This window comes from Brevundimonas sp. D3-1P, from assembly GCF_055809335.1.
The window spans coordinates 1-56,792 of record NZ_CM147908.1 but is presented as its reverse complement, the minus strand read 5'-3'; the positions used below and the strand labels follow the sequence as shown (position 1 = coordinate 56,792).

Annotated in this window: 48 protein-coding genes, 3 tRNA genes, 3 rRNA genes and 1 pseudogene (1 of these 55 running past the window's edge); 20 read left to right on the top strand and 35 right to left on the bottom strand. The window is 66.8% G+C overall.

Annotated elements, in window-relative coordinates:
- The 3 genes from gcvPB to AC0L6G_RS00265 all read left to right on the top strand — a co-directional run.
- Window positions 1-1,227: the 3' portion of an aminomethyl-transferring glycine dehydrogenase subunit GcvPB gene (gene gcvPB, locus AC0L6G_RS00275; protein ID WP_473252700.1), read on the top strand. Its footprint begins 348 nt before the window's first position; the window shows 1,227 of its 1,575 coding nt (coding positions 349-1,575); the start codon falls outside the window, past its left edge; its stop codon occupies window positions 1,225-1,227.
- Window positions 1,228-1,479: 252 nt separating this feature from the next.
- A complete protein-coding gene (locus tag AC0L6G_RS00270; RefSeq protein WP_291536098.1) occupies window positions 1,480-1,884 on the top strand; it encodes a hypothetical protein in 405 nt (134 codons plus the stop codon).
- Between the two features lie 135 nt (window positions 1,885-2,019).
- Entirely contained in the window at window positions 2,020-2,487 is a 468-nt protein-coding gene (locus AC0L6G_RS00265) for a DUF6789 family protein (RefSeq protein ID WP_473252699.1), read from the top strand.
- A gap of 79 nt (window positions 2,488-2,566) precedes the next feature.
- Here AC0L6G_RS00265 and AC0L6G_RS00260 read toward each other — a convergent pair whose 3' ends face one another.
- The 5 genes from AC0L6G_RS00260 to AC0L6G_RS00240 form a co-directional block, all read right to left on the bottom strand.
- Window positions 2,567-3,085, bottom strand: coding sequence for a F0F1 ATP synthase subunit B (locus tag AC0L6G_RS00260; RefSeq protein ID WP_473252698.1), 519 nt, complete (start codon window positions 3,083-3,085; stop codon window positions 2,567-2,569).
- Window position 3,086: 1 nt separating this feature from the next.
- A complete protein-coding gene (locus AC0L6G_RS00255; protein WP_291536101.1) occupies window positions 3,087-3,689 on the bottom strand; it encodes a F0F1 ATP synthase subunit B family protein in 603 nt (200 codons plus the stop codon).
- Window positions 3,690-3,764: 75 nt separating this feature from the next.
- Window positions 3,765-3,989: a F0F1 ATP synthase subunit C gene (locus AC0L6G_RS00250; protein ID WP_087119802.1), complete on the bottom strand. Its 225-nt coding sequence runs from the start codon at window positions 3,987-3,989 to the stop codon at window positions 3,765-3,767.
- A 53-nt stretch (window positions 3,990-4,042) separates the two neighbouring features.
- Window positions 4,043-4,834 (bottom strand): F0F1 ATP synthase subunit A, encoded by a 792-nt coding sequence (locus tag AC0L6G_RS00245; RefSeq protein ID WP_291536102.1) that lies wholly within the window; start codon window positions 4,832-4,834, stop codon window positions 4,043-4,045.
- A 5-nt stretch (window positions 4,835-4,839) separates the two neighbouring features.
- On the bottom strand, window positions 4,840-5,199 hold the full coding sequence (locus AC0L6G_RS00240) for an AtpZ/AtpI family protein (RefSeq protein WP_293824226.1): 360 nt from the start codon (window positions 5,197-5,199) through the stop codon (window positions 4,840-4,842).
- Between the two features lie 247 nt (window positions 5,200-5,446).
- On the opposite strand from AC0L6G_RS00240, the gene ispH reads away from it, so the two are divergent.
- Window positions 5,447-6,418 (top strand): 4-hydroxy-3-methylbut-2-enyl diphosphate reductase, encoded by a 972-nt coding sequence (ispH, locus tag AC0L6G_RS00235; RefSeq protein WP_291536104.1) that lies wholly within the window; start codon window positions 5,447-5,449, stop codon window positions 6,416-6,418.
- Between the two features lie 43 nt (window positions 6,419-6,461).
- Window positions 6,462-6,701 (top strand): putative hemolysin, encoded by a 240-nt coding sequence (locus AC0L6G_RS00230; protein ID WP_220675483.1) that lies wholly within the window; start codon window positions 6,462-6,464, stop codon window positions 6,699-6,701.
- 71 nt (window positions 6,702-6,772) lie between these two features.
- On the opposite strand, the gene scpB is transcribed toward AC0L6G_RS00230, so the two are convergent.
- The 5 genes from scpB to AC0L6G_RS00205 all read right to left on the bottom strand — a co-directional run bounded on the left by scpB (window position 6,773) and on the right by AC0L6G_RS00205 (window position 11,584).
- Window positions 6,773-7,444, bottom strand: coding sequence for an SMC-Scp complex subunit ScpB (gene scpB / locus AC0L6G_RS00225; protein WP_293824223.1), 672 nt, complete (start codon window positions 7,442-7,444; stop codon window positions 6,773-6,775).
- Between the two features lie 150 nt (window positions 7,445-7,594).
- Window positions 7,595-8,416 carry a segregation and condensation protein A gene (locus AC0L6G_RS00220; RefSeq protein WP_293824221.1) on the bottom strand — a complete coding sequence of 274 codons (822 nt, stop codon included), beginning with the start codon at window positions 8,414-8,416 and terminating at the stop codon, window positions 7,595-7,597.
- Window positions 8,417-8,464: 48 nt separating this feature from the next.
- Window positions 8,465-9,514, bottom strand: a complete 1,050-nt coding sequence (nagZ, locus tag AC0L6G_RS00215; RefSeq protein WP_293824219.1) for a beta-N-acetylhexosaminidase — start codon at window positions 9,512-9,514, stop codon at window positions 8,465-8,467.
- Window positions 9,511-10,317 carry an SPOR domain-containing protein gene (locus AC0L6G_RS00210; RefSeq protein ID WP_473252697.1) on the bottom strand — a complete coding sequence of 269 codons (807 nt, stop codon included), beginning with the start codon at window positions 10,315-10,317 and terminating at the stop codon, window positions 9,511-9,513. The genes nagZ and AC0L6G_RS00210 overlap by 4 nt, the downstream gene beginning before the upstream one ends.
- A 76-nt stretch (window positions 10,318-10,393) precedes the next feature.
- The gene (locus AC0L6G_RS00205; protein ID WP_473252696.1) at window positions 10,394-11,584 is read right to left on the bottom strand and encodes a deoxyguanosinetriphosphate triphosphohydrolase; all 1,191 of its coding nucleotides are present in this window, start codon (window positions 11,582-11,584) and stop codon (window positions 10,394-10,396) included.
- Between the two features lie 62 nt (window positions 11,585-11,646).
- On the opposite strand from AC0L6G_RS00205, the gene erpA reads away from it, so the two are divergent.
- The 4 genes from erpA (at window position 11,647) to AC0L6G_RS00185 (ending at window position 14,268) form a co-directional block, all read left to right on the top strand.
- Window positions 11,647-12,033 carry an iron-sulfur cluster insertion protein ErpA gene (gene erpA, locus AC0L6G_RS00200; protein WP_293828588.1) on the top strand — a complete coding sequence of 129 codons (387 nt, stop codon included), beginning with the start codon at window positions 11,647-11,649 and terminating at the stop codon, window positions 12,031-12,033.
- A gap of 291 nt (window positions 12,034-12,324) precedes the next feature.
- The gene (locus AC0L6G_RS00195) at window positions 12,325-12,630 is read left to right on the top strand and encodes a metalloregulator ArsR/SmtB family transcription factor (protein WP_291536112.1); all 306 of its coding nucleotides are present in this window, start codon (window positions 12,325-12,327) and stop codon (window positions 12,628-12,630) included.
- Window positions 12,627-13,310, top strand: a complete 684-nt coding sequence (locus tag AC0L6G_RS00190; RefSeq protein WP_293828590.1) for an SdpI family protein — start codon at window positions 12,627-12,629, stop codon at window positions 13,308-13,310. Before AC0L6G_RS00195 ends, AC0L6G_RS00190 begins: the two co-directional genes overlap by 4 nt.
- A gap of 22 nt (window positions 13,311-13,332) precedes the next feature.
- Window positions 13,333-14,268 (top strand): alpha/beta hydrolase, encoded by a 936-nt coding sequence (locus AC0L6G_RS00185; protein WP_473252695.1) that lies wholly within the window; start codon window positions 13,333-13,335, stop codon window positions 14,266-14,268.
- 28 nt (window positions 14,269-14,296) lie between these two features.
- Here the strand turns inward: AC0L6G_RS00185 and AC0L6G_RS00180 are convergent, their stop codons facing one another.
- From AC0L6G_RS00180 to AC0L6G_RS00170, 3 genes are all read right to left on the bottom strand, one after another.
- Window positions 14,297-15,031, bottom strand: a complete 735-nt coding sequence (locus AC0L6G_RS00180; RefSeq protein ID WP_473252694.1) for a prephenate dehydrogenase/arogenate dehydrogenase family protein — start codon at window positions 15,029-15,031, stop codon at window positions 14,297-14,299.
- 136 nt (window positions 15,032-15,167) lie between these two features.
- Window positions 15,168-16,499, bottom strand: a complete 1,332-nt coding sequence (locus AC0L6G_RS00175) for a dihydroorotase (protein ID WP_473252693.1) — start codon at window positions 16,497-16,499, stop codon at window positions 15,168-15,170.
- A 180-nt stretch (window positions 16,500-16,679) separates the two neighbouring features.
- Window positions 16,680-17,645: a glycosyltransferase family 9 protein gene (locus AC0L6G_RS00170; protein WP_473252692.1), complete on the bottom strand. Its 966-nt coding sequence runs from the start codon at window positions 17,643-17,645 to the stop codon at window positions 16,680-16,682.
- An 87-nt stretch (window positions 17,646-17,732) separates the two neighbouring features.
- Here AC0L6G_RS00170 and AC0L6G_RS00165 point away from each other — a divergent pair, with 87 nt between their 5' ends.
- The 4 genes from AC0L6G_RS00165 to AC0L6G_RS00150 all read left to right on the top strand — a co-directional run bounded on the left by AC0L6G_RS00165 (window position 17,733) and on the right by AC0L6G_RS00150 (window position 20,195).
- Entirely contained in the window at window positions 17,733-17,966 is a 234-nt protein-coding gene (locus AC0L6G_RS00165; protein ID WP_473252691.1) for a hypothetical protein, read from the top strand.
- Window positions 17,963-18,508: a hypothetical protein gene (locus tag AC0L6G_RS00160; protein ID WP_473252690.1), complete on the top strand. Its 546-nt coding sequence runs from the start codon at window positions 17,963-17,965 to the stop codon at window positions 18,506-18,508. The genes AC0L6G_RS00165 and AC0L6G_RS00160 overlap by 4 nt, the downstream gene beginning before the upstream one ends.
- Window positions 18,509-18,622: 114 nt before the next feature.
- The gene (gene ygfZ, locus AC0L6G_RS00155) at window positions 18,623-19,426 is read left to right on the top strand and encodes a CAF17-like 4Fe-4S cluster assembly/insertion protein YgfZ (RefSeq protein WP_473253199.1); all 804 of its coding nucleotides are present in this window, start codon (window positions 18,623-18,625) and stop codon (window positions 19,424-19,426) included.
- 10 nt (window positions 19,427-19,436) lie between these two features.
- Window positions 19,437-20,195, top strand: coding sequence for a 3-oxoacyl-ACP reductase (locus tag AC0L6G_RS00150; RefSeq protein WP_473252689.1), 759 nt, complete (start codon window positions 19,437-19,439; stop codon window positions 20,193-20,195).
- Window positions 20,196-20,289: 94 nt separating this feature from the next.
- Here the strand turns inward: AC0L6G_RS00150 and pyk are convergent, their stop codons facing one another.
- The 8 genes and pseudogenes from pyk to AC0L6G_RS00110 form a co-directional block, all read right to left on the bottom strand.
- Window positions 20,290-21,741 (bottom strand): pyruvate kinase, encoded by a 1,452-nt coding sequence (gene pyk / locus AC0L6G_RS00145; protein ID WP_293828359.1) that lies wholly within the window; start codon window positions 21,739-21,741, stop codon window positions 20,290-20,292.
- 116 nt (window positions 21,742-21,857) lie between these two features.
- The gene (locus AC0L6G_RS00140) at window positions 21,858-23,579 is read right to left on the bottom strand and encodes an alkaline phosphatase family protein (protein ID WP_293828358.1); all 1,722 of its coding nucleotides are present in this window, start codon (window positions 23,577-23,579) and stop codon (window positions 21,858-21,860) included.
- A gap of 82 nt (window positions 23,580-23,661) precedes the next feature.
- The gene (locus AC0L6G_RS00135) at window positions 23,662-24,606 is read right to left on the bottom strand and encodes a DUF808 domain-containing protein (RefSeq protein WP_293828356.1); all 945 of its coding nucleotides are present in this window, start codon (window positions 24,604-24,606) and stop codon (window positions 23,662-23,664) included.
- A 6-nt stretch (window positions 24,607-24,612) separates the two neighbouring features.
- Entirely contained in the window at window positions 24,613-25,821 is a 1,209-nt protein-coding gene (locus tag AC0L6G_RS00130) for an LL-diaminopimelate aminotransferase (protein ID WP_293828354.1), read from the bottom strand.
- Between the two features lie 140 nt (window positions 25,822-25,961).
- Window positions 25,962-27,350, bottom strand: coding sequence for an oxygen-independent coproporphyrinogen III oxidase (hemN, locus tag AC0L6G_RS00125; protein WP_293828352.1), 1,389 nt, complete (start codon window positions 27,348-27,350; stop codon window positions 25,962-25,964).
- Window positions 27,337-27,485 (bottom strand): annotated as a pseudogene (cydX, locus tag AC0L6G_RS00120) (cytochrome bd-I oxidase subunit CydX). Before cydX ends, hemN begins: the two are co-directional and overlap by 14 nt.
- Before the next feature lie 19 nt (window positions 27,486-27,504).
- The gene (gene cydB, locus AC0L6G_RS00115) at window positions 27,505-28,653 is read right to left on the bottom strand and encodes a cytochrome d ubiquinol oxidase subunit II (RefSeq protein WP_293828347.1); all 1,149 of its coding nucleotides are present in this window, start codon (window positions 28,651-28,653) and stop codon (window positions 27,505-27,507) included.
- Window positions 28,654-28,678: 25 nt separating this feature from the next.
- The gene (locus AC0L6G_RS00110; protein ID WP_293828361.1) at window positions 28,679-30,259 is read right to left on the bottom strand and encodes a cytochrome ubiquinol oxidase subunit I; all 1,581 of its coding nucleotides are present in this window, start codon (window positions 30,257-30,259) and stop codon (window positions 28,679-28,681) included.
- 194 nt (window positions 30,260-30,453) lie between these two features.
- Here AC0L6G_RS00110 and cydD point away from each other — a divergent pair, with 194 nt between their 5' ends.
- Together cydD and AC0L6G_RS00100 are read left to right on the top strand one after the other, a co-directional pair.
- Window positions 30,454-32,058 (top strand): thiol reductant ABC exporter subunit CydD, encoded by a 1,605-nt coding sequence (gene cydD, locus AC0L6G_RS00105; RefSeq protein ID WP_293828345.1) that lies wholly within the window; start codon window positions 30,454-30,456, stop codon window positions 32,056-32,058.
- Window positions 32,055-33,710 (top strand): amino acid ABC transporter ATP-binding/permease protein, encoded by a 1,656-nt coding sequence (locus tag AC0L6G_RS00100; RefSeq protein WP_473252688.1) that lies wholly within the window; start codon window positions 32,055-32,057, stop codon window positions 33,708-33,710. Before cydD ends, AC0L6G_RS00100 begins: the two co-directional genes overlap by 4 nt.
- Here the strand turns inward: AC0L6G_RS00100 and AC0L6G_RS00095 are convergent.
- The 5 genes from AC0L6G_RS00095 to AC0L6G_RS00075 all read right to left on the bottom strand — a co-directional run bounded on the left by AC0L6G_RS00095 (window position 33,707) and on the right by AC0L6G_RS00075 (window position 39,566).
- Window positions 33,707-34,444, bottom strand: a complete 738-nt coding sequence (locus AC0L6G_RS00095; RefSeq protein WP_293828726.1) for a Crp/Fnr family transcriptional regulator — start codon at window positions 34,442-34,444, stop codon at window positions 33,707-33,709. The genes AC0L6G_RS00100 and AC0L6G_RS00095 overlap by 4 nt on opposite strands.
- Before the next feature lie 75 nt (window positions 34,445-34,519).
- Entirely contained in the window at window positions 34,520-36,556 is a 2,037-nt protein-coding gene (locus AC0L6G_RS00090; protein WP_473252687.1) for a TonB-dependent receptor, read from the bottom strand.
- A 119-nt stretch (window positions 36,557-36,675) separates the two neighbouring features.
- On the bottom strand, window positions 36,676-37,323 hold the full coding sequence (locus AC0L6G_RS00085; RefSeq protein ID WP_473252686.1) for a class II aldolase/adducin family protein: 648 nt from the start codon (window positions 37,321-37,323) through the stop codon (window positions 36,676-36,678).
- On the bottom strand, window positions 37,320-38,264 hold the full coding sequence (locus tag AC0L6G_RS00080) for a carbohydrate kinase family protein (RefSeq protein ID WP_473252685.1): 945 nt from the start codon (window positions 38,262-38,264) through the stop codon (window positions 37,320-37,322). The genes AC0L6G_RS00085 and AC0L6G_RS00080 overlap by 4 nt, the downstream gene beginning before the upstream one ends.
- 12 nt (window positions 38,265-38,276) lie before the next feature.
- Window positions 38,277-39,566: an aminotransferase class III-fold pyridoxal phosphate-dependent enzyme gene (locus AC0L6G_RS00075; protein ID WP_473252684.1), complete on the bottom strand. Its 1,290-nt coding sequence runs from the start codon at window positions 39,564-39,566 to the stop codon at window positions 38,277-38,279.
- 107 nt (window positions 39,567-39,673) lie between these two features.
- Between AC0L6G_RS00075 and AC0L6G_RS00070 the strand changes: the two genes are divergently transcribed.
- Entirely contained in the window at window positions 39,674-41,104 is a 1,431-nt protein-coding gene (locus tag AC0L6G_RS00070) for a coniferyl aldehyde dehydrogenase (protein WP_473252683.1), read from the top strand.
- Here AC0L6G_RS00070 and AC0L6G_RS00065 read toward each other — a convergent pair.
- The 3 genes from AC0L6G_RS00065 to AC0L6G_RS00055 form a co-directional block, all read right to left on the bottom strand.
- Window positions 41,101-41,745: a TetR/AcrR family transcriptional regulator gene (locus tag AC0L6G_RS00065; protein WP_291536148.1), complete on the bottom strand. Its 645-nt coding sequence runs from the start codon at window positions 41,743-41,745 to the stop codon at window positions 41,101-41,103. The two genes, AC0L6G_RS00070 and AC0L6G_RS00065, sit on opposite strands and share 4 nt — an antisense overlap.
- Window positions 41,746-41,960: 215 nt before the next feature.
- Entirely contained in the window at window positions 41,961-43,070 is a 1,110-nt protein-coding gene (locus AC0L6G_RS00060) for an MFS transporter (protein ID WP_473252682.1), read from the bottom strand.
- Window positions 43,071-43,158: 88 nt separating this feature from the next.
- Window positions 43,159-45,426: a TonB-dependent receptor gene (locus tag AC0L6G_RS00055; RefSeq protein WP_473252681.1), complete on the bottom strand. Its 2,268-nt coding sequence runs from the start codon at window positions 45,424-45,426 to the stop codon at window positions 43,159-43,161.
- Window positions 45,427-45,664: 238 nt separating this feature from the next.
- On the opposite strand from AC0L6G_RS00055, the gene AC0L6G_RS00050 reads away from it, so the two are divergent.
- The 4 genes from AC0L6G_RS00050 to AC0L6G_RS00035 are packed head-to-tail and all read left to right on the top strand — an operon-like array spanning window position 45,665 to window position 50,692.
- Window positions 45,665-47,212: a N,N-dimethylformamidase beta subunit family domain-containing protein gene (locus tag AC0L6G_RS00050; RefSeq protein ID WP_473252680.1), complete on the top strand. Its 1,548-nt coding sequence runs from the start codon at window positions 45,665-45,667 to the stop codon at window positions 47,210-47,212.
- Complete coding sequence (locus tag AC0L6G_RS00045) at window positions 47,209-48,864, top strand: FAD-binding protein (protein WP_473252679.1); 1,656 nt, start codon at window positions 47,209-47,211, stop codon at window positions 48,862-48,864. The genes AC0L6G_RS00050 and AC0L6G_RS00045 overlap by 4 nt, the downstream gene beginning before the upstream one ends.
- Entirely contained in the window at window positions 48,861-50,288 is a 1,428-nt protein-coding gene (locus AC0L6G_RS00040) for an MFS transporter (protein ID WP_473252678.1), read from the top strand. The genes AC0L6G_RS00045 and AC0L6G_RS00040 overlap by 4 nt, the downstream gene beginning before the upstream one ends.
- A 2-nt stretch (window positions 50,289-50,290) precedes the next feature.
- On the top strand, window positions 50,291-50,692 hold the full coding sequence (locus tag AC0L6G_RS00035) for a RidA family protein (protein WP_293828483.1): 402 nt from the start codon (window positions 50,291-50,293) through the stop codon (window positions 50,690-50,692).
- 190 nt (window positions 50,693-50,882) lie between these two features.
- Here the strand turns inward: AC0L6G_RS00035 and AC0L6G_RS00030 are convergent.
- The 6 genes from AC0L6G_RS00030 to AC0L6G_RS00005 all read right to left on the bottom strand — a co-directional run bounded on the left by AC0L6G_RS00030 (window position 50,883) and on the right by AC0L6G_RS00005 (window position 56,204).
- Window positions 50,883-50,959 (bottom strand) — tRNA-Met (locus tag AC0L6G_RS00030).
- 92 nt (window positions 50,960-51,051) lie between these two features.
- A 5S ribosomal RNA gene (gene rrf, locus AC0L6G_RS00025) occupies window positions 51,052-51,166 on the bottom strand.
- 166 nt (window positions 51,167-51,332) lie between these two features.
- Window positions 51,333-54,113 (bottom strand): 23S ribosomal RNA (locus tag AC0L6G_RS00020).
- 227 nt (window positions 54,114-54,340) lie between these two features.
- Window positions 54,341-54,416, bottom strand: a tRNA-Ala gene (locus AC0L6G_RS00015).
- A 70-nt stretch (window positions 54,417-54,486) separates the two neighbouring features.
- A tRNA-Ile gene (locus tag AC0L6G_RS00010) sits at window positions 54,487-54,563 on the bottom strand.
- 180 nt (window positions 54,564-54,743) lie between these two features.
- Window positions 54,744-56,204, bottom strand: a 16S ribosomal RNA gene (locus tag AC0L6G_RS00005).
- Together the 16S, 23S and 5S rRNA genes with 3 tRNA genes alongside form the textbook arrangement of a ribosomal RNA operon.
- Window positions 56,205-56,792: the final 588 nt, after the last annotated feature.

Sequence of the window (56,792 nt, the reverse complement as noted above, 5' to 3'; positions counted from 1 at the left end):
GCCCGCCTGCCCGGCTTCTCGGACATCCACCCGCTGCAGCCTCAATCGACGGTCCAGGGCGCGCTGGAGCTGATGGACACCCTGGCCTACTGGCTGAAGACCCTGACGGGCATGCCCGCCGTGGCGCTTTCCCCGAAAGCGGGCGCCCACGGCGAACTGTGCGGCCTGATGGCCATCCGCGCCGCGCACGAGGCCTCGGGCCTGCATGAGAAGCGCCGCAAGGTTCTGGTCCCGACATCCGCCCACGGCACCAACCCGGCCACCGCCGCCTTCGTCGGCTATTCGGTGGTCGAAGTGGCCCAGACCGAGGACGGCCGCGTCGACGTCGCCGATCTGGCCGCCAAGCTGGGCGACGACGTCGCCGCCATCATGGTGACGAACCCCAACACCTGCGGCCTGTTCGAGCGCGATATCCTGGAGATCAGCCGCCTGACGCACGAGGCGGGCGCCTATTTCTACTGCGACGGGGCCAATTTCAACGCCATCGTCGGCCGGGTGCGCCCGGGCGACCTGGGCGTCGACGCGATGCACATCAACCTGCACAAGACCTTCTCGACGCCCCATGGCGGCGGCGGGCCGGGCGCGGGTCCGGTGGTGCTGTCGCAAGCCCTGGCCCCCTTCGCCCCCGCCCCCTGGGTCGTGCATGACGACGGCGGCTATCGCCTGGTCGAGCGCGAGGAAGACGAGGCGGCGCAAGCCTTCGGCCGCCTGTGCGCCTTCCAGGGCCAGATGGGCATGTATGTGCGCGCCCTGTCCTACATGATGTCGCACGGCGCCGACGGCCTGCGCCAGGTGGCCGAGGATGCGGTGCTGAACGCCAACTACATCAAGGCCCGCCTGTCGGACCTGATGAGCCCGGCCTTTCCCGACGGCCCCTGCATGCACGAGGCCCTGTTCGACGACGAATGGCTGAAAGGCACGGACATCACCACGCTGGACTTCGCCAAGGCGATGATCGACGAGGGCTTCCACCCGATGACCATGTATTTCCCGTTGGTCGTCCACGGCGCCATGCTGATCGAGCCGACGGAGACGGAGTCCAAGGCCGAACTGGACCGCTTCATCGAGGCGATGCGGGCCCTGGCCGGGGCCGCCAAGGCCGGCGACGTGGACCGTTTCAAGGGCGCCCCCTTCCACGCCCCGCTGCGCCGCCTGGACGAAACCCGCGCCGCCCGCCAGCCGGTGCTGCGCTGGTCGGCGCCGGAAGGCTCAAACCAGGCGGCGTAAGCTCGGCTTTCACCCTGCGGAAGCGGTGAGACCGGCGGCCGCCCAGGTCGACCGTGGCGGCTGCGCCACAGGCGACAGGCCCAGGCCATACATGACCAAAGCTTCATTCGCCGGACACCGATCCGCCATCGATTCCGCGCGTTAACAGGTTGTGGCAAGGTCGTCACGGTCGCCGTTTCCTTTCCCGACGAGGGATCGCGCGGTCGTGGCGGCCGTTGTCATGACCGCCCTCCCTTCCCATCTGGCGCATCCGTGACCGCTCTGCCCGTTCCCTTCGTTCCGCCGTCCAAGCCGCGCAGCCGCATGCTGCGCGCGGTGCGGCGCTGGGCGCTGATGACCGGCGGGCTGCTGGTAGTGCTGCTGGGCGTGCTGATCGCGCCCCTGCCCGGACCGGGCGGCGTCCCCGTCATCGCCGTCGGCCTCATGCTGATCCTGAAAAGCTCGTTCTGGGCCAAGCGCCAATTCATCCGCGCCCAGCACGCACGGCCGAAATGGGTCTATCCGTTCCGACGCCTGATGCGCAGGAAGCCCGAGTTCGCCCCCGTCTTCTGGCAACAGGCGTTGCGGGCCGAGAAGGTGGTGGTCAAACGCTCCAGCCGACGCCTGTCGCGCGGCCGCAAACAGATGCGGCGCTATTTCCGCAAGCTGTTCCGCTAGTTATCGGCGATCTCGCGGTTGCGTTGCTGCAACCGCTAACCACGGCATCGTGAACGACGCGTCCCGCCGTCAGGCGTATTCTGCCTGCGCGTTATCAGAGAACCACTCAAAGCGTTGGGAGGCGCTAAGGTCATGATGTCACGCGTACAAAAGGGTCTGGTCGCCGGCGTTGCGGCGACGGCGGCCGCCTCGTTGCTCGAAATCCCCAATCTGTTCCTGAACTGGTTCGACCCGTTCCAGGGCGTCATCGCCTCGATGATCGGCATGCCCGGCAATCTGGCGGTGGGATGGGTGATCCATCTGATCAGCGGGATCTTCGTCCTGGGGCCGCTGTTCGCGGTCCTGTGCCCCCGGCTGCCGACCGACACGCCCGAGACCAAGGGCATCGTCTTCGCGGTGGGCGCCTGGGTCATCATGATGGGGGCCATCGTCATGTTCGGGAACTATCGCACCTTCACCGCAGGCGCGGGCTTCGGAACCTTCGCCTGGCTGTTGATCACCCATGCGGTGTTCGGCATCGTTCTGGGCAATGTCTACGCCCGGCTGGTGGCACGCGAGAAGCGGATGGGCGCCTCAGTCATCGGCGGCGCGCCCGCCCACTGAGCCGGCGTCCGAATCGGCCAGAAAAAAGGCCCCCGACGTCGCCGTCGGGGGCCTTCGTGTTCTTGACGCCCGGCAGGGCTCAGTTCAGGCGGTCCCCGATCTGGCCGATGGCGCCGTCCAGCAGCGGGTCCTTGGCGCCCGAGGCCAGGCGCGCGGCCAGAATCTGTTCGGCGGACCTGGCGGCCAGGTCGGCGGCGGCCGCCTTGACCTCGGCCGCGGCCTGGGCCTCGGCCTGGGCGATGCGGTTCTCGGCCATGGTCTGGCGACGCGCCAAGGTCTCTTCCAGCTTGGCCTTGGTCTCGGTCTCCAGGCGGCGGGCGTCGGCCTCGGCCTGGGCCAGCATGTCGGCGGCCTGGGCCTCGGCCTCGGCCTTCTCCTTGCGGATCTGGGCCAGCATGGCCTCGGCCTCGGCGCGAAGGCGAGCGGCCTCGTCCAGGTCGGACTGGATCTTGGCGGCCTTGGCGTCCAGGGCGGCGGCGGCCATCTTGGGCACGCCCGCGACGACCAGAATGCCCAGGAAGATCAGCAGGCCGACGCCGACCCACAGCTCCGGGTTCGACAGGCTGTAGAAATGTTCGAATTCGAGGAAGGCGGGCATGTCAGGCGGCTCCCTTGACCGCGGCGATCTCGGCGGGGGTCGCGGCCTTGCCGGTCAGGCGTTCGACCATGGCGGTCGCGGCTTCTGCGGCGATGGCCGCCACATTGGCCATGGCGGCGTCGCGCGTCTTGCCGATGGCGGTCTCGGCCTCGGCGATGCGGGCGTTGACGACGGCTTCCTCGGCGGCCTGGCGGGCGTTGGCCTCTTCGGTCACGCGGGCCTTGGCGGCGGCGGCGGTCGCACGGGCGTCGGCGCGGGCCTTGGCCACCTCGGCCTGGGCGGCGGCGGCCTGGGCGGCGGCCTCGGCCTGGACCTGACGCGCGGCGGCCACGGCGTTGGAAATGGTGTCGGCGCGCTCGTCCATCACCTTGCGCATGCGCGGGGCGAAGATCTTGGCGACCAGCAGATACAGGACGAAGAACAGGATCAGCAGATAGACGATCTGCCCGAACCAGTGCTGGGCCTCGAACTGCGGCAGACCGCCCGCTTCGTGCTCGGCGGCGGCGTGGGCCGTGTTCTCGGGCACGTGTCCGGTCTGGACCGCGACAGAGGCGGCGTCTTCCACCGAAAGGACCGGCGGCGGGGCTGAAGAGTGAGCGGCCATGTTCATCCGTCGTGAAAACAGTCGCGGCGGCGCGGACCTTCAGCCCGCGCCGCCGCCGGTAGTAGGTTCAGGCGATCAGCCCAGCCAGGCCAGGATGCCCAGAACGAAGGCCAGGATGCCCAGGGCTTCGACCAGGGCGGCGCCGACGAACAGGTTGCCGACCTGGCTGGCGGCGGCCGACGGGTTGCGCAGGGCGCCCGCCAGGAAATTGCCGAAGATGTTGCCCACGCCGATGGCCGAGCCGAGCATGCCCAGGGTGGCCAGGCCGATGCCGAAATACTTGAAGGAGGCGGCGTCCATGATGAAGTCCTATTCAGTCTTGGTTGGTTGGTTATTCGGACTGGAACCCGGCCTTAATGGCCATGTCCCAGGTTGACCACATCGTTGAGATAGATGCTGGCCAGAACGGCGAAAACGAAGGCCTGGAGGAAGGCGACCAGGAACTCCAGGGCGGTCAGTCCCACGACCATGCCCAGCGACAGGCCCGCGACCGGCAGGCCCAGAAGGCCCAGCCCCCCGGCGGCGGCCAGGCCGCCCATCGACACGACGAAGCCGGCGAAGATCTTCAGCGCGATGTGGCCGCCCAGCATGTTGCCGAACAGACGCAGCGCCAGGGTGACGGGACGCAGCAGGAAGGACAGGAACTCGATCAGGCCCACGACCGGGCGGATCGCCAGCGGCGCGCTGGTCGGCCAGAACAGCAGGAAGAAGCCCAGGCCGTGTTTGGCGAAGCCGATGCCGATGACCAGCAGGATGGTGATCAGGGCGAAGGTTCCGGTGACGGCCAGTTGCGAGGTGGCCGTGAAGGTCAGGAACAGGCCCAGGATGTTCATGCCCAGCACCAGCAGGAAGATGGTCAGGACGAACGGGAAATATTTGCGGCCCTCGTGGCCGATGATCGAGCCGGTCACGCCGTCGATCAGGTCGAACATCTGCTCGCCTGCCGCCTGGACGCGGCCGGGCACGATCTTGGCGTTCGACGTCACCAGGGTCAGCAGGGCCACGACCACCACGAAGACGATGGTCATGGCCAGGTGCGAATTGGTGAAGGCCAGGCTGGTCTCGCCGACGATCGGCAGGTTGACCGTGCCGAAATCAAGCCCTTCCAGGGGCGTGACCTTGAACTGATGAATCGGATCGGCCATGGGCCTTATCGGTCCTCGTCTTCGTCGGCGTCGTCGAAGGGAACGGACTTCGCCACGACCCCCGCCGCCTTCGCCTGCGCCATCAGCCGGTTGGCCGTGCGGCGCGCCATGTAAATCGACAGGGCGAAGCCCATAAGGACCCCGCCGATGATGCCCCACGGGGTGATTCCGAGGAATCGGTCCGCGAGAAAGCCCAGCGCCAAGCCCACCAGCACCCCGCCGACCAGGTCGGCGATGATCTTGTAGGCCTCACCCGTCACCTTTTGGGCGGCCAGGTGAGACGACTCCTGCTGAGCATGGCGCGCCTCAAGAGAGGATGCGCTTTCGTTGAGGCGTTTGATCGCCTCTTCGCGCGATTCCGTCATTGGGGACATGCCTGAACTGCTCGGCCCCGATCGACGTTCGAACGGGTCTGAATTCGGCGCGGAAACTAATCGTGAGCGGCCAGGAGGTCAAGGCGTCGTGATCGCGGCTTAAGTGATTGCCCGTGCTGACTTTTTCTCAGCCAAGGTCAAGCCGTGACGATGCGCCGCTGTCGCGGGCGGCGGAATCCCGCTCAATGCCCGTCGCCTTCCGATGGCGATGGGCGACGCAAACCACTAGGTTGCGGCCATGAACGCCCACGTCCCGCCGCCCGCCGCCCCGCTTCGATCGATCTCGGTCCGCCTGGCGACGCCGCGCGGCTTCTGCGCCGGTGTGGACCGGGCCATTCAGATCGTGGAGCGCGCCATCGAGAAGTACGGCGCGCCGGTCTATGTGCGCCACGAGATCGTCCACAATCGCCATGTGGTCGAGCGGCTGAAGGCCATGGGCGCGGTTTTCGTCAAGGAACTGGACGAATGCCCGGACGACCGGCCGGTCGTCTTCTCGGCCCACGGCGTGCCCAAGTCGGTCCCCGCCAGCGCGCGAGCGCGCGAACTGCTGTTCCTGGACGCCACCTGCCCGCTGGTGTCCAAGGTCCATGTCGAGGCCGAGCGTCATCATGCGGCCGGTCGCCACATCGTCCTGATCGGCCATGCGGGCCACCCGGAGGTGATCGGCACCATGGGCCAGCTGCCGCCCGGCGCCATCACCCTGGTCGAGACCGAGGAGGACGCGGAACGATTCCAGAGGCCCGGCGACGCCCCCCTGGCCTACGCCACCCAGACCACCCTCTCGGTGGACGACACCGCCGGCATATTGAAGGTGCTGAAGCGCCGCTTCCCCGAACTGCCCGATCCGCACAAGGAAGACATCTGCTACGCCACCACCAACCGCCAGGATGCGGTCAAGGCGCTGGGCGAAGGGTGCCAGCTGGTGCTGGTGGTCGGATCGAAGAATTCGTCCAACTCGGCCCGGCTGGTCGAGGTGGCGATGCGGGCCGGCGCGCGCGCCGCCTATCTGGTCGACGACGCTTCCCAGGTGGACTGGGCCTGGTTCGACGGGGTGGATACGGTCGGCGTCACCGCCGGGGCCTCGGCGCCCGAGCCCCTGATCGCGGCCCTGGTCGACGCCATCGCGGCCCGGTTCGACGCCACGGTGTCCGAGGATGCGGGCGCCCAAGAAACCGTCACCTTCAAGCTTCCGCGCCTGCTGACGGCCTGAGGCGGCGAGGCGCATCATGAAGTCGACAGAACGAGGTTTCCCCATGAAAACGCCTGTCCTGGCCGCATTGCCGCTGCTGGCCGTCGCCGCCTGCGCCAGTGAGACGCCCGAGCCGCGCCCCATCGGCATGCCCAATCCGGCGTCCAAATATTGCATCGACATCGGCGGGCGAAGCGAGAGTCGCACGGCGGCGGACGGCGGCCAGTTCAGGGTCTGCATCCTGCCCGACGGCCGCACGGTGGAGGAATGGGACCTGTTCAGAAGCGCCCATCCCCGCCCCTGAGGGCGCGCAACGCCTCCAGGCGACAGGCTTGGCTTGCAGGCCGATGAAGACGACGTGAAAGCGAGGCGGCGTCAGCGATCCTCGGCCACGAAATCCTGGGCGAATTCGGGCGCATCCTCTTCGATCGGCAGGCCTCCGTCCTCGTCGTCGGCCTCCAGGGCGCGGCTGGGGTCCGGCGTCTCGAACCCGACGGGAAGCGAAAGGTCCAGAAGGCCCGCCGCCTTCATTTCCTGAACGCCGGGCAGATCATGAAGGGTCGCCAGGCCGAAATGCTCCAGGAACCGATCCGTGGTCGCATAGGTCACGGGCCGTCCCGGCGTTCGCCTGCGCCCCCTCAACCGCACGAACCCCATCTCCAACAGCAGGTCCAGCGTGCCCTTGGAGATGCTGACGCCGCGCACGCTCTCGATCTCGGCGCGGGTCACGGGCTGGTGGTAGGCGATGATGGCGAGGGTCTCCAGCGCGGCCTTGGACAGGCGGCGAGGCTCCTCGCGCTCCTGCGTCATCATGAAGGCCAGGTCCGGCGCCGTGCGGAAGCGCCAGCGGTCGGCGACGCATTCCAGCTCCACCCCCCGACCCTCGTAGCGGGCGCGCAGCCCCGCGATGGCGCGCGCGACATTGCAATTTTCGGGCAGGCGAGCGGCGATCTCGGCGGCCGTCAGCGGCCCGGCGGCGGCGAACAGCAGGGCCTCCACCCGCCGCTCGATCTCGGCCTCGTCGGGCTGGAAGGCGAGGTCAGACATCCCCCTCTCCTTCGCCGTCATCCTCGCCCTTGTGGCGAGGATCCAGACTCACGGTATTTGCGTGCGCGCAACCATGCTCGACACCGGGAGTCTGGATCCTAGGGACAAGCCCTAGGATGACGGATTCAGGATGACTGAACGGAGCGGCCATCACGGCGTCAGCTCCAGCGGCTGACCCGGTCCGCGGCGTTTCAGATAAAGGTCCGCGAACGCCTGCGCCTGTCGGATGTCCATCGCCCCCTCCTTCACCAGTTCCAGACTGGCTGACAGGGTCGAGGCGGTAAAGCTCGCCTGGCTGGGGCCGTCCGCGTCCTCGCGGCGGGGCGCGACCTTCTCCAGCGGGGTCCACTCGGCCAGTTTCGGCATGATCTCGCGCAGCCAATCGCGCGCGGCCTCCAGCGGAAAGGCCTCGACCCGCTGGCCGGGGGCGTAGCGCCTGGCCTCCTCGCGCCGCCGCTGCACCACATAGGCGCTCATCAGTTCGTACAGGCTGGCCTCGATCCGGTCGGAGGGCGTGATCACGGTCGCCTCGGGGTCGCCGCGCGTGAAGACGTCGCGTTTCAGTTGGGGCCGGGCCATCAGCTGTTCGGCGGCGTTGCGCATCGCCTCCAGCTTCTGCAGGCGAAAGGCCAGGGCGGCGGCCATTTCTTCGGCGGGCGGCTCCTCGGCCTTGCCCTTGTCGGTGCGCGGCAGCAGCAGGCGCGACTTCAGATAGGCCAGCCACGACGCCATCACCAGATAATCGGCCGCCAGGGCGAAGTTGCGCCGCCGCGCCTCGTGCACGAAGGCCAGATACTGTTCCGCCAGCTGGGTGATCGACAGTTTCAGCAGATCGACCTTCTGGTTCCGCGCCAGGGCCAGAAGGACGTGCAGCGGCCCTTCATAGCCGTCCAGATCGACGACAAAGGCCTCGCGGTCCTCGACCGCATCGACCGCGTCGAAGTCCAGATTGGGCTGGAAGGCTTCAGACATTGTCCGGGCCTACCGCGCTTCGCGCTACTTGAGGCCACGACGTGCCGATCACGCCTGCGCCTCGCCCACGTCCGGTCCCTTGGCGACGTCCATTCGACCGCCCATCGCCTTGAAGAAGCGTTCGTGCGCCGCGACGGGGTCCAGCGGTTCCGGCGCCCGCACGACGCGGGCCAGCGCCGCCTCGGCCCGCGCCCTGGCCTTGCCCTTCAGCCGGCCGGTCGCCTGGGCCACCGCCTGCATTTCCGCCAGGTCGGCGTTGCAGTGCAGGACCACGTCGCAGCCGGCCTTCAGCGACCGATGCGCCCGCTGACCCAGATCGCCGCTCAGCGCCTGCATCGACAGGTCGTCGGTCAGGATCAGGCCCGAAAAGCCCAGATGCTCGCGCATCGTGCGGACCGCCTTCTTCGACTGGGTCGCCGGCCGTTTCCCGTCGATGGCGGTGAAGACGATGTGCGCCGTCATGGCCAGCGGCATGTCCGACAGGGCCTTGAACGGGGCGAAGTCCCAGCCGTCCAGCGTTTCGAAATCCGCGTGGACCGTCGGCAGGGCCTTGTGGCTGTCGGCGAAGGCCCGGCCGTGTCCCGGCATATGTTTGATGCAGGGCAGCACCCCGCCCGCCAGCAGCCCTTCCGCCGCCGCCCGACCCAGCAGCCCGACGACCGCCGGGTCTTCGGCGTAGGCGCGGTCGCCGATGATGTCGTGGGCGCCGGGCGCCGGCACGTCCAGCACCGGCAGCAGATCGACGGTGATCCCGACCTCGCGCAGATCGTGCGCCATCAGACGCGCGCCCAACCGCGCCAGTTCGCGCGCGCCGTCCAGATCGTTCGCCGCCTTCAGATAGGCGGCGCCGGGCGGATATTTCGGCCAGTGCGGCGGCCCCATACGCTGGACCCGTCCGCCCTCCTGATCGATCAGGATCGGCGCTTCGGGATCGCCGACGGCGGCGCGCAGTTCCTGGGTCAGCGCGCGCACCTGTTGCGGCGTGTCGATGTTGCGCCGGAACAGGATGAAGCCCCACGGCCGCGTCTGGGCGAAGAAGGCGCGTTCGGCCTCCGTCAGCCGATGTCCGGCGCAGCCGTAGATGGCGGCCGAAGTCACCGAACGATGCAGTCCCGGCCCGCCGCCTTCAGCGCGTTGCAGAAGGCCGCAGCCCGCTCGCGCGACAGGCCCGAGAAGGCGGTGCGGTACAGGGTCGATCCGCTGGAGGTCGTCACCTCGGTCACGCGCTTTTCGGCGCCCGAGGCGTATTGGCTGAACCGACCGGCGACGGCGGCGTATTCCCGGTCCGCGATCGCGGTCGAGGAGAAGGCGCCGATCTGGACCGAGGCCGAACCGCGCGCGGCGGGGGCGGCGGGCGCGGGCGTCGGGGCCGGAGGCGGGGCGGCGGGGGTCGGACGCGGCGCGGGGGCCGGGGTCGCCGAGGTCGCCGGGGTCGGGGCCTTGGCGGCCGGCAGGCCCTGGCCGGTCGGGGCGACGGGCGGCGGGGCGGCGGGACGCGGCTGGGGCGTCTCGGGCGGCGGGGTGAAGGTCACGGGCGCGTCGGGCGTCTCGGTCTCGTCGCGATAGACGCGCACCCCTTCGGCCGGGTCGATCGGCTGGGCGTCGATGGGCGGCGCCGTCTTCATCTCGCCCACGGGCTGGCCCACGGCCGGCGGCGCGTCGGTCGAGGCGCGCATGCCCGAGCGATAGAAGAAGATCACCGCCACGATCAGCAGGAGCAGGACCACCGCGCTGACGATCAACGTCACCGGCGGCGCCTTGCCCCCGCCCGAGCCGCCCGAGCCAGAACCAATGGCGCGGCCGCTGCGCGGATCATAGCTGTTGCGACGGAACGGCAGGTCGTCGTCGGTGGGGGGCGTATAGGCGCCCCGACCCGGCTTGTTGTCGTCTTCGAATGACATGGTCGCGCTCCGCCGTCTGTCCGGCGCGAATCGGGCGCCGAACGTTCACTTTACGCCCCCACGTCCGTCTTTCGAATCACAGATCGAGGGCGAGGTCGAGGCTGAACAATTTCTGGTGGACTTCTATGGCGTAGCGGTCGGTCATGCCGGCGATATAGTCGCAGACGGCGCGCGCCCGTTGCGTCCGGTCGCTGGTCATGGCGGGCGTGCCCCATTCGGGCGGCATCACCTCCGGCTCGGCCATGAACAGTTCGAACAGTTGCGACAGCACCCGCCGCGCCTGGCTGCGCGTGCGGTTGACGCGGTAGTGGCGATACATCCGCTCGAACAGGAACTTCCTCAAGACGGCCAGGTCCAGGTGCATGGCCTGCGAAAAGTCGACCAGGGTCCGTTTCGCCAGACGCACGTCCTCGGTCGTGACGATCCGGTCGTCCTCCAGCCGCCGCGCCGTCTCGGCCAGCACGTCCTCGACCATGACGCCGATCATCCGCCGCACGGCCTCGATGCGCAGCATGCGGTCGTCGATCGTGGGCCAGTCGCGACGAACCTCGGCCAGCATCGGCCCGATCAGCGGCACCTGATCCAGGTCCGCCAGGGTGAACAGGCCCGCCTGCACCCCGTCGTCCACGTCGTGGTTGTTATAGGCGATGTCGTCGGCGATGGCGGCGCACTGGGCCTCCAGCGAGGCGAAACTGTCCAGCCGCAGGTCCCAGCCCGCCTCTCCGCCCGCGCGATAGGGCCGCACCACCGACCAGGCCGGTTCGTCCAGCCGATGCGCCACCGGCCCGTTGTGCTTGACGACCCCCTCGACCGTCTCCCAGTTCAGGTTCAGCCCGTCGAACTGCGGATAGCGGTTCTCCAGCTCGGTCACGACGCGGAAGCTCTGGACATTGTGGTCGAAGCCGCCGTGCCCGGCCATCTGCACCACTAGTTCGTCCTCCCCCGCATGGGCGAACGGCGGATGGCCCAGGTCGTGGGCCAGGGCGATGGTCTCGGCCAGGTCGTCGTCCAGCCCAAGCGCGTGGGCCAGCGACCGCGCGATCTGGGCCACCTCCAGCGAATGGGTCAGGCGGGTGCGGTAATGATCGCCCTCGTGCGCCACGAAGACCTGGGTTTTCTCCTTCAGCCGCCGGAACGCCGTCGCATGGATGATCCGGTCGCGGTCGCGCGCGAAGGCGGTGCGGGTGCGGCTGGGCGCCTCGAAGAAGCGGCGGCCCTTCGTCTGACCGGCGTGTTCGGCATAGGTTGCGAGTTCGATCTGGCTCAAGTCATCAACTTTGCTGAGGCGGGGCCTTTGCGAACGCCCGCCCGCGCCTCATATAGGCAGGCGTGAGCACCGTCCAATCCACAGAACCGTCCACACCCGCCTTCACCGTCGCCCAACGCGCGCCGGAAGGCATCGTCCTGGCCGCCAGCGCCGCCAAACGCCTGGCGAAACTGGGCGCGGCCGAGGGCAAGGCGCTGATGCTGCGCGTCGCGGTCGACGGCGGCGGCTGTTCGGGCTTTCAGTACCGGTTCGAACTGGTGGAAACGGCCGAGGACGACGACCTGCGCATCGAACGCGACGGCCAGGCGGCCCTGGTCGACCCCGTCTCCATTCCCTTCCTGAAGAACGCCGAGATCGCCTTCGTCGACGAACTGGCCGGCGCCCAGTTCGTGGTCCGCAACCCGAACGCCGCCTCCAGCTGCGGCTGCGGCGTCAGCTTCTCGATCTGACAGGCAGAGGGCCTTCCCCTCCTCGTCGTCCTCGGCGCAAGGCCGAGGGTGACGGCCGGGTACACTAGGTTGAACGTCATTCCGGGGCGTCCGAAAGACGATCCCGGAACCCAGGAGGCGGGCGTCAGGCCTTGGAGGCGTTGAACAGCGCGACTGTGGCCCTGGGTTCCGGGTTCTTCGCTCCGCTCAGCCCCGGAATGACGCGCCGAGACACCTGTCATGAATGTCGATTGAACCAATCCACCGACCCACCGCTTGCATTTAGTCAATTCCCTAATTAGGGATACGCCTATGAACACCCTGTTCAAGGCCCTGTCGCATCCGGTCCGCCGCCGCATCGTCGCCATGCTGCGCGCGGGTCCGCTGGCGTCCGGCGACATCGCCGCCGCCTTCGACATGAGCTGGCCCACCATCACAGGCCACCTTAACGCCCTGAAGGACGCCGGCCTGGTCAGCCCCGAGCGCGAGGGCCAGACCATCCGCTATCGGCTGGAGATTTCCGCCGTCGAAGAGGCCATGGCCTTTCTGATGGACATCGTTGGAACCGGAGAGGCCGCCCCCGCCCTTTCGCACGCCGCCAAGGCGCCGCGCCGATGAAGGATCGCCTGTCGCTGCTGGATTATCTGACCGTCGCCGTCTTCGCCGTCCAGGCGGGATTCGCCCTGCACGTCGGAGTGAACGGTCCGACCGAAAGGGTTCTGCCCATACATTGGAACGCCGCCTTCGAAATCGACGGATGGGCGTCCGGCCAAGAGTTCGCCGTGCTTCTCGGCGGCATGGCGGTGATTGGTCTGATCTCTGGCGGCGGCATGGGCTTATACGCGATGCGCGCATCCATCGCTGGCGAATCGCCACGCGCCCGCACCCTGCGGATTGGACAGGGCGTGATCGCTTTCACCGTCGCCATCCTGGGCTTGACCATATCCGCTCAGACCTTCGGCGATCTGCCACCCGAAGGGACAGCGAGACTGTCCATGGCCGGCTTGTCGCTGATCCTTCTTGGAACCGGCGCTTTCCTCGGCCGCGTGGCGCCCAACCGGCTCGTCGGGGTGCGCACGCCCTGGAGCTACAAGAGCCGGCTGGCCTGGGACCGATCCAATCGACTGGCGGGACGACTGCTCTTCCTTTTGGGCTTGATCGGGCTGTTCACAGCGCCTTGGACGCCTCAACCGGCGGGAACCCTGTCCCTGATCGCCGCCGCACTTGTCGCCGCCGCTCTATCGACCTTCGAAAGCTGGCGCGTGTGGCGCGCCGATCCGAACCGCCGGCCCCTCTGACCCCGTTCCAAGGACACCGCCCATGCTCAGCCTCGCCGCCGCCCTCGCCGTCCTGGCCGCCTGTCCCGTCTCGACCGAGATCGCCCTGCCCGCCCAGCCTGCGCCGCTGCATGGAACCCTGCTGACGCCGCCGGACGCCTCGGCCGCGGCGGTCATCCTGCCGGGATCGGGTCCGACCGACCGGGATGGGAACAGCCCGATGGGCGTCGCGGCCGGGACCTATCGCCTGATGGCCGAAGGTCTGGCGCAACAGGGGATCGCCACCCTTCGTATCGACAAGCGCGGCATCGCCGCCAGCGCCGCCGCCGGTCCGGCCGAGGCCGATCTGCGGTTCGACGCCTATGTCGCCGACGCCCGCGCCTGGGCCGCCGAGACCGCCTCGCGCGCGGGCCTGCCCTGCGCCTGGCTGATCGGCCATAGCGAAGGCGCCCTTGTCGCGCTGAAGGCGGTTCAAGGCGGCCCGAACGCCGACACAGACAAGATCTGCGGCCTGGTGCTGCTGTCGGGCGCCGGTCGCCCGGCGGGCGCGGTGCTGCGCGAACAGATGGCCGCCGTTCCCGAGCCGATGAAGACCCAGGCCTTCTCGATCCTGACCGAGCTTGAGGCCGGCCGGGCCGTCGCCGATACGCCGCCCGCGCTGGCGGCCCTGTTCCGCCCCTCGGTCCAGCCCTATTTGATCTCGTGGCTGCCGCTGGACCCCGCCGCCCTGATCGCGGCCTACGACGGCCCGGTCTTCATCGGCCAGGGAACCACCGACCTCCAGGTCGGCGTCGCGGACGCCCAAGCCCTGGCCGCCGCCGATCCCAGGGCCACGCTGAAACTCTGGGACGGCGTCAACCACGTCCTGAAGACCGCCCCCGCCGCCCGCGCCGCCAACCTGGCCACCTACGCCGATCCCGCCCTGCCGCTCGCGCCCGGCGTGGCGGAGGATGTGGCGACGTTCATCAAGGCGCACTGACCGGTCCTCCCCGCAGCGCGGGGCAGGATCAGTCCAACGCGCCCCGCGCCTGGTCCGCCAGCGCGAAGAACCTTTCCCTGACCTCGGCCGCGAAGGGGTTGTCGCGTTCGATGGCGCGGAACACCGCCGGGCTGTCGTAGCGGACCATGTCGATCGCCTGCATCAGCCGCTCGAAGCTGGCGGTGGTCATGCGCGTCGGCAGAGGCTCCATCGCCATCAGCACGCGGGCGATCAGGTGGGTCAGGCCCTGGACGACGGCGGCCTCGCGGTCGTGATCCTCGGGGCTGACCTGAAAGACCTTCAGCCCCAGGGCCCGGCGGCAGAAGGCGGCGACGCGGCGGGCGTCCTTTCCGCCCCGCACCTCGCACACGGCGATGCGCAGGCCGGCGATCCCGTCCTTGCCGCTCTGCGGGCCGAACAGGGGGTGGGTTCCGACAATCCGCACGCCGGGCGGCAGCAGTTCGTCCATCAGCCGAGCGGGCTTCACCTTCACCGACCCCACGTCGATCACCAGGGCGTCCGGCGCCAGGTGCGGGCGGATCGCGATCAGCGTCGCCTCCAGCGCCTCGACCGGCACGGCCAGGATCACGACGCGACAGGCGGCGGCGGTCGCCAGATCGGTCAGGGCCGCGAAGCCCTCCCTGTCTGTCGCCGCCGGATCATGCGCCTTGATCTCGAAACAGGGCGACAGATGCCGCGCCGTCAGCCGCCCGAAGGCGCCCAAGCCGATCAGGCCGAGGCGGGGCCTTTCAAATAGGGTCACGCCCACGCCCCCACTCCCGTCATCCTAGGCCTTGTGCCTAGGATCCAGAGACTCCGTCGAAGACGGTGCGCACCACCGACCACCGGGCGTCTGGATCCTCGGGACAAGCCCGAGGATGACGAAAGAGGAGAGAGCCTCACAGCGTCTCCATGAACCGCACCGGCAGCCCGTGAGCCGATCCGATCAGTTCGCCGTCCTGCATCACCACCCGGCCGCGCACGACGGTCGCCATCGGCCAGCCGGTCGCCTCGACGCCGTCGAACGGGGTCCAGCCGCAGCGCGTCGCCTGCTGGTCGTGGGTGATCGTGCGCTTCGCCTTCAGATCGACGATGGTCAGGTCGGCGTCATAGCTGACCGCCATCCGCCCCTTGTTCGCCGTGCCGAACACCCGCTGCGCCCCCGCCGAGGTGAGGTCGATGAACCGTTCCAGCGACAGTCGCCCATTGGCCACGTGCGTCAGCATCAGCGGCACTAGCGTCTGCACCCCCGGCATCCCCGAAGGCGAGGCCGGATAGGGCTTGGCCTTCTCCTCCTTGGTGTGCGGCGCATGGTCGGAGCCCAGCACGTCGGCCACGCCCTGCTGCATCCCCCACAGCCACAGGGCGTCCACGTGTTCCTGCGACCGGATCGGCGGGTTCATCTGGGCGTAGGCGCCCAGCCGCTCATAGGCTTCCGGCGCCACGAGCGTCAGGTGCTGGGGCGTGATCTCGACGGTGGCGACATCCTTGTGGAATCGCAGATATTCCATCTCGTCCTTGGTCGTGACGTGCAGGACGTGGATGCGCGCGCCCGTCTCCTTGGCCAGACCGACCAGACGGCGGGTCGATCGGATGGCGCTCTCGGCGTCGCGCACCTCGGGGTGGCTGGTCCAGTCGCCGGTGCGGGCCAGGCCGCGACGCTCGACCAGCCGGTATTCGTCCTCGGAATGAAAGGTCGCGCGGCGGCGCACGTTGGACAGCACCTTCCTCACCCCCTCGTCGTCGGCGATCAGCAGGTCGCCGGTCGAGGCGCCCATGAAGACCTTGACCCCGCAACAGCCGGGCAGCCGCTCCAGCTCGCCCAGGTAGTCCGCATTCTCATGCGTGCCGCCGATGTAGAAGGCGTGATCGGTCCACATCCGGTCCTTCGCCCGCGCCAGCTTGTCGGCCAGAGTGTCGGGGTCGGTGGTGTTGGGGTTGGTGTTCGGCATCTCGAATACGGCGACGACCCCGCCCAGGGCCGCCGCGCGGCTGCCCGTCTCCAAGTCCTCCTTCCACTCCAGCCCCGGCTCGCGGAAATGGACCTGGGTGTCGATGACGCCCGGCAGGACCGTCAGGCCGGTCGCGTCGAAAGTCTCCCCCGCCGAGGCCTGGCCCAGGTCGCCGATGAAGGCGATCTTGCCGTCGATGACGCCCACATCCGCCAGCCCGCGTCCGGCATGGTTCGCCACCTCCCCGCCGCGCACGATCAGGTCATAGGTCTGGGTCATGGGCGTGTCCTGTGTGACGGGTGGCTGCTTCTAACCTTCCGGTCATCCCCGCGAAAGCGGGGACCCAGTTCTTTCGTTCGCAAGTCCTGTCCGAGATCGGCAGACGGGATGAATATCGACGCCGGGTCGCCCAAAGCGCTGGGTCCCCGCTTTCGCGGGGATGAGCGGAAAAGAGAGGGCCTAACCCCGCACCTTCAACACCCGTATCGCCGCCTTCAGCACCCGTTCCCACGGCAGGTCCATCATGTGCTGGATGGCTTGGTTCAGGCGGGGGTCCAGGGTCTTGAACTCCTGATAGCTGCGCGGCCCGCGAACGGCCTGGCCCTTCCAAGGCCCGCGCGTCGTCTCGTCCGAAGGGCCGAAGACCGCCACCGTCGGAACGCCCGCCGCCACGGCCAGATGGGTCCAGATGGAGTCCGCCCCGACATAGAGCGCCGCCTGCGACAAGGCCGCCGCCGTCTGCAGCCGCGTCAGCCTGCCCTGAAGTTCGATAACCCGCGCGCGCGGCACGGCGTAGCGGATGGTGTGGGCGGCCTCGCGGTCCACCTCCTCGCCCACGATCATCAGCCGCCCGCCCGCCAGCGGCCCGTCGTCGGCCAGCAGCTGGGCCGCCACCTTGGCGTAGCGTTCGGCGGGCCAGCGCTTGCCCATCCATTCCACGCCCGGTCCGACCGCCAGGATCGGCCCCTCTCCGCCCGATGCGGGAAACAGCGCCCTGGCCTCGGCCAGGGTCTGTTCTGAGAAGAACAGGCGCGGCGCCGGCGTCTCTTCCGGCTCCAGCTTCAGCACCGCGGCGGCCGCCTCGACGGCGTGCAGGCCGGGCTGCGCCTTGCCGCGCACCGCCCGCCGCTCGCGCCGCAGCTTGCCCGACAGGTCCGAGCCGCGCATGTCCACGACCAGGCCCCATTTTGTCCCGCGCACCTGGTTCCACAGGGCGATCCATTCGAAATGGCCCTCGCGCTCCAGCACGGTCAGCTTCGACAGGCGCGGCGTGTCGGCGAACAGGGGCGCGCTGGCGGCCGATCCGACGATGGTGAAGGTCGCCTGGGGCAGGCTGTCGACCAGATGCGCCAGCACGCCTGACGACAAGACCGCGTCCTCGGCGTCGGCCTCGGCGATGTAGAGGATGGGGAACCGCCCGATCATGGGCTCATGAACTACAGGGATTCTATCGCAGGTTCAGCGCCAAACGACTGTTTCCACAGGCGGACGTCCTGCGTTACAGCGACGCGCATGAGCCATCTCCCCGACCCCGCCGCGGCCGCCGCCCTGGAACGCTTCAAGGCCCAGCGGGTCACGGCCCTGTATCGGCTGGACCTGATATCGAAGGGCGCGACCATCTCCTACGAGGACGGGACGGCCGTGGACATGGTCTCCGAAAAGGCGCGGCTGGAGGCGGTCGTGGCCGACATGGACCGGCGCATCGCCCGGCTGGAGCGAGCCTTCGACGCAGATCGCCAGGGGTGAGCCTGCCCCTCCTGCCCGACCGGACCTGCGGCGGCTGCGTCGAATGCTGCCGGGTCATTCCGCTGGACCTGCCCGAACTGGCCAAGCCGACGGGCGAACTGTGCGCCTATTGCATCGACGGCGCCGGCTGTTCAGTTCACGAAATCCGGCCGAACGCCTGCCGCGTCTGGTTCTGCCTGTGGCGCGTCATCGAACTGGACGAGCGTTGGCGGCCTGACCGCAGCGGCGTGGTCGTGCGTCCCGACGGGATCGAGGACGGGATCATCACCCTTTATGTCCTGCGCCGCTCGGACTTCCTGGCCTCGACCGACCTATTCGTCACCGTCGCCGGCTGGATCGCAGAGGGAATACAGGTCGCGCTCAGCATCCCCGGCCCGGTCGGAACCTATCCTGCGCGCGCCGTCGTCACCGACTGGCTGCGTCCTGCGGTCGAGGCCGGCGATCCGCAGGACTTCCTGAACCGCGTCGTCTGGTCCCTGGACAAGCTGGCCGAACATGACTTCCAGCCCGACGGCGTCGTGGCGCGCTATGCGGTGGTTTGACGCAAAGGTTCTTCATCCTGGGCCTTGCGCCTAGGATGACGGACGGGGGCAGGCGGCTCGAGGGAAATGCTGCCCGTCCCTTTCTTCCAGCCGTCCCACCCCCATCTAGCCCCCATGCCCATCGCCCGCCTCGACAGCCGCGCCCTGATCGCCGTGACCGGCCCGGAGGCCAGACCCTTTCTGCACAATCTGCTGACCCAGGATGTCGAGACCCTGGGCGGGAACGAACTGCGGTTCGGCGCCCTGCTCTCCCCGCCCGGCCGGCTGCTGTTCGACCTGTTCGTCCTGGGCCAGGCGGACGGCGTGGCGCTGGATGTCGCGGCCGCCCGCCGCGACGCCCTGATCCAGCGGCTGTCGATGTACAGGCTGCGCGCCAAGGTCGAGGTCGCGGCCGACGACCGCCCCGTCTTCGCCGCCTGGCCCGATGCGCCCGACGGCTTCATGATCGATCCGCGCACGCCCCTGATGGGCGGCCGGCGTTATGGCGAGGCGACGCCCGACGCCACCGAGGCCGACTATGACGCCCATCGCCTGTCGGTCGGCGTGCCAGACCCCGCCGCCGACGCCCCCCAGGACAAGACCTATCCGATCGAGGCCGACTTCGACCTGTTGAACGGCATCGACTTCCACAAGGGCTGTTTCGTCGGCCAGGAGACGACCTCGCGCATGAAGCGGCGCGGCGCGATCAAGAACCGGATGCTGCCGCTCGATTTCGACGGCCCGCCCCCCGCCTTCGGCGCCGAGGTGCTGAAGGGCGAACTGCGCGCGGGCGAGGTGCTGTCGGGCCGGGACGGTTCGGTCATGGCCCTGCTGCGGATCGACCGGCTCGACGGCGACCTGACGGTGGACAGCCGCCCGGTGCGCTTGCGCAAGCCCGCCTGGATGGGCGAGGACATTCTCCCTTCCTCCGACGCATGAGACCTCCGCCATGAAGCTCGCCGACCAGATCGTCCTCGTCACCGGCGGCGCGCGCGGCGTGGGCGCCGCCTGCGTCCGCGCCTTCGCCCGCGAAGGCGCCCGCGTCGTCGTCAACTGGCGCGCCAGCGGCGAGGCGGCGAACGCCCTGGCCGCCGAGATCGGCGACCGCGCCGTCGCCCTTCAGGCCGACGTGACCGACCGCGCCGCCGTGGACGCCATGGTCGCCGCCGCACGAGACCGTTTCGACGCCCCCGTGACCACTGTCGTCAACAACGCCCTGGACTACAGCTTCAACGGCGACGCGCGGTCCCAGATGGCCGCCATCGGCTGGGACGAGATGGACCGCCAGTTCTCGACCGTGGTGCGCGGCGCCCTGAATCTGATCCAGGCGACGGCGCCCGGCATGGCCGCCGGCCGGTTCGGCCGCGTGATCAACATCGGCACCAACCTGTTCCAGAATCCGGTCGTGCCCTATCACGACTACACCGCCGCCAAGGCCGCCCTGCTCAGCCTGACCCGCACCGCCGCCGGCGACCTGGGCCCGGACGGGATCACCGTCAACATGGTCTCGGGCGGCCTCTTGCGCACCACCGACGCCAGCGCCGCCACGCCCGAGGCCGTCTTCGACCTGATCGCCGGCATGACCCCGCTACGCAGCGTCACCTCCCCGCAGGAGTTCGCCGACGCCGTCCTGTTCTTCGCCAGCCCTTGGAGCCGTGCGGTGACGGGTCAGAACCTGGTGGTCGACGGCGGCCTAGTTCGGGACTGAAATGACGCCGTGGGCCGGTCGCGCGACGCGCATGTCGCCCGGGGTTCGTCTTGCCGCCGCCCCAGGATGCGATCTGGGGCAAGGGATGGCTCTGTCAGTCCCGCCGCTTTTTGCGGCCCTTGGTCGTCGCCGCGGGCGCATGGGCAAGGCGCAGCAGATTGGCGGCGCCGGGCGCCCCGAACGGCGTGCCCGCCAGGATCAGGATGCGCTGGCCGGGCTGGGCCAGGCCGTATTTGACCGCGCTCTCGACCGCATCGTCGGTGACGGCCTCCAGCGAATCCGGCTGATCGCCCAGGCGCGGCTCCAGTCCCCAGACCAGGGCCAGACGGCGCGCGGTGTTGGGATTGGGCGTCAGCACCAGGATCGGCTTCAACGGCCGTTCGCGGGCCATGCGTCGCGCCGTGCCGCCCAGGGTGGTGAAGACCACCAGACAGCCGGTCGAGGGGGCGTTGGCCGCCATCGCCGCGGCGCCGACCAGGGCGTCCACATCGTGTTCGTCCATGCCGGCATGTTCGGCGCCCATCAGGCTGGGCCACATCGGATCGCGTTCGACCCGCTCGATGATCCGGCTCATGATGCCGACGGATTCCAGCGGATAGTCGCCCGACGCTGTCTCGGCCGACAGCATCAGGGCGTCGGCGCCCTCGTAGACGGCGTTGGCGACATCGGTCGCTTCGGCCCGCGTCGGCGCCGGGGCGCTGGTCATGGATTCCAGCATCTGGGTGGCCACGATCACCGGCACGCCGCGATTGCGGGCCGCGCGGACGATCTCCTTCTGGGCGACCGGCACTTCTTCGGGATCCATCTCCACGCCCAGGTCGCCGCGCGCCACCATGACCCCGTCGCAATAGTCCAGGATGGCTTCCAGGTCGGCCAGGGCGGCCGGCTTCTCGATCTTGGCCAGGCAGGCCGCCTGACCGTTCACGATCCGCTTCAACTCGGCCATGTCCTCGGGCTTCTGCACGAAGCTCAGCGCCACCCAGTCCACACCCATCCGCAGGGCGAAGGCCAGGTCCTCGCGGTCCTTGGACGTCAGGGCCGAGACCGGGATCACCGCCTCGGGCACCGCGACACCCTTGCGGTCCGACAGTTTCGAGCCGCTCTCGACCGTCACATCGGCCCAGTCGTCGGTGCGATCCCCGACGCGCAGGCGCACCCGCCCGTCGTCCAGCAGCAGCAGCATCCCCTTGCGCAGGGCCTTGAAGATTTCCGGGTGCGGCATCTGCACCCGCGACGCATCGCCCGGCGTCGGATCCAGGTCGAAGCGCATCGTGTGGCCCGGTTTGACGGAAATCTCGACATCCTTGAACCGACCGAGCCGCAGCTTGGGCCCCTGCAGGTCGGCCAGCACGCCCAGCGGCCGCTGCAACGCCATCTCGGCCCCGCGCACGGCCTTCAAGGCGGCGGCGTGATCCTCGTGCGAGCCGTGACTGAAGTTCAGGCGAAACACATCGACCCCGGCCTGAGCCAGCGCCTTGACGGTGCTGGGCGCGCGGCTTGCGGGGCCCAGGGTCGCGACGATGCGGGCGCGGCGGGCTCGATTCATGAACGTTTCCTTATTGGCGCTCAGAGGCGATTTGTCCCTTACTGCCCATGAAAATCGTTTCGCGTAAGGCCGCCTTCCCCTCGGGAAACATGAGTTGAGGCTCCCGAAACAGGAGTTTATCGCGCCGGTGTCAAGGCTGTCGCCGGGCAATCCGCCACCGCAAATCCGTTCAGGTCGATGCAGCGGCCTTCGACCGGGGGCGCGGCCACGCCGATGACGTGCGCCAGGGTCGGGGCGATGTCGATCGTGCGGATCGGCAGGAAGCGCTCCTCGGGCTTCGCGCCGGGCCACCAGAAGATGATGGGGACGCGGCGGTCGAATTCGAACGGGGTGCCGTGTCCGCTCAAAGTGCCGCCGACACGGCCGCCGCCGTTGACGTTCTGGGCCAGGGCGAACTGGATGTCGGGCGAACGCTCGGCCACGGTCGACAGGCGCATCCGCTCGCGGATCGTCATCATCTCCGGCTGGCGGCTGTCGGGGATCGGTTCGGCCAGCAGGCGGTCGCGGGTCTCGGCGAAGGCGACGTCGGGCAGTCCGCGCAGCATCTCTACGGCGGCCTCGGCGACCTGGGTCCGCAACGGGTCCGGCAGGGATTTGCGCTCGGCGTCGGCGACCATCAGGCCGCTGCCGCCCGCCTGAAGCGGGTCGGCCGCCAGGTCGAACCGCGTCTTCAGGGCCGTGTTGACCGCCTGGATCGCATCCGTATCCAGACGCCGCGCGTGGGGATAGCCTTGGGCGTGCAGACGCTCCACGAAGTCCGAGCCGCCATGGTCGGCCGTCAGCACCACCAGGACGCCGCCCGGAACCTGGGCCAACTGGTCCAGAAAAGCGCCAAGCGCCACGTCCAGGCGGTGCATCTGTTCGCACATCTCCGGTCCCTGGGTGCCATAGGCATGGCCGATGCGGTCGGTCGCAGACAGGCTGACGCCCAGCATGTCCGTCGCCGTCCCCTGCCCCAGCTTCTGCGTCTCCAGCAGATATTCGGCGGCCTTCAGCGTCTGTTCGTCCAGCAGCGGCGTATTGTCGAACGCCAGCTTGGCGGGCGGCAGCTGCGAATGGAAGGTCTGACCGCGGATGATCCAGTCCCCGGCCAGGGCGCGGCATTCGTCGTTCCGATAGTCCCAAGTCACCGGATTGGCCGCCAGCCAGGCGTTGAAGGCGCGATTGAAGCCGGCGACGGGCGCCAGTTTGCGCTCGGCCGTCTGGCCCGGCTCGACATAGGTCGTCAGTCCGAAGCCGTCGGTGAACCAGAAGGCCTGGCCCTGATGGCCCGCCAGATTGATGGCGCCGCGGTCCTTGCCCGAAACGCCGAACACCTTGCTGTCCGGGCTGACGGCCTTCAGCCAGTCGCCCAGGGTCGTGGCCTGGAGCTGGTCCGTTCCGACCGGTCCGTTGTCCGTGTCGTCGCGGCCGTGGGCCAGGTGGTTGCGCGCGGAGGCCAGGCAATAGACCTCCTTGCCCGTCCTGGCGTCGATCCAGTCGTTCGCCGGAAGGCCGGTCTCGACCGGGTGCATCCCGGTCAGGACGGTGGAGTGGCCGGGGCAGGTCTCGGTCAGACCATGGGTCTGATAGCCGTTGATCGACACCAGCCCCTGGTCGGCCATGCGACGCAGGCCGGCGGTGTAGCGACCGCGATACTGATCGAACAGATTGGCGCTGAACTGGTCGACCACGATGGTCACGATCAGCTTGGGCGGCGCCAGGGGCGCGGCCGACGACGCCGGCTGAACCGAGTTCGGAACCGGTCCCTGAACTCGAGCCTGAGCGACCCCCGCCATCGACAAGGCGCCCAACACCGCCACGGCGGCGCGACGCGACACGGATTTGGCCAGGGACATAGACGACACTCCAACGACAGGCTAGCGGCCTCTAGCGGCTGCGGATTGCATCTGCATGACAGGCGCGAAGACGCGCCCGCCCCTAATGCGATTCCTCGCCGCGCAGGCGCCCGACCTGATGAACGATCAGGACGACCAGCCCGCCGACGATCAGGCCCGCGACAGCCGAGACCGCAGCGGTCGTCAGCCAGCCCGTCACCGCGCCCAGCGGCCCGCTCGCCTGGGCCACGGCGTGGGACAGATGCTCCAGCGGCGCAGCCGGCCAATGCAGGCCCAGCGTATGCGACCCGTGGACCAGGATGCCGCCCCCGACCCACAGCATGGCCGCCGTGCCGATGACCGACAGGGCGCTCATCACCACCGGCATCCCCTTGACCAGGCCGCGCCCCAGGCCACGCACCCCGGCGCTGGGGCGTTCGGCCAGGGCCAGGCCGATGTCGTCCATCTTCACGATCAGGCCGACCGCCCCATAGACGGCCACCGTCATGGCGACCCCGACCACCGCCAGCACCGCCGCCTGGGTCAGGATCGGCTGGGCCGCCACATCGGCCAGGGCGATGGCCATGATCTCGGCCGACAGGATCAGATCGGTTCGCACCGCCCCCGCCACCGTCGTCTTCTCCAGGGCCGCCGCATCGCCGGTCTGGACCCTGTCTTCGCCATGACCGCCGCCGCCAAGGGCCTCCAGCAGCTTCTCGGCGCCCTCGAAGCACAGATAGGTCCCGCCGCACATCAGGATCGGCGTGATGGCCCAAGGCGCGAAGGCGCTCAACAACAGCGCCGCCGGCAGGATGAAGATCAGCTTGTTGCGGAACGACCCCAAGGCGATCTTGCCGATGATCGGCAATTCGCGGCTGGGAGACAGGCCGGCGACATAGCGCGGCGTCACCGCCGCATCGTCCACCACCACCCCCGCCGCCTTGGTCGAGGCCTTGCCGGCGGCGGCCCCGACATCGTCCAGCGAGGCGGCCGCCAGTTTGGCGATGCCGGCGACATCGTCCAGCAGCGCGATCAATCCAGAAGGCATGGTCGGTCAGTCTTCCCGGTAAGGCGGAACGTTGACGCCCTGCGATTTCAGATAGGATTTGATGTTGCGCGCGGCCTGGCGGATGCGTTGCTCGTTCTCGACCAGGGCGATGCGGACGAAGCCCTCGCCGTTCTCGCCATAGCCGACGCCCGCCGCCACCGCGACCTTGGCGTGGGTCAGAAGCTGTTTGGAGAACTCCAGGCTGCCCATATGGGCCAGCGCCGGCGGCAGCGGCGCCCAGGCGAACATGGAGGCGGCGGGTTTGGGAATGTCCCAACCCGCGCGGCCGAAGCTGTCGATCAGCACGTCGCGGCGACGGTGATACAGTTTGCGGTTCTGCTCGACGATGTCCTGCGGTCCGTTCAGCGCCGCGCAGGCGGCCGCCTGGATCGGCGTGAAGGCGCCGTAGTCGAGATAGGACTTCACCCGCGCCATGGCCGCGATCAGCTTCCTGGCGCCGACCGCGAACCCCATGCGCCAGCCCGCCATGCTGTAGGTCTTGGACAGGGAGGTGAATTCGATCGCCACGTCCTTGGCCCCTGGCACCTGCAGGATCGAGACCGTCGGCTTGCCGTCGTAATACAGTTCCGAATAGGCCAGGTCGCTGATGATCCACAGGTCGTTCGACTTGGCGAAGTCCACGACGCGCTCATAGAAGGCCAGGTCCACGGTCTCGGCCGTCGGGTTCGACGGATAGTTCATCACCAGAATCTTGGGCCGGGGCACGGTGAAGGCCATCGCCCGCTCCAGCGCCTGGAAATACTTTTCGTCCGGCGTGGTCGGCACGCTGCGGATCGCGGCCCCGGCGATGATGAAGCCGAAGGTGTGGATCGGATAGGATGGATTGGGCGCCAGGATCACGTCGCCCGGCTCGGTGATGGCGGTGGCCAGGCTCGCCAGGCCTTCCTTGGAGCCCATGGTGACGATCACCTCGGTCTCGGGATCCAGATCGACGCCGAAACGTCGGCCGTAATAGTTGGCCTGAGCGCGGCGCAGGCCGGGAATGCCCCGCGACGCCGAATAGCCGTGAGCGTCGGGCTTGCGCGCGACCTCGATCAGCTTGTCGATCACATGGGGCGGCGGCGGCAGGTCGGGGTTGCCCATCCCCAGGTCGATCACGTCCTCGCCCGCCGCACGTGCGGCCGCTCGCATCGCATTGGTCTCGGCGATGACATAGGGCGGCAACCGCTTCATGCGGTAGAATTCTTCGGACATGACAGGCTCGGCGTTCGGGATGGCGGGCCGACGGATGGCCCAGCCAGCGATTAGCGCGCCTGGCGCCGCCCGCACCAGCATCAAAGGCGGTTTTTTACCCGCGGACCAACGAATCCTGGCGCCCGCGAACGATCCAGGCCTCAGACAACCCGCGCGTGGCGGTTGGCCGCCGGGACGGCCGTCGGATCGAAGGCGGCGCAGACGGCGCGGACGAAGGGCCGGCCCTGGGGGGTGACGCTCAGCCGCCGGCCGTCGACCTCGATCAGGCCGTCCTCGACGAACCGCGCCAGCAGGCTCCAGGCGCCGGCCACGCTGTCGGCCGCGCAGCCCAGGCGCGCGGCGACCTCGGCCACATCGACGGCGAAGTCGCACATCAGCCGCTCGATGATCGCGGCCACGAAGGCGTCATGCGCGCTGAGCGCCACGCCCCGCGCCGTCGGCAGTCCCCCGGCCGACACGGCGGCGCGCCAGTCCCGCTCCTGCGACAGGTTCTGGACATAGCCGTCCGGCGTGCGGCTGATCGAGGAGACGCCCAGGCCGATCAGTACAGGAGCCTGGTCGGTGGTGTAGCCTTGGAAGTTCCGCCGCAGCCGGCCCGCCCGCTGCGCCGCCGCCAGGCCGTCGTGCGGCAGGGCGAAATGATCCAGCCCGATCGCCGTCCATCCCTTGCTGGTCAGATAGCGCGCGGCCGCCTGGCTTTGCAGGAAACGCGCAGGGGCGTCGGGCAGGTCGGCGTCCTTGATCAGCCGTTGGTGCGGCTTCATCCACGGCACGTGCGCATAGCCGAACAGGGCGATCCGTTCGGGCCGCAGGGTCGTGACCAGGCCCAGGGTGGTGACGACGTTCTCCACCGTCTGACGCGGCAGGCCGTACATCAGATCCAGGTTCAGCGAGACCAGTCCCTGCGCCCGCAGCGCCTCGGCCGCCCAGCGGATGGTCTCGAACCGTTCGGGACGATTGACCGCCGCCTGAACGTCCGGCGACAGATCCTGCACCCCCAGGCTGGCGCGGCTCAAGCCGATCCGGCCCGCCGCCTCGACCCATTCCGGCGTCAGCACTTCGGGGTCCAGTTCGGCCGCGATCTCGAAACAGTGGCCCAGGTCGAACCGGGCGGCCAGGCCGGCGAACAGACGCTCCAGGTCGGCCGGCGCCAGCATGTTGGGCGTGCCGCCGCCCAGATGGATCGAGCCGACGCGAACCGGCCGCCCGATCCGCTTCAGGACCAGATCCGCCTCGGCCAGCAGCAGGTCGACATAGCTGGCGATGACGCTTTCGCGGTTCACCGCCCGGGTGTTGCACCCGCAATACCAGCACAGCCGCTTGCAGAAAGGGATGTGAAGATAGAGCGACACCGCCTGATCCAGCGGCGCGCGCGCCAGCCAGCCGCCCCACTGTTCGGCCCCGACGGCGGACGTGAACTGCGCCGCCGTCGGGTAGGAGGTGTAGCGCGGCGCATTGGCGTCGTAGCGGGCGATCAGATCGCCTGAAGACGCGGCGGGCGATGGCGCGACGGGGCTAGAGAGGGACATCGCCCTCTTTCGAGGCGTCGGGCGTGGACAGGCCGGCGTCGCCCTCGTCGAACAGGTGGAACTCGTGCCACAGCCCGTTCAGCACGCCGAAACCGACGGCCAGGCCAAGCCCCAGAATCAGGAAAAATACCACATGGTTCTAATCTCCTAAGGCTCAATACAGGTCGGGGTTGGTCTTCAGCGCCGCCGTCGAGGTCCGTCCCCACAGCACCCGATAGACCCAGGCGGTGTAGATCAGGATCAACGGCAGGAAGACGACCGTGCACAGCAGCATGATGAACAGGGTCAGATGGCTGGACGAGGCGTTCCATACCGTCAGGCTGGACTGCGGATTGACCGAGCTGGGCAGGATGAAGGGGAACATCGACAGACCGACGGTGGAGATGATGCCCACCGTGGACAGGGACGACCCGCCGAAGGCGAGGCCCGCGGACCGACGCCACATTCCGATCAGGCCCATCGCCGCGCCCAGGAAGCCCAGGGCCGGCGCGATCATCATCCAGGGATAGCGGCCGTAGTTGTCCAGCCAGGCGCCGGGCGCGGCCTCGACGGTCGTGCGCAGCGGGTTGGAGAAGCCGTTCACGTCCAGGGCGCCGGTGATCCGGTAGCCCAGGCCGCCGAAAGCGACATACAGGCCGCCGGCCGCGAACAGCACCAGGGCCAGGACGCCGGCGATGGTGCCGAAGGTGCGGGCGCGATCCAGCACCGGCCCGCGTTCGGCCTTGACCGACAGCCAGGCCGCGCCGTGCAGGACCAGCATGGCCACCGACAACAGGCCGGCGATCAGGCTGAAGGGAGTGAACAGGCCCAGCAGGCTGCCGTCATAGAAGGACCGCAGGTCGCCATCCAGGTGGAAGGGCGCGCCCAGGAGGACGTTGCCGACCGCCACGCCGAACACCAGGGCCGGCACGAAGCCGCCGATGAACAGGCACCAGTCCCAGAACGACCGCCATTGGGGCGACGCCCGCTTCGACCGGTATTTGAACGACACCGGCCGCAGGATCAGCGCCGACAACACCAGGAACATGGCCAGGTAGAAGCCCGAGAAGCTGACCGCATAGACGAAGGGCCAGGCGGCGAAGATGGCGCCGCCGCCCAGGATGAACCACACCTGGTTGCCTTCCCAGGTGGCGCCGACGGTGTTGATCACCATGCGGCGCTCCTCGTCGGTCTTGGCGACGAAGGGCAGAAGGGCGCCGACGCCCAGGTCGAAACCATCGGTCAGGGCGAAGGCGATCAGAAGCACGCCCAGCAGCGCCCACCAGATCAGGCGAAGCGTGGCGAAGTCGAGGGGAAGATCCATTGTCGGATGTCCTAAAGGTCTTGTGTCAGGCCACGGCGGGCGCGGGAGCGCGCTCGGCCGGCGCTTCGGGGCTGGGTTCGCCGAACGTCTCCTGTTCGTGGAACGGCCCCTTCTTGATGGCGAACAGCATCAGCCGCACCTCGACCACCGCCAGGGCGCCGTAGAGCAGGGTGAAGCCGACGATGGTGGCCCACAGCTGCGGCACGGTCAGGGACGATGCGCCAAGGAAGGTGGGCAGCACGCCTTCCACCGCCCAGGGCTGGCGTCCGACCTCGGCCAGTATCCAGCCGAATTCGGCCGCGATCCACGGAAGCGGCATGGCCAGCACGGCCAGGCGCAGGAACCAGCGCGTGTGATGTTTACGCAGGGTGCACAGGACGAAGGCGGTGGCGAACAGGGCGATCATGGCGAAACCGACGCCGGCCATGATGCGGAACGACCAGAACAGCAGCGGAACGTTCGGCACCGTCTCCCACGCCGCCTGCTGGATCAGCGCAGGCGTGGCCTGGCGCGGGTCGGCGACGTGGCGCTTCAGCAGCATGGCGTAGCCCAGGTCGCGACGGTGCGTCTCGAACACGCCGCGCGCGGCCATGTCCTGCGGGTTGGCCTTGACCTTCTCCAGGGCGTCATAGGCGATCACGCCGGATTCGATGCGATCCTGGGCCGTGGCCACCAGTTCGAAGATGCCCTCCACCGGCTTGTCGATGGTGCGCGTCGCGATCAGGCCCATGACCCATGGCACATGGACGCCGAAGTAGGTCTCGCGGTCCTTCATCGAGGGTATGCCGACCAGGGTCAGACCGGCCGGGGCCGGCTCGGTGTGCCACATGGCCTCCAGGGCGGCCAGCTTCATCTTCTGGTTGTCGGTCAGGGCGTAGCCCGACTGGTCGCCCAGAACGACGGCGGACAGGGACGCCGCCAGGCCGAAGGCCGAGGCCACCGTCATCGACCGCTTGGCGAAGCCGACATGCTTGCCGCGCAGCATATAGAAGGCCGAAACCCCCAGGACGAAGACGGAGGCGATCACGTAACCGGCCGAGACCGTGTGGACGAACTTGGCCTGGGCCACCGGGTTGAACAGCACGGCCATGAAGTCCGTCACCTCCATCCGCATGGTGTCGGGATTGAAGGCGGAGCCCACGGGGTTCTGCATCCAGCCGTTGGCGATCAGGATCCATAGGGCCGACAGATTGGTGCCCAGCGCCACCATGAAGGTGACGAACAGGTGGGCGTGCGGCTTCAGCTTGTCCCAGCCGAAGAACATCAGCCCGACGAAGGTCGCCTCCAGGAAGAAGGCCATCAGCCCTTCGATGGCCAGCGGCGCGCCGAAGATGTCGCCGACATAGTGGCTGTAGTAGCTCCAGTTCATGCCGAACTGGAACTCCATGGTGATGCCGGTCGCGACGCCCAACACGAAGTTGATGCCGAACAGCACGCCCCAGAAACGGGTGATCGTCCGCCAGATCGGCCGCCGGGTCATCACATAGATCGACTCCATGATGACCAGCATGAACGACAGCCCCAGGGTCAGGGGCACGAATAGAAAGTGATAAAGGGCCGTCAGCGCAAACTGCAGCCGGGACAGGTCGACGACCGCGAGGTCGATCATGGCTTTGCTCCGTCACGCCAGCCCGGTCGCCGGCGTTTCCACCGCCCTAGAAGGCCGCCAGACGGGTCGCCTTGATCTCGATCAAAGCGAACTCTGACGCAGGACCCTAGTGGACTATTCGTCCTTGGACACTTCGTCCAACGACGTTTTGTTGAGTAGCGTGCGGCGATGGCGTGTGCTGGAGTTTGTCGATGACCGCCATTTCGCCCGATGCCGTCGCGCCGGCCGCCTGGCTGAAAGCCGCCGGCCGGCCCTGGCGTCGCCTGGCGACGGCGGCGGGGCTGCTGACCGTGGCGGACGTGGTTCCCGCTATCGGTTTCGCCGCCGGCCTGGCCCTGGCGATTTCGAACTTCCAGCACGGCCTGATCGCAGCCGCCCCCTGGCTGGCGCTGGCCGTTCTCAGCCTGGTCTCGCGCGCCATGATCGGCCAGGCCGCCGTCGTCGTGGGCGCACGGCTGGGACGGGCGGTCAAGACCGAGGTGCGCGGCCGGCTTCTGGCCGATCTGTTCGGCCGGGGCTTGCGGTCGAACGATCGCCTGACCGCCCTGGTCGAAGGGACCGGCGCGCTGGACGGCTACTACGCCCGGTTCGCTCCCTTGCGCCTGGCCGCCGCCCTGTCGCCCCTGCTGCTGATCGCGGCTGCGGCCGTGGCCAGCCCCGTGGCGGCGGGCGTGCTGTTGTTCACCCTGTTTCCCTTCATCGTCGGCATGGCCCTGGCCGGGACAGCCGCAGCGGGCGAGAGCCGTCGCCAGTTTCAGGCGCTGGAGCGGCTGTCGGGCCTGTTCATCGACCGGGTGCGCACCCTGCCCGCCATCCTGGCCTTCGATGCGGTCGGCCGCACGACCGACCAGATCGCCCAGGCGTCGAACGAATTGGAACGCCGCACCGCGCGGGTGATGCGGATCGCCTTCCTGTCGTCGGGAGTGCTGGAGTTCTTCTCGGCCCTGTCGGTGGCCCTGATCGCGGTCTATTGCGGGTTCAACCTGCTGCGGCTGTTGCCCTTCCCCGTGCCGGAGGCGCTGGACCTGCCGCGCGCCTTCTTCGTCCTGGCCCTGGCGCCGGAGGTCTATCAGCCGCTGCGCCGGCTGGCCGCGGCCTATCACGACCGCCAGGCCGCGGAGGCCGCCGCGCCTTCGCTGGTCACGCCCGCCCCGGTCGAACGGCCGCGCGCGCCGCTGGGCGACCTGGCGCCGGCCATCCGCTTCCGGGACGTGTCCGTCGCCTATGACGGCCGCACGCCGGTCATTCGAAACTTCGACTTGGACGTCGCGCCCGGCCAGATCGTCGCCCTGACGGGGGCCAGCGGGGCGGGCAAGTCCAGCCTGCTGCACCTGCTGTTGGGCCTTGCGCCCCTGAGCGGGGGCGAAGTCGAGATCGGCGCAGCGAAACTGGGCGTGGACGGCGATGTCGCCGGCCGCATCGCCTGGGCCAGCCAGCAGCCCATCGTCGTGCCGGGCGACCTGGCCCGCAACATAGCCCTGGCCGATCCCGCCAGTTGTCCGGGCCGGGTGGCCCTGGCGGCGCGCACGGCCGGCCTGACGGGCGACCTGGATCGTCGGATCGACGAGCGTGGCGGCGGCCTGTCGGGCGGCGAACGGCGGCGTCTGGGCTTGGCCCGCGCGCTGCTGAAACGCGCGCCCATCCTGCTGCTGGACGAACCGACGGCCAATCTGGATCCGGCCTCCGAACAGGCGATGATCGCCGTCATCGCCCGGGCGGCGCGCGGCCGCACCACGCTGATCGCCACCCACTCCCCGGCCGTCGCGGCCCTGGCCGACCGGGTGGTGCAGCTATGAGCCGGACGATTCGGTCCGGGGGACGGATCGGCGGACTGATCGCCGCCCAGACGCAGGAACAGCGCGCCCGCCTTCGGCTGGCGGCCGCCGCAGGCGCCGTGGTCACGGTGGCGGCCGTCTGCCTGTTGGGCCTGTCGGGCTGGTTCATCACCGGGGCCGCCTTCGCCGGGGCGGCGGGGGCGGCGGCGGCCCAGAGCTTCAACTACATGATGCCCAGCGCCATCATCCGCCTGTTGGCCATCCTGCGCACCGGAGGCCGATATGTCGAACGGGTCGCCGGGCACGAAGCGGCGCTGAAGGCTCTGGCCCGGCTTCGCCCGCAACTGTTCCGCGCTATCGCCGACGGTCCGCCAGAAACCGCCCTTGGCCTGTCGTCCGGCGAGATGTCCGCCCGGCTGGTGCAGGATGTCGATGCGATCCAGACCCTGTTCGTGCGTCGCTCCGTCCCCGTCAGCCTGGGCGCAGGGGCCGTCGCCGCCATCGCCCTGGCCAGCTTGGCGACGCCGCTGGCCGGCCTGGCCCTGTTGCTGTCGATGGCGTCGGCCTGCATCGGCGGCGTCGTGATCGCCCGACGCCTGGCCGAACCGGCGGGACGCGCGGCCCAAATGGCGGTCGGGGCGCTGAAGGACCGGCTGGCCGCCCTGGAGGCCGTCACGCCCGAGCTCAAGGCCTATGGGCTGGAGCGCTGGGCCGTGGAGCAGGCGGCGACGGCGGCGGCCGACCACGACCGGGCCCAGATCGCCCTGACCGAGGCCGCCGGCTGGATGGCCGCCTGGCAGGCCGTGGCGGTCGCGGTCGCGGTCGCCCTGGTCGTGCCGGCCAGCGCCGGGGCCGCCCTGCCGCTGACGGCCCTGGCCGCCCTGGCCGCCATCATGGGGATCGAGGCCGCCGGCGGCCTGGTCGCCGCCCTGCATCAGAACGGCGCCGCCGCCCAGGCCCTGGCTCGGCTGGATGCGGCCCTGCCCGACGTGGCGACCGAATACCCCCGCAAGCCACAGGACGACGCCGTGGCGCTGATCGGCGCAGGCGATCCGCTGTCGCCGCCCGCGCGTCTGGGCCTGTTCGGCCCGTCGGGAGTCGGCAAGACGACCCTGGTCGAACGGCTGATCGGTCTGCGCCCCGCCCTGGCGGACGAGATGCGGATCGGCGGCGTCGACATCGCCGACATCGCGCCCCGCGATCGCCGCGCCCTGTTCGCCTATGCGGCCCAGGACGTGCGGCTGCTGGACGGTTCGGTGCGCGACAACCTGCGTCTGGCTGGCCCGGCCGATGCGGCGGCGATGTGGCGCGCCCTGGACGATGCCGGCCTGGCTGCACGAATCATGGCCGAGCCCCTGGGTCTGGATGCGCCCGTAGGATCGAACGGGGAACGGCTGTCGGGCGGAGAGCGCCGCCGGCTGAACCTGGCCCGGGCCTATCTGCGCGACGCCCCCTGGCTGGTGCTGGACGAACCGACCGAGGGACTGGACGCCGCGACCGAAGCCCATGTCTTGGCCGCGCTGGACAGGCGGCTGGCCGAACGCGGCCAAGGCCTGATCCTGATCAGCCACCGCACGCCGCCCATGGCTCTCTGTCCCCGCACGATCCGCATCGAGGGCTTGGCGGAAGACGGCCGGATCCGTCTGGCCTCGGAGCGGCGGAACGCCGCCTAAACCTCGCCGTCGGCCAGTTCCTGCAGCCGGTCGGGGCGTTCCACCTCGATCTCGTGCAGCGACAGGGCCTGGATCACCTGGGCGTTCTTCAGCTTGGTCAGTTCGCGGCTGACCGTCTCGATGGTCAGGCCCAGATAGTCCGCCATTTCCGCCCGCGTCATCGGCAGGCGCACCCGGTTGTCGCGCGACGGCCGCATCGGATCGCGCGCCGGAAGGTCCAGCAGGAAGGAGGCCAGTCGTTCCCTGGCCGTCTTGCGGCCCAGCAGCAGCATCTGTTTCTGCGCCGCCGCCAGTTCATGCATCGCCCGCTCCAGCAGCGCCGCCTCCAGCACCGGTCGCGCGCGGACGACCGCCTGATAGTCGGTTTTGCGGAACCGGCACACGGTGGTCGGCTCGATCGCCTCCGCCGAGAAGCCGTAATCCTTGCCCGACGCCAGGCCGATGAAGTCGCCCGCGAACAGGAAGCCGATGATCTGCCGCCGTCCGTCGGCCAGCAGCTTGTAGAGCCGCACCGAGCCGGAGGTGATGTTGAACACGCTGTTGGCCGGGTCGCCTTCGCGCGCCAGAACCGCATCGGCCTGGAGCGACACCTGCTCGGCGATGGCGTCCAGCACCGCCATGTCCTCAGGATTCAAGCTGGCGCAGACGCTGAACGGCCGCGCGCCGCAGGCGTCGCAGACCGTGCTCTGGCGCCGCTCCAGGCATGCGTTCGACAGGGATCGGAATTCCAACATCAGGCCTCGCGTTCGCCGGAAGCCTAAGGCGCGCGGGCCGCCGGTGCAAATCTGGCCTGCGCGGCCGTGCGACGATCAGTAACTCAGCCGCAGGCCGATGCTGGCGGCGCGCGGCGGGCCATAGCCGGCGACCCCGTTTCCGGTCTGGGAAACCTCGACATCCTCGTCGAACAGATTGTCCGCCGCAAGCCACAGGGTCGTGCGCGGATTCAGCGCCCATTCGGCGCGCGCATCCAGGGTCACGGCGTCCGCCAGGGTGCGGCTGTTCAGATCGTCGTCGAACCGCCGCGATTCGTACCGCGCGGCCAGCGCCAAGGTCAGCGCCCCGGACAGCCGCCAGTCCAGGCCGGCGGTCGCGCTCCATTCCGGCGCCTGGGCGGGCCTCAGGCCGGTCAGTTGCGGCGCCGACGCCCCGCCGTCCACGGTCGCGTCGGTCCAGGACACGGCGCCGTTCAGCGACAGGGCGGGCGTCAGGTCCGCCGTCCCCGTCAGTTCCACGCCCCAGGCGTCGATGACGCCGGCGTTCTGGCGCTGGCGCAGGACGCCGCCCGCCGGCACGAAGCCCGCGCGCGGAAAAGTCGCCGGCCCCGTCCCGATCGTCACATTGACGATGGCGTCCTCGATCTGATTCCAGAACACGGTCGCGCCCCAGCGCAGACCGTCGCGGTCGAAGGCCAGGCCCGTCTCGACGCCGTTCAGCGTCTCGGGGGTAAGGGCGGCGTTGGCCTCGGTGATGTCGTTGCCGACCCGGAACGGCCGATGCAGTTCGTTCAGCGTCGCCGGCCGGAAGCCGGAATAGGCCGCCGCCCTCGCCGCATAGCCTCCGCCCAGATCGCGCCGCGCGGCCAGGCGCGCGCTGACCACCTCGCCGGAACGGTCCGGGTCGGTCTCGTCCAACAGCACGGCGCCTGTCGCCAGCGTATATTCGTCGCGGAACCCGCCCCTGTTCTCCCATCGATCCACCCGGACGCCGCCCGCGACCAGCCAGTCGCCGCCTGTCCAGGACCCGTCGACATAGACCCCGCCGACCGAGGTCTCCCCGCCCGCCCGGCGGCCGCGCGCGAAGCCCGCACCCGTCGGATTGCTGAAGAACTCGTTCGTCTGTCCCTCGTTGAAACGCGCGTCCGCGCCCAGTTCCCATTCCAGCCGCCCGCCGGCGAAATCCGACACCCGCCGACGCAGGGCGGCGTTCAGGCCCCAGCCGATCGCGGGGGTCTTGTATTGATCGTTCGCCGGGGTCGTGGTCGCCCGGTCGGCGGACACCGAGGCGGAGCTGTTGGCCAAGTCGCTGTCGATGCGCCAGGCCTGCAGCCGCCAGCCATAGCCGTCTGCGCTCGGGGCCTGGGCGACCGCGGCGCTCAAGCTATGGCCGCTGGCGTTGGCGCGCGTGCCCGCCAGGCCCGATCCCCGATCCTCCTCCCAGGTCGCCGCCCGCATCGACAGGTTGGTCCGGCCCACGGCGCCGTCGATCCGAACGGCGGCGGCGCGGCTGTCCAGGTCCAGGGGCGTGTCCGCCGCCCCCGCCGCCGGCCCGCGCACCGGAACATAGCCGTCGCTGACCTCGCGCAGGCCGCTCAGCGTCACCGCGACCGGCCCCAGCCGGGCCGAGGCCGACCCCGCCGCCCGCATCCCGCCCCGCTCGGCCGCCGAAACATCCAGCACCCCGCCCTGGCTGCGTTCGCGCAGGGTGATCGCGCCGGTCAGGGCGCCGGCGCCATACGGCCCCGATCCCGCGCCGCGCACCACGTCCACGCCCTCCAGCGATTCCGGCGCGGCCTGGGACCAGATCACCCAGCCTCCGAACGGATCGTTCAGCGGCGCCCCGTCCAGCAACACCAGCGTCCGCCCCGCGCCCGACGGCGCTATGGCTCTGAGCGAAAGCCCCTGGGTCGTCGGATTGGCCGCCAGGCTGGTGGTGCGGCGAAACAGCGACACGGCCGGCACGGAGCGCAGGGCCTCGTCGATCCGCGCCGAACGTGACAGGACGGCCTGGTCGATCCTGACCACAGAAAAGGCCGCGTCCGCCGCCGCCGGCGGCAAGCGCGCGGCGGTCACGACGATCTCGGGCAGGGCGGCGGGCGCGACGACGGGGGGAGGAACGTCTTGCAACATCCGTCCTCGATACGGGCTGGAGGCGCGCCATGAAAGCCCAGGGCGACGAAATGACCGCGACCGGCGGCGAACACGCCGGTTGCGCGGAGCGCCCGGGCAGGGCGACAACGCCTTAACGCTCACTTTTGCCCGTAACTTCTGAAACGGTCGAGGATGCGGGCCATTTCAGCATTGTCGAGCAGAACTGGGCCGCCCAGCGCGATGGTGCCCCAATAGACGGCAGCCTGTTCCTCGATTTCCTCGGCGATCAGCAAGGCTAACTCCAGGCTGGGCGCGACGACGACTTGGCCGTGATTGGCCATCAGCGCGGCGTAACGACCGCCCAGGGTTTCTATCACGGTGTCCGCCAGAGCGTCCGAACCGAAGGTGGCGTAAGGCGCGACCGGAACCGAGGCGCCGCCGCCGACCGCGACCATATAATGCATCGGCGGGATCGGCTTGTTGGCGCAGGCCAGGATCGTCGCATGACGGGAATGACAATGGACGACGGCGTTGCAGTCGGGACGCAGCGCCAGAAGCCGCCAGTGCATCCGCCATTCGCTGGACGGTTTCAGCGAGCCTGCCGGGGTCGATCCGTCGGCTTCGACCCGAACAACGGCGTCGGGCGTCAAACGCTCTGGCGGAACGCCGCTGGGCGACACCAGCATCGCTTCTCCCAGGCGCGCAGAGACGTTGCCGGAGGTCCCGCGATTAAGGCCGCGCGCATCCATGGCCTGCATGACGGCCACCACACCCGCGCGGAGGCGATCTTCATCTGTCATGGTCATGCTGCTCTCGTCGATAGCGTGGACATGGCGGACTTCACATCATCGAAGCCGGCGAGCAGGCCCAAGGTGCCGGGTCCCTGGGCCACCAGGGCGGCGGTCGCTCCAGCAAAACGGCAAGCATCGTGAGGGCTATAGCCCTTGTCCAGCGCGACGATGAAACCCGCGCAGAAGGCGTCGCCGCAACTGGTCGTATCGACCGGCGTGATTTCGTAGGAAGGAACCGTGATCACCGCCCCGTCCAGCAAGGCGACGGCGCCGCGAGCGCCTGCCTTGATGATGCAGTTCCCCGCGCCGAAGCCGGTGAAGAAGCGCGCGGCATCGGCCAGATCGTCCCGACCTGAAAGCATCACCGCCTCGGCCGCGCTGGGCAGGAAGTAGTCGACGTAGGGGAGCAAGCGGCGCAATTCGTCCAGAGCGCCGGGCTGAGGCGATATCAGATCGCAGGTGACGGTGGCGCCCGCCGCCTTCGCGGTCTCGAGCAGTTGCGCGCCAGGCCCCCCGTCGAGCCGAGGGCCGCCTACGCCTGCGTAGTGCAGGAACCGCGTCTGGCCGGCCGCCTTGGCGATCGCATCGGACGGACCTGCGAAGAAGCCTGCGCCCATGGCGTGAAAGTTCGGACGTCCGCCCTGGGAATTGACCGCCAGGATGGTCGTTGACGTCGGCAAGTCCGGCAGCGTCTCGATGAGCGTCAGGTCAACGCCCTGGTCCTCCAAGGCCAAGCGTACGACGCGTCCTGCCAGGTCGCCGCCCAAGGCTGTCGCCAAACGGGTTTCCAGGCCCAGGGCGGCGGCGACCATCGCCGCGCCGCCCGCCGTGCCAGCCGGCACGATCACGATTCGTTCGACCAGGGTGGTGCCTTCATCAGCAGGCAGGGCGTCGATCGGCAAGGCCACGACGTCCAGCGTCGTCAGGCCCAGACAGATCAGTCCGCTGTTTGACATGACGGACCCCGCTCAGAGTGGCTGCAGCATCTGAAGCGCCTGATGCGCCATCTGAAGCTTGCCGACCGGTTCCAGAGGGCCCGCGGCTTTCAAAAGCTTGAAGCTCTCATCCGCCGCCTCGAGGGTGAAATCGATGTCTTCCTCGGTCATCGCCGCCGAAAAGAACATGTTGTGCCAGGGGTGGAAGTAGACGCCGCGGCGGATCAGGGCGTCGGTCCAGAAATAGCCCTTAGCCATGTCCGCATCGTCCTCGAACATGATCAACGGCAGTTCTTCCGGCCCGGTCTGGCGCAAGGCGAAACCGCGGCGCGCCGCCGCCTCGTCCAGGCCCGCGCGCAGCCGTCGCCCCAAGGCCTGGGTCTTTTCCAGATAGTCGGTTTCGCGGATCAGGCGGAAGGTCTCGAGCGCCGCGGCCATCGGCGCCGCCGAGAACCAGTATGAGCCGGTCACATAGACGAAGGTCGCCGCACCCCGCGCCTTTTCGGCGCCCAGCAGAGCCGAAATCGCGTGACCGTTCGCGATGGCTTTGCCCCAGGTCGACAGGTCCGGCTCCACCCCCACCAGCGACCAGCTGCAATCGCGCGCCAGACGCAAGCCCGCGCGCACGTCGTCGACGATCAACAGGGCGTCATGTTCGTCGCACAGTTCGCGCGCCCTTGTGGCGTAGGCGACGGTCGGACTTTCCTGATCGACGAAGGTGTCGTGCTTGATCGGAGAGGCGAAGATGGCGGCCAGGTCGTCTCCGGCCTCCTTGACCGCCGCTTCCAGACTTTCGACGTCATTATAGTCGTAGAAGATCTGATTGGCGCGGTCGGCCGTGGTCACGCCCAACGGCAGGGGCGTGCACCAGGGGGCCGCCCCGTGATAGGCGCCGCGCGCCCGCACGATGGTCTTCTTCTGGGTGTGGTTGCGCGCGATCATGAGCGCCATGGTGGTGGCGTCGGTTCCGTTCTTGCAAAACATGGCCCAGTCGGCGTGGCTGACCTGGGCGGTGAAGGTCTCCGCCAGTTCGACCATCACCTCGGCCGGGCCTGTCAGAGTGTCGCCCTCCGCCATGCGGCGAATGTAGGCTTGGTCGATGGATTCGACGCCATAGCCGAACAGGCTGGGGCCATAGCCGCACATGAAATCGACGTAGCGATTGCCATCGACATCCCACAGATACGCCCCTCGCCCCTTCGAGAAGAATTGCGGATAATCGTCGGGCAGCAGCGTCACCGACTGGTGGCCATACATCCCCCCCGGAATCACCACCTCTGCCCGCTCGCGCAAACGACGATCCGCCGTATTGGTCCAGTTCATGTCCCGCCCTCACATAAAATAGTCTTCACTATCTTTACGGTGCGGACGATCCACGTCAAGACGGAGTCGCGATAGCCAACCATGGCCTTTGTCAGGGAGAGTTCGCCATGCCGTCAGACGAGAGAACGTTCACCGCCGTTTTCCAGCAGCAACGCGACGCCGTTCTGCGAGACGGAGCGCCGGATGCAGCGACGCGCATCGACCGCCTGACGCGATGCATCGACCTTCTCGTCGATCATCAGAATCCGCTGTGCGAGGCCATGCAGGCCGATTTCGGCTCGCGCGCGCCCGAAGCTTCGCGTCTGACCGACATCGCCGCCTCGATCTCCGCCCTGAAGTACGCCCGGTCGAAACTGAAGCGCTGGATGCGGCCCGAGCGCGCCCTTCCGACACCTGGGCTGCTGGCGCTGTTCGGCGCCAGGGCGCGGATCGAGATTCAGCCCAAGGGCGTGGTCGGGATCATGGCGCCATGGAACTTTCCGGTCTTTCTGGTCTTCGCACCCCTGGCCAGCGTCCTGGCCGCCGGCAACCGCGCCCTGATCAAGCCGTCGGAGCTGACGCCCCGGACCTCGGCGCTGATGCAGGATCTTATCGCCAGAACGTTCGCGCCGGAGGAGGTCGCGGTCGTCACGGGAGACGCCGCCATCGGCCAAGCCTTCGCCGCCTTGCCTTTCGATCACCTGATCTTCACCGGCGGCGGGCAGGTCGGGCGTCAGGTCATGGCGACAGCGGCCCGGTCCCTGACGCCCGTCACGCTGGAATTGGGCGGCAAATGCCCGGCCATCCTGTCGCGCACCGCCGATATGGGCGTCGCCGCCGCTCGGATCATGAACGGCAAGACCCTGAACGCCGGCCAGATCTGTCTGGCGCCGGACTATGTGCTGGCGCCCGCCGAAGCCGTCGAGGCTTTCGCAAGCGAAGCCGCGCGGGCCGCCTCGGTCTATTTTCCGACCATCGAACCGAACCCGGACTACGCCGCCGTCATCCATGACGGCCATGCGGCGCGACTGAGGGCCCACGTCGAGGACGCCCGCGCCAAGGGCGCCCGCATCGTCGAGGTCAGGCCCGCAGACGAGACCGCGCCTTCGGGCAGCCGCAAGCTGGCGCCGACCTTGATCCTAGGCGCCACGGACGAGATGACGGTGATGCAGGAAGAGATATTCGGCCCGCTGCTGCCGGTCATGGCCTACGACCGGACCGAAGACGCCATCGCCTACGTCAACGCCCATGACCACCCACTGGCGCTCTATTGGTTCGGAACCGACCCGCAAGAGCGCAATGTCGTTCTGGGGCGAACACGCAGCGGCGGCGTGACCGTCAACGACGTGATCTTCCATGTCGCCCAGGAAAGGTTGCCGTTCGGGGGCGTCGGCCCCTCAGGCTTCGGCGCCTATCATGGGCGCGACGGCTTCATGGCCTTCAGCCACCGCCGCGCCGTGTTCGAGCAGATCGCCAGCGATATCGGCCCGCTGAAGGATCTTCGCCCGCCCTTCGGACCGGCGATCCGCAGGTACTTGGCCGCCCAGATCAGACGTTAGAGGTTGTAGCGGGTCTTTCCGCCGGCGAACTGCGAATAATAGAGACACACCATCCGGCACACCTCCTGAGTGACCAGGGCCTCGTCGGCGTCCGGCTGCTCCAGCACCATTTCGGTCGCGGCCATCATCAATTCCGTGGTGATGCGCGTGGCGGCGTAGATTTCTTCGGTGCTCGATGCCGGATATTGCTCCAACAAGCGTTCGGCTGTGTGACGCGCCACCTTGTCGCGCGAAGCGATACGGATGTCCTGCAGCATCGGCACGGCGCGCATGGCCCTCAGAATCCACACGCCGCCAGGCATGTCGCGCGTGATCTGGTTCACCGTTTCCTGAATCTCGCGGTTCTTGGCTATCGCCTCGTCCATCGAATCCGCGACTAGGCCGCCAGCTTCGATCCAGTCGAACACCGCACGATCCTGGGCGTCCATCAAACGGCGGCCCAATTCGCTGAGAATGGCGTATTTGTTCGGGAAATAGCGATAGAGCGCCGGCGGCGTCAGTCCGGCGCGCTGACACACCAGGTTGGTCGAGAGCCGTTCGAACCCCACCTCGGCCAGCAGCTCGCCCGATACGGCCAGAATGGCTTCGAAAGTCTGGTGCGCACGGCTTTGCGAAGGCTTGAGCTTAGCCTCGAGCGACACGGATGGAGCCGGTTCGCCAGCCGTTCTGGCTTTTCGGCCGCTGCGGCGGCCAGGGTGTTCTGTCATGGGACGCCTGAAATAGACCGGCCCATACTGTAACGCCAAGGGCTTCTGACGCTAACGATCAGATTCGCTCGAGCGCCTTTGACCGCCAGCCGGCCAGGCGTCGCATCTGTTTCCGACACGGAATTCCTTCCGAACGGCCGGGTTCCGCATCACCGACGCTCAGTGCGCCGCGGCGGCATGACGGCCTGAACGATTACGAACAATATTGTCGACAGGGCCAGGAATACGGCCGACGCCGGCAAGACCTTCGACACCGCCCCCTCCCCGACGATCAGTCCGGCGACCAACGGCCCGAAGCTCGACCCCAGCAGTTGCGCCGCTCCAATCTGCAAGGCCGCCCGCCGAGTCGGATCAAGCTCGATCATCAGGGCTGTTTGCAGCGGCAGGGCGAACATCCAAAGGAAGCCGAACAGAACCACCGCCCCGGCGAACACCAATGGACTGGGCGGCGATCCTATTCCCGCCAGGGCGACGGCCTGCAACGCCGCGACGCCGATAAGGATCGGGCCCGCGCGCCACCGAGGTCCGATGACGGTCGCGGTCATGCCGCCCGCCACCTGGGCCGCTAGCGCCAGAGCGACGACAAGGCCGGCGGTTTCGCTGGACAGACCCGCGCGCTGCGCCAACGGATCCAGATAGACCCAGAGCGACACGATAAAGGCCAGAGACAAGAATATGGCGACGAGCCCGGCCGTGGGCATCGACGCCAAGGGACCGCCGGCCCCTTTTTCCGGCCTGTGCAGCGGCGCCATGCGGTCCGGCCCGAACAACGCCGCCAAACCCGCGATGATCGACAGGACCGTCAGCACGATCAGTCCTCCGTTCACGCCGAACGGCGGAATGACCCATGCCGCCAGCGAGGCGGCGACGGCCAGCTGAGCCAGGGTCTGAGCGGTGGCGAATACGCCAGCCCAGCGTTCGGCCGAGCCGGATCGGACGATCATGCTGATCGCCGACCACAGCATCACCCCTTCGAACAGGCCCGCTATCGAGCGATCCAGCACCAGCCCGTAGGACGTCAGTCGCAGTCCCGCGACCGTCGCGGCCGCATGTCCCAGACAGGCCAGAGCGATCTTGATCCGCATCGCCGTCGGCTTCAGGAAGGTCGCCGCCAGACTGACGGCGAGGCCCAGCGCGAACAGTTCGCCCATGGCGGCCAGGCCGATCCCGACCCCGGAAAGACGGCCCTCGTGACCCCAGCCGCCCAGAATCATCGGCTGGAGCCCCGCGATCAGCACGGCGACGGTCCCTACCGCCAAGCATATGATCTGGCGGGGCAGGCCCAACGCCGCCTCCGCGTCTTCTTCCCGCACCGACACCCGACGTCCCCCAAGCGGCCCGGTGCGGTCAGTAGCTGTACCTTAGGAAGACGCCGACACTGCGCGGCCGGTTGTAGGTCACGAGGTCGACGCCCAGGCTGTCGATCGGCGAGATGTTCACGATCCAGTCTTCATCGAAGATGTTGCGCGCGAATATCCCGGCTTCCAGTCCCGAGCTCCCCGAGCGCCAGCTGATCTGCGCGCCCGTGTTCCAGACCGCGTCCTGCGACAGACGCTCCTTGTTGGAGTTGTCGAAATAGACCTTGGACGAATAGGTGGTGTTGAGGTTGGCGACGACGTCGCCGCGCGAGCCCAGGGGCCAGGTGTAGGTGACAGAGGCGTTCAGCGTCGCCTTCGGCGACTGCGGCAGCCGGTTGCCGCTATAGTCCTCGCCTTCCGAAATGAAGTCGTCGTATTCCGCGTGCAGCAGCGACAGGCCGGCGCTGATGTCCAGATTGTCGATCGGCGAGACCGAGCCTTCGACCTCGGCCCCGTACACGGTCGAATCCCCCGCGTTGTCGAGCACCAGAACCGTCAGTCCGTTGCGCAGCGCCTGGGCGAAAACCTGCTGATCCTTGTAGGCGTAATAGAACAAGGACGTGTCGAGGCGCGCGCGCCGATCCCAGAACTGCCCCTTGTAGCCGATCTCATAGGCGTCGAGTTGTTCGTTGTCGTAGGGCTGAAGCTGTTCCACCGAGGTGGCCAGCCCGCCGAAGAAGCCGCCGCTCTTGAAGCCCCGATTGTAGGTGGCGTAGATGTTGGCGTCGGGACTTAGTTCATAACGCAGGCCCAGCCGACCGGACCAGGCCGAGAAGCTCTTGCTGTTCTGATAGGTCAGGATGGTCGCCAGGCCGTACTCGATCTCGCTGCGGTAGTCGAAGTCGCGATCGTCTGACGACCACCGCAGGCCCAGCGTCCCGACTAGCCGGTCAGTCAGTTGATAGTCGGCCTGACCGAACAAGGCATAGCTCTTCGTCTTCTGCGTGTAGGGATAGCCGAAGACGCCGACGGTGTTTTCAGGGCTGAGGCCGAGCGGATTGTCCGGCGACATGAACAGCGGCCGCAGATCACGCAACACGTCCTGAGTCGAATTGTCCTTGATCGTCTCGTCCATGAAATAGGCGCCGAGCACCCATTTCAGATCGGCGCCCGGATCATTGCTCTGCAGGCGCAGTTCCTGGCTGAAGGATTCCGACTCCGACCGATAGTTGATCTCGATCATCCGCAGCGGACTGGAGTCGGTGTTCTCGAATGCGTTGCGCTTTGCGTTCTGATAGGCGGAAATGGCGACGAGATCGACGCCGCCGAGCGTCCAGTCCAGCTGAACCGAAGCGCCGTTCAGCCGGACCTTGTCCTTGCCCGCCTCGGGGCCGTAGTCGCCCGCCCGCACGTCGCCGTCGGTGTCCGCGTAGCCCAGAAGATCGGTGCAAAGACCACTGGAGTAGGCGCTGGGCAGACACTGGCCGTCGGCGCCTGTGACCTCCGCCGCCGCCGGGAACAGGGCCCGATGCTGCGGCGTCGTGGCGTCGCCGTGGTTCTCGAAATGGTTGACCGAGGCCAGGATGCTGACGTCGGCGCTAGGCGTGTACAGCAGCGAAAAACGACCGCCATAATATTCGACCGCGTTCAAATCCTTGCCCGAGACCCGGTCATAGGTGTTGCCGTCGCTAGAGACATACTGGCCGGCGAGACGAAAGGCGAGCACGTCATCCACGATCGGACCGCCGACGCCGCCCTGCAGGTTGACCGCATCTTCCGACGCATATTCCGCACGACCGCCGCCTGACCAGTCGAAGCTCGGCCGGTTGGTCGTGATATTGATCGCGCCGCCGTTGGTGTTGCGGCCGTAGAGCGTGCCTTGGGGTCCGCGCAAAACCTCGACCTGGGCCAGGTCGTAGAAACCCGACATCTGCGCCAGAGGCGAGCCGATATAGACGCCGTCCACATAGATCCCGACGCCGCTGGAGGCGTTCGGGTTGAAGTCGCTCAGCCCCACGCCCCGAATGTATATCTTCGGGCTGGCGGCGGCGTCGCCGCTGGACACGCGCAGGCCGGGCGCAAGATTGTTCAAGGCCATCACGTTGCTGACGCCCTGCGCCTCCAACGTCTCGGTGTTCAGCACGCTGATGGAGACGGGCACGTCCTGCAATCGTTCCGACCGCTTCTGGGCCGTGACCACGATGTCGGCGACTGTCGCCGCCTCCGAAGGCGCGGTTGTCTGAGGCTCGCTCTGAGCCAGGGCTGCGCCCGAAATCACCGAGGCGACGGACACGGTCGTCAGGAAAATGGACTTCACGGCTAGAATCCCCAAACTGGCCTTGCGAAGGTTGCATGACAATCGTTCGAACCTCGATACGATAGTCAAGACTATTTAATATCTATCGCTATAATTTTTCGGTGTGCGGGGCTCGAGCGTGGTTTCGTTGCAACGACCCCCCAGGGGGCCACGGTCCGTGAAATTTTCCACCTCGACCGTTTGACAATGTCGAAATGATAATCTTCACTAGCTTATCGCAGCTATTGGGGAACAGCTGATGACGGCGCTTTATACGGATCGACTGAGCGTTCGGCCGGGCGAGACCTTTCAGGTCCACGCCAGCGCCAAGGGCCTTTGCCAACTCCAAATCGCAAGGGTCGGGCGGAATCGCGTCGTTGTTCAGACCTATGTTGATATCGCGACCGCGGAACATCCCATTCCGACAACCGCCGACGCCGAGGGATGCGGGTGGCCGTCCTGCCTGACCGTCACCGTCGGCGATTGGGCGTCCGGCTACTACGACCTGCTGTTGACCGACGCCGACGGCCAGTCAGCCCGCCATTTCGTCTGCGTCCGCCCGGCGAAGGGCCAGACCGGAAGCCGGGCCGCCATCGTCCTGGCGACCAACACCTATCATTCATACAATTGGTGGGGCGGAGCCAACGCCTATAGCGACGTCACCTCCCTGATGACGGGGAGGAAATCCTTCGCCGATGCGATGGACGATGCGATCGGCGTTTTGTCGACCCAGCGCCCCTTCATACCGTTGATCGTCGGCGCGCCGGACGATGCGCCGCGCCTGATCAATCTGCGCAAGCGAGGCTTCGAGGAACAACCCTTCGCCGCCGATTACGACTGGATGATCGCCAATGGTTGTTCACCCTATGACGGTTCCGCCGGCTTCCTGAACAAATGGGAACACCGCTTCGTCGAATGGGCGGAAGGCGAAGGTTATGCTCTGGACTACCACACCGACTACGATCTCGACGCCGAGGACGATGTCCTGAAGGACTACAGCTGCGCGCTGTTCGTGGGGCACAGCGAATACTGGTCCGGGCGTGAACGCGACCAGATCGAGCGCTTCGTCGATGCGGGGGGCGGTCTGGCCATCCTGTCGGGAAACACCTGCTTCTGGAAGGTGCGCTGGGACGACGATGGCAAGACCTATGTCTGCAGGAAGTGGCGTGGCTTCGACGCGGCCGAGGATCGGAACGATCCCGCCGACGCCACCCACCTGTGGTCTCATCCGAACTTCGCCCGGCCCGAAGCCGAACTTACGGGTCTCAGCTTCGTCTTCGGCGGCTATCACCGCCTGGGAATGTGCGCGTCGCGCGGCCAGGCGGGCTTCACCGTCTATGACGACCGTCATTGGGCGCTGGAAGGCTCCGACCTGTTCTATGGCGACGTCATCGGGGACCAGGTGCCCTTGGTCGGCTATGAGAGCGACGGCTGCCGGTTCCAGTTCGACGACAACGGCCTGCCGCGCGCCACGCCGATGGTCGGCGTGCCCGAGAACCTGGAGATCATCGGCCTCGTTCCCTGTGCTTTCGGAGAAGAAGCGGGACGCGGCTATGCGCCTATCATCCCGCCCGAGAAACTCGATGTCATCGCCAAGGTCGTCTACGGCGACGATACGCCCGAATCCCAGGCTAAGATCCTGAAAGGCCACGCCATCCTGGCCAGCTTCAAACGCGGCGAGGGCGAGGTGTTCAACGCGGGCACCACCGAATGGGCGCACGGCCTGGCGGCAGGCGATCCCTATATCGCGCGGATCACCCGCAACGTGCTGACGCGCTTCGGCGTCGAGCCTGAAAAGACATCATGAGGCCCGGCGTCCGCCTCGGGCAAGACGCCCATTGCGACGTGCTCATCTTAGGCTCGGGCGCTGCGGCTTTGTCCTGCGCGCTGCGCGCCGCGGTCGATGGGCTGGACGTGTTGGTCGTGGAGAAGTCCGGCCTATGGGGCGGGACCAGCGCCATGTCCGGCGCCGGAGCGTGGATTCCTGGCAACCGCCATGCCCGCGCCGCCGGGGTCGCGGACGACCCGGAGACGGCCCTGGCCTATATCCGCGCGGTGGCGCCTGAGGGTTGGGCGGAGGAGGAGGACCCCCTATGGCGCGCCTTCGTCGAAGCCGCGCCCCGTATGCTGGACCTGCTCGAAACGCGCACGCCGATCCGTTTTGAGATCCTGTCCGAGCCCGATCCGATATTGGAGGCGCCCGGGGCCGTGATGAAAGGGAGAATGCTCTCTCCCGCCCCCCTGCCCCGGGGCATGGCGGGGGCCTTTGCGGGACGGCTGCGCCGTTCGACCCAGCCGCACGATCTCACCTACGAGGAGATGATCTGGGCAGGCTTCGTGCATGCGCCCGTTCGGGCCTACGCCCGCAATGGCGCGAAGATTCTGGCCCGCAGAGCCAGGGGCCTGGCCGCCCAGGGTTCGGCGTTGATGACTGGCCTCCTAAGCGGCTGCCTGGATACCGGCAATGTCCGCCTGGCGCTGGAAGCCCGGGCGATGTCGCCGATCATGGGCGGCCCCGGCCGCGTCGCCGGCGCCCTGGTCAGGCAGGATGACCTGCTATGCCGAGTGTCGGCTCGCCTGGGCGTCGTCATAGCGACGGGCGGATTCGAATGGGACCACGCGATGTATCGCGAACATTTCCCCGAGCCGCTCGACTTCCTGTGCAGCCCATCCACCAATACGGGCGACGGCCAGAAATTCGCCCGCGAGGCGGGGGCCGGATTGGCCCGCATGGACCAAGCCAACATCGCTGGGGCTCTGCCGACGCGCTACGAAGGCCGGATCCACGGCATGCCGCTGCGCTTCCAGGCCAACCGCCACGCCATTGTTGTGGACAAGACCGCGCGACGCTTCGGCGACGAATACGACTTCAACTTCGGCGAGGCTCTGCTGGAGCGCGGCTCGGACGGCGGAAGTCGCCTGCCCGTCTGGGTGATCGGCGACGCGGACATGCTCCGCTCCGCTCCGGTCGTCGGCGTCTACGCCCGCCGACTGCCGGGCTGGATGAAGCGCGCGCCCACCCTGAAAGCCCTGGCGACCGCCTGCGGTCTCGACGCCGCCGAACTGGACCGCACCGTCGAACGCTTCAACCGGTTCGCCCGTCAGGGGCGCGACGACGACTTCCACCGGGGCCAAAGCGGCTACGACCGCCTGATCGCCGGAAAGGCGGGCGCCTTGGCCGAAATTCGGCGCGCGCCCTTCTTCGCGATGCCGTTCAACATTTCGCTGATGGGCACCAAGGGCGGACCACGCACGACGCCGGGCGGCCAGGTCGTCGATGTCGCTGGTCGCCCCATCTCGGGCCTCTATGCAGCCGGCAACGCCATGGCCAATCCTTTCGGCTCCCGCGCGGTCGGGACCGGGACCACCATCGGCCCCGTCCTGACCTGGGGCTTCATCTGCGCCGAGAGCCTGGCTCGCGCCAATTCCATCAGCCTCGCCAAGGGTGAAGACGCATGACCGAGATCACCGACCTTCCGGTCCCCGAAGCGGCCACGCCGCCGTCCAAGGCCCGTTCCCGGCTGGACCTCAGCGCCTGGGCCTGGTCCCTGTACCAGGGCGCGCGCGACCCTTACATCATCCTGATCGGCACCTATGTCTTCGTGCCCTATTTCGCGACGGCGGTGGTTGGCGACGCCGTCCGCGGCCAGTCTGTGGTCGCGGGATACAGCCTGGCCTCCAATCTGTTCGTCGCCGCGACGGCGCCCTTCCTGGGGGCGGCCGTGGATCAGATGGGCGCGCGCCGCCCCTGGCTGCTGGCTCTGACGCTGATAACGGCGCCGCTGATCATCGCTTTGTGGGCGCTGACGCCGGCCGGGACGCCGGGCTTGGGCGTATTGGCCGGCGTAGCGATGTTGACCGCCATCGCGGTGCTGCTGTCCTATGCCGACGTCTTCTACAACGCCATGCTGATGAGCGCGGTCCGACGGCCTGACCAGGCCGCCGCTTCGGGCATGGCGTTCTCGCTCGGCAACGCCACCTCCATCTTCATGCTGGTGGCTGTGCTCGCATTCTTCGTCCTGCCCGGCCAGCCCGGCTGGCCTGTCTCCACTCCCCTGTTCGGCCTGGACGCGACGCTGCGCGAGCCCGAGCGGATCAGCGGGCCGATCGTCGGGCTGTTTCTGCTGCTGGGGGCCGTCCCGCTGTTTCTGTTCGCCCGCGACGCCAAGCCGACCGGCGTGCCGGCGGGCAAGGCCTTCGGCGACGGGGCCCGCCACCTGATCTCGCTTGTGCGTTCGGCCCGGGTCCCGCGAGATGTCGGCGTCTATCTGCTGGCGCGGATGTTCTACATAGACGGCAAGATGGCCATGCTGGTGTTCGGCGGGGTTTATGCGGCCGGCGTCATGGGCTGGGGCGTCACCGAATTGCTGGCGCTGGGTCTCATCGTCTGCGTCGCAGGCGTGGCGGGCGGCGTCTTCGGCGGTTGGCTGGACAATCGCTTGGGGCCTCGCGGCGCCTTCAAGCTCGAAATATGGGTGACGATCATCGCCCTCGTCGCTCAGATCACCACATCGCCGACGCGCATCCTCTACTTCTGGTCGCCTGGCGAAGCCCGTCTTTGGACTGGCCTTTTCGGCTCCGTTCCCGAGATGGTCTATCTGGCGGCCGCCATCGTGGTCTCGGTGTTCGGGACCGCCTCCTGGGCGTCTTCGCGCACCCTGATGACGCGCCTCACTCCGCCCGAAGAGGCCGGCACATTCTTCGGCCTGTTCGCTCTGTCGCAGACGGCGACCATGTGGCTGGGGCCGTTGCTGGTCGACGCCTTCACCCGCGCCTTCCGCAGCCAGCAGGCCGGCTTCGTGCCCATCGTCGTTCTGATGGCGATCGGCCTCGCCCTGCTCCACTTCGTACGCGGCGGCGGCCGGATCGCCCAGGAGACATGACCATGCGCCAGACCATCAGTTCCGGCTCGCCGATGGAAGAGATCGCCGCCTATTCGAGGGCGGTGATCGACGGCGGCTTCGTGTTCGTCTCGGGCACCGTCGGCGTCGATCCCGAAACACGCGAACTGCCTGACGATTTCACCGCTCAGGCGCGGAACGCCTTTCTCATCATCGAGCGCGCCCTCGATCAGGCGGGGGCTTCACTGGACCAGACCACCCATGTTCGCCTGTTCGTCAGCGACCGCGCCAACCTGCCCGCCATCGTTCCCGTTCTGCAGGAAAAGTTCGGAAAATCGCGCCCCGCCCAAACCATGATCATCGCCGACCTGCCCGATCCCAAGGCCCTGCTGGAGGTGGAGGTTACGGTTCGTCTCAATGCCTACGAACTTGAGAAACCCATCTGATGGTAAAGTATTCCGTCCGTCGAGACCCGTCATAAAGCCGCAGGCTGTTTCTGCCTGACCCCATGTGAAAGCTGGTCCGTCAGCTTGCCTGATCCGCTCGCCTTCAACTGATAGCGCAGGCTGAATGAGTCCGAAGCCTAACCAGCAACAGCAAAACCCGCCTGACTTTCATCAGGCGGGTTTTATGATTTGGGTGCGGGAGTAGGATTTGAACCTACGACCTTCAGGTTATGAGCCTGACGAGCTACCGGGCTGCTCCATCCCGCGGCAAGCGGTCGTTCGCGAAGGAAGAGAGTGTTCGAGAAGCGCGCTCGAGTAGGCCGAAGGCCGTTAGCGCGTAAATCATATGTGCTTGGTAGACCCGGCGACGACCTACTCTCCCGCGCCTTGAGACGAAGTACCATTGGCTCTGGAGGGCTTAACGACCGAGTTCGGAATGGGATCGGGTGGGGAACCTCCGACATAGTCACCAGGTCAACCAAGCACATATGATGTTCGGCCTATCGGGCTTTCGCCCTACTTGAGGCCAGACATTATCCAATGTTCAAACAGCGCTAGCGCTTAGCTTGAACAAGGATGAAGAAGACATTGTCTGCGATCGTTCAGGTCTGAACGATCATCGAATGAGTTTTGCTGAGAAACGATCAAACCGATCGGATTATTAGTACCAGTAAGCTTCACGCGTCGCCGCGCTTCCACACCTGGCCTATCGACGTGGTAGTCTTCCACGATCCTCAGCGAAGCCTTGTTTTGAGGTTAGTTTCCCGCTTAGATGCTTTCAGCGGTTATCTATTCCATACTTAGCTACCCTGCTGCACAGCTGGCGCCATGACAGGTACACCAGAGGTATGTCCATCCCGGTCCTCTCGTACTAGGGACAGATCCTCTCAAGCTTCGAACACCCACGGCAGATAGGGACCAAACTGTCTCACGACGTTCTGAACCCAGCTCACGTACCACTTTAAATGGCGAACAGCCATACCCTTGGGACCTGCTCCAGCCCCAGGATGTGATGAGCCGACATCGAGGTGCCAAACTTTGCCGTCGATATGGACTCTTGGGCAAAATCAGCCTGTTATCCCTAGAGTACCTTTTATCCGTTGAGCGATGGCCCTTCCACTCGGGACCACCGGATCACTATGGCCGACTTTCGTCTCTGCTCGACTTGTCAGTCTCGCAGTCAGGCGAGCTTATGCCATTGCACTCGACGAGCGATTTCCGACCGCTCTGAGCTCACCATCGCGCGCCTCCGTTACACTTTGGGAGGCGACCGCCCCAGTCAAACTACCCACCACGCCATGTCCCGGGACCGGATAACGGCCCTCGGTTAGACGTCAACGACAGTAAGGGTGGTATTTCAAGGACGACTCCGCCAGAGCTGGCGCCCCGGTTTCATAGTCTCCCACCTATCCTACACATACGGTCGCTAACGCCAAGGCGAAGCTATAGTAAAGGTTCATAGGGTCTTTCCGTCTGACCGCGGGAACCCCGCATCTTCACGGGGAATTCAATTTCACTGAGCCTGTGCTGGAGACAGTGGGGAAGTCGTTACGCCATTCGTGCAGGTCGGAACTTACCCGACAAGGAATTTCGCTACCTTAGGACCGTTATAGTTACGGCCGCCGTTTACCTGGGCTTCAGTTCGACGCTTTCACATCTCCCTTTAACCTTCAGGCACCGGGCAGGCGTCAGACCCTATACGTCGCATTGCTGCTTCGCAGAGCCCTGTGTTTTTGCTAAACAGTCGCTACCCCCTGGCTTGTGCCACTCAGTCCTGGTTGCCCAGGGTGAGTCACGCTTATTCCGAAGTTACGCGTGCAATTTGCCGAGTTCCTTCAGCACAGTTCTCTCAAACGCCTTGGTATGCTCTACCTGACCACCTGTGTCGGTTTCGGGTACGGTCTCTGCTGGAGTTATTTCCTGGGACGACGCCCCCGCACCCACAATCCAATAAGTGGGTACGAGTTATGCCATCCGTCACTTCCAGCTGGTGCAGGAATATTTACCTGCTTCCCATCGACTACGCTTTTCAGCCTCGCCTTAGGGGCCGACTAACCCTGCGCAGATTAGCTTTACGCAGGAACCCTTGGTCTTTCGGCGAGAGTGTCTCTCACACTCTTATCGTTACTCATGTCAGCATTCTCACTTCCGATACCTCCAGCCAGGCTCACGCCTGACCTTCACCGGCCTACGGAACGCTCCGCTACCGCTTGCAGTAAACTGCAAACCCATATCTTCGGCGCACGGCTTGAGCCCCGTTACATTTTCCGCGCAGGATCGCTTGATCAGTGAGCTGTTACGCTTTCTTTAAAGGATGGCTGCTTCTAAGCCAACCTCCTGATTGTCAAAGCAATCCCACATCGTTTCCCACTTAGCCGTGACTTGGGGGCCTTAGATGATGGTTAGGGTTGTTTCCCTTTTCACGACGGACGTTAGCACCCGCCGTGTGTCTGCCCGATAGTTCTCTTGGGTATTCGGAGTTTGGTTAGTATTGGTACCGCTCGCGCAGCCCGCAACCATCCAGTGCTCTACCCCCCAAGGAATTCGTCGGACGCTCTACCTAAATAGATTTCGCGGAGAACCAGCTATGTCCAGGTTTGATTGGCCTTTCACCCCTATCCACAAGTCATCCCAGAATTTTTCAACATTCACGGGTTCGGTCCTCCAGTTGGTGTTACCCAACCTTCAACCTGCTCATGGATAGATCACCTGGTTTCGGGTCGTCATACGTCGAACTTAGCGCCCTATTCAGACTCGCTTTCGCTGCGCCTACACCTAACGGCTTAAGCTTGCTCGACACATGAAGTCGCTGACCCATTATACAAAAGGTACGCCGTCACCTCGCGTGGAGGCTCCGACTGCTTGTAGGCTTCCGATTTCAGGATCTGTTTCACTCCCCTTGTCGGGGTGCTTTTCACCTTTCCCTCACGGTACTTGTTCACTATCGGTCGTAGAGGAGTACTTAGGCTTGGAGGGTGGTCCCCCCATGTTCAGACAGGATTTCACGTGTCCCGCCCTACTCGAGTCTCTTGCTGTTTGATGACTACGGGGCTTTCACCCACTATGGCCGACCTTTCCAGATCGTTCGTCTTTATTTCACAAGAGCACTGGCCTGGTCCCGGTTCGCTCGCCACTACTACGGGAGTCTCGGTTGATGTCCTTTCCTCCGGGTACTGAGATGTTTCAGTTCCCCGGGTTCGCTTAATGAAGCCTATGTATTCAGCTCATTATACCTTTCAACAATCCGCCAATCGCTGCTTCCGAAGAAACAGAGTTGGAAGACTGTAAAGGTGGGTTTCCCCATTCGGAAATAACCGGATCAAAGGGTGCTAGCGCCTCCCCGGTTCTTATCGCAGCTTGCCACGTCCTTCATCGCCTCTCTACGCCAAGGCATCCGTCAGAAGCCCTTCAACGTTTGATCGTTTCTCAGCAAAACTCATGCCTGGTATGTTCCGCCCGACTGGAAAGATGCCGGGGGACCAGGCCTGATTTTTGTCAGACAATGTCTTCTTCTCGAACACGACCTAGAAGCTCAGGGGAGCCGGCCTAGTTCTTCCTTCACGATTTCAATGCCAGTCGGCTTTTCAGCCGGTGACAAACCATTTGCGATGCGCGCCTCGGGTCAATTCCAAGGCCGCGGGTGCGGCCTGGTGGAGCCAGACGGAGTCGAACCGACGACATCCTGCTTGCAAAGCAGGCGCTCTACCAACTGAGCTATGGCCCCGTTCCAAGAACGGTGCGAAGCCCAGGAGAGCCGTCGTACGATCTGCCTAAAGGCTTGAGTCCAGCAGGGCTGGTAGGCCCGGGCAGACTCGAACTGCCGACCTTACGCTTATCAGGCGTACGCTCTAACCACCTGAGCTACGGGCCTATGGCAGCGACAGCCAGGCTTTGAAGCCCAGGCTCGCGATCGCGTCACCAACTCAACGATCCGAATGATCGAGGCGTCGATGACGAAAGTGGAAAGAGAAACGGAGACGGCGGCGTTCCGCCGTTTATTGGAGCCTCAATAGACAGCCTCGTGAGAGACAGCCTGGAGAAGCATCCTTAGAAAGGAGGTGATCCAGCCGCAGGTTCCCCTACGGCTACCTTGTTACGACTTCACCCCAGTCGCTGACCCTACCGTGGTCGCCTGCCTCCTTGCGGTCAGCGCAGCGCCTTCGGGTAGAACCAACTCCCATGGTGTGACGGGCGGTGTGTACAAGGCCCGGGAACGTATTCACCGCGGCATGCTGATCCGCGATTACTAGCGATTCCAACTTCATGCCCTCGAGTTGCAGAGGACAATCCGAACTGAGACGACTTTTAAGGATTAACCCTCTGTAGTCGCCATTGTAGCACGTGTGTAGCCCACCCTGTAAGGGCCATGAGGACTTGACGTCATCCCCACCTTCCTCCGGCTTAGCACCGGCAGTCCCATTAGAGTTCCCAACTGAATGATGGCAACTAATGGCGAGGGTTGCGCTCGTTGCGGGACTTAACCCAACATCTCACGACACGAGCTGACGACAGCCATGCAGCACCTGTGTCCTAGTCCCCGAAGGGAAAGCCACGTCTCCGTGGCGGTCCAGGCATGTCAAAAGGTGGTAAGGTTCTGCGCGTTGCTTCGAATTAAACCACATGCTCCACCGCTTGTGCGGGCCCCCGTCAATTCCTTTGAGTTTTAATCTTGCGACCGTACTCCCCAGGCGGATTGCTTAATGCGTTAGCTGCGTCACCGAAATGCATGCATCCCGACAACTAGCAATCATCGTTTACGGCGTGGACTACCAGGGTATCTAATCCTGTTTGCTCCCCACGCTTTCGAGCCTCAGCGTCAGTAATGAGCCAGTGTGTCGCCTTCGCCACTGGTGTTCTTCCGAATATCTACGAATTTCACCTCTACACTCGGAGTTCCACACACCTCTCTCATACTCAAGACACCCAGTATCAAAGGCAATTCCGAGGTTGAGCCCCGGGATTTCACCCCTGACTTAAATGTCCGCCTACGCTCCCTTTACGCCCAGTAATTCCGAGCAACGCTAGCCCCCTTCGTATTACCGCGGCTGCTGGCACGAAGTTAGCCGGGGCTTCTTCTCCGGGTACCGTCATTATCGTCCCCGGTGAAAGAATTTTACAATCCTAAGACCTTCATCATTCACGCGGCATGGCTGCGTCAGGCTTTCGCCCATTGCGCAAGATTCCCCACTGCTGCCTCCCGTAGGAGTTTGGGCCGTGTCTCAGTCCCAATGTGGCTGATCATCCTCTCAGACCAGCTACTGATCGTCGCCTTGGTGAGCCTTTACCTCACCAACTAGCTAATCAGACGCGGGCCGCTCTAAAGGCGATAAATCTTTCCCCCGAAGGGCACATTCGGTATTAGCACAAGTTTCCCTGAGTTATTCCGAACCTAAAGGCACGTTCCCACGTGTTACTCACCCGTCCGCCACTAACTCCGAAGAGTTCGTTCGACTTGCATGTGTTAGGCCTGCCGCCAGCGTTCGCTCTGAGCCAGGATCAAACTCTCAGGTTGAGTTGACTTCTGACCTAAGCTTGAAGCCCGCCGTAGCGAGCTTGGCGTTAGTTCTACGTATTCTATTGACGAGTTCCCACGTCGTCGATCCAAAGACCGACGCATGGTATCTTTTCAAAAAGACCGCAGATAGTCAGTGTCGTATGATGACCTCGAAGGGCCATCGCAAGAACACCGCCGCCTGCGTTTCTCTTTCCATATCAACAATGTCAAAGACCCAGAACCGCCTCGGCGGCCCGACTTGTTTAGCGCCTCGTCGTCGGCGGAGGCGGCGATTTAGAGACCGCCGAACCTCATGTCAACCGCTCTTTTCAGAGATTTCGCAGACCCGAAAGGCGAACCCTTCAAACCGCAAAAAACCGCCGGAGAAAACCAAGAGGCTTGCCCCTTCACCAAACCGGCGATTCGATTGAAGCGCGGAACCTAATCAAACCAACCCCGAAAAGCAAGACGTTTCTCAACACCCCGCTCCCCAAAAACCCCAGGAACCAAAGCCCCAAGGCCCAAAAGGCCGGCCCGTCTCCGAGCGAGGCAGCCCTATACGGAGCCCAAGATTTGTCCGCAACCAGATTCTGACCCGACGGCGAA

Coding starts and splice junctions, on each gene's coding strand:
- AC0L6G_RS00265 (WP_473252699.1), top strand. CDS start 2,020: ATGTCACGCGTACAAAAGGGTCTGGTCGCCGGCGTTGCGGCGACGGCG.
- AC0L6G_RS00260 (WP_473252698.1), bottom strand. CDS start 3,085: ATGCCCGCCTTCCTCGAATTCGAACATTTCTACAGCCTGTCGAACCCG.
- AC0L6G_RS00255 (WP_291536101.1), bottom strand. CDS start 3,689: ATGGCCGCTCACTCTTCAGCCCCGCCGCCGGTCCTTTCGGTGGAAGAC.
- AC0L6G_RS00250 (WP_087119802.1), bottom strand. CDS start 3,989: ATGGACGCCGCCTCCTTCAAGTATTTCGGCATCGGCCTGGCCACCCTG.
- AC0L6G_RS00245 (WP_291536102.1), bottom strand. CDS start 4,834: ATGGCCGATCCGATTCATCAGTTCAAGGTCACGCCCCTGGAAGGGCTT.
- AC0L6G_RS00240 (WP_293824226.1), bottom strand. CDS start 5,199: ATGACGGAATCGCGCGAAGAGGCGATCAAACGCCTCAACGAAAGCGCA.
- ispH (WP_291536104.1), top strand. CDS start 5,447: ATGAACGCCCACGTCCCGCCGCCCGCCGCCCCGCTTCGATCGATCTCG.
- AC0L6G_RS00230 (WP_220675483.1), top strand. CDS start 6,462: ATGAAAACGCCTGTCCTGGCCGCATTGCCGCTGCTGGCCGTCGCCGCC.
- scpB (WP_293824223.1), bottom strand. CDS start 7,444: ATGTCTGACCTCGCCTTCCAGCCCGACGAGGCCGAGATCGAGCGGCGG.
- AC0L6G_RS00220 (WP_293824221.1), bottom strand. CDS start 8,416: ATGTCTGAAGCCTTCCAGCCCAATCTGGACTTCGACGCGGTCGATGCG.
- AC0L6G_RS00210 (WP_473252697.1), bottom strand. CDS start 10,317: ATGTCATTCGAAGACGACAACAAGCCGGGTCGGGGCGCCTATACGCCC.
- AC0L6G_RS00195 (WP_291536112.1), top strand. CDS start 12,325: ATGAACACCCTGTTCAAGGCCCTGTCGCATCCGGTCCGCCGCCGCATC.
- AC0L6G_RS00190 (WP_293828590.1), top strand. CDS start 12,627: ATGAAGGATCGCCTGTCGCTGCTGGATTATCTGACCGTCGCCGTCTTC.
- AC0L6G_RS00185 (WP_473252695.1), top strand. CDS start 13,333: ATGCTCAGCCTCGCCGCCGCCCTCGCCGTCCTGGCCGCCTGTCCCGTC.
- AC0L6G_RS00175 (WP_473252693.1), bottom strand. CDS start 16,499: ATGACCCAGACCTATGACCTGATCGTGCGCGGCGGGGAGGTGGCGAAC.
- AC0L6G_RS00170 (WP_473252692.1), bottom strand. CDS start 17,645: ATGATCGGGCGGTTCCCCATCCTCTACATCGCCGAGGCCGACGCCGAG.
- AC0L6G_RS00165 (WP_473252691.1), top strand. CDS start 17,733: ATGAGCCATCTCCCCGACCCCGCCGCGGCCGCCGCCCTGGAACGCTTC.
- ygfZ (WP_473253199.1), top strand. CDS start 18,623: ATGCCCATCGCCCGCCTCGACAGCCGCGCCCTGATCGCCGTGACCGGC.
- AC0L6G_RS00150 (WP_473252689.1), top strand. CDS start 19,437: ATGAAGCTCGCCGACCAGATCGTCCTCGTCACCGGCGGCGCGCGCGGC.
- pyk (WP_293828359.1), bottom strand. CDS start 21,741: ATGAATCGAGCCCGCCGCGCCCGCATCGTCGCGACCCTGGGCCCCGCA.
- AC0L6G_RS00140 (WP_293828358.1), bottom strand. CDS start 23,579: ATGTCCCTGGCCAAATCCGTGTCGCGTCGCGCCGCCGTGGCGGTGTTG.
- AC0L6G_RS00135 (WP_293828356.1), bottom strand. CDS start 24,606: ATGCCTTCTGGATTGATCGCGCTGCTGGACGATGTCGCCGGCATCGCC.
- AC0L6G_RS00130 (WP_293828354.1), bottom strand. CDS start 25,821: ATGTCCGAAGAATTCTACCGCATGAAGCGGTTGCCGCCCTATGTCATC.
- hemN (WP_293828352.1), bottom strand. CDS start 27,350: ATGTCCCTCTCTAGCCCCGTCGCGCCATCGCCCGCCGCGTCTTCAGGC.
- cydB (WP_293828347.1), bottom strand. CDS start 28,653: ATGGATCTTCCCCTCGACTTCGCCACGCTTCGCCTGATCTGGTGGGCG.
- cydD (WP_293828345.1), top strand. CDS start 30,454: ATGACCGCCATTTCGCCCGATGCCGTCGCGCCGGCCGCCTGGCTGAAA.
- AC0L6G_RS00100 (WP_473252688.1), top strand. CDS start 32,055: ATGAGCCGGACGATTCGGTCCGGGGGACGGATCGGCGGACTGATCGCC.
- AC0L6G_RS00095 (WP_293828726.1), bottom strand. CDS start 34,444: ATGTTGGAATTCCGATCCCTGTCGAACGCATGCCTGGAGCGGCGCCAG.
- AC0L6G_RS00090 (WP_473252687.1), bottom strand. CDS start 36,556: ATGTTGCAAGACGTTCCTCCCCCCGTCGTCGCGCCCGCCGCCCTGCCC.
- AC0L6G_RS00085 (WP_473252686.1), bottom strand. CDS start 37,323: ATGACCATGACAGATGAAGATCGCCTCCGCGCGGGTGTGGTGGCCGTC.
- AC0L6G_RS00080 (WP_473252685.1), bottom strand. CDS start 38,264: ATGTCAAACAGCGGACTGATCTGTCTGGGCCTGACGACGCTGGACGTC.
- AC0L6G_RS00075 (WP_473252684.1), bottom strand. CDS start 39,566: ATGAACTGGACCAATACGGCGGATCGTCGTTTGCGCGAGCGGGCAGAG.
- AC0L6G_RS00070 (WP_473252683.1), top strand. CDS start 39,674: ATGCCGTCAGACGAGAGAACGTTCACCGCCGTTTTCCAGCAGCAACGC.
- AC0L6G_RS00050 (WP_473252680.1), top strand. CDS start 45,665: ATGACGGCGCTTTATACGGATCGACTGAGCGTTCGGCCGGGCGAGACC.
- AC0L6G_RS00045 (WP_473252679.1), top strand. CDS start 47,209: ATGAGGCCCGGCGTCCGCCTCGGGCAAGACGCCCATTGCGACGTGCTC.
- AC0L6G_RS00040 (WP_473252678.1), top strand. CDS start 48,861: ATGACCGAGATCACCGACCTTCCGGTCCCCGAAGCGGCCACGCCGCCG.
- AC0L6G_RS00035 (WP_293828483.1), top strand. CDS start 50,291: ATGCGCCAGACCATCAGTTCCGGCTCGCCGATGGAAGAGATCGCCGCC.